The organism is Pleurocapsa sp. CCALA 161 (assembly GCF_003003995.1).
GTDB lineage: Bacteria > Cyanobacteriota > Cyanobacteriia > Cyanobacteriales > Xenococcaceae > Waterburya.
In genome coordinates, this window is sequence record NZ_PVWF01000030.1 from 1 (window position 1) to 48,457 (window position 48,457).

The 48,457-nt window shown below is 40.0% G+C and carries 48 protein-coding genes, 1 tRNA gene and 1 pseudogene; 24 read left to right on the top strand and 26 right to left on the bottom strand.

The features are described from left to right. On the bottom strand, window positions 1–1,435 hold a 1,435-nt coding region (locus C7B62_RS09280), incomplete at its 3' end, for a cbb3-type cytochrome c oxidase subunit I (protein ID WP_106235126.1). Window positions 1,436–1,511: 76 nt separating this feature from the next. Continuing rightward, window positions 1,512–2,483 (bottom strand): cytochrome c oxidase subunit II, encoded by a 972-nt coding sequence (locus C7B62_RS09285; protein WP_106235129.1) that lies wholly within the window; start codon window positions 2,481–2,483, stop codon window positions 1,512–1,514. Between the two features lie 532 nt (window positions 2,484–3,015). On the opposite strand from C7B62_RS09285, the gene C7B62_RS09290 reads away from it, so the two are divergent. The 10 genes from C7B62_RS09290 (at window position 3,016) to C7B62_RS09335 (ending at window position 14,315) form a co-directional block, all read left to right on the top strand. Then, window positions 3,016–3,933, top strand: coding sequence for a heme A synthase (locus C7B62_RS09290; protein ID WP_106235131.1), 918 nt, complete (start codon window positions 3,016–3,018; stop codon window positions 3,931–3,933). A 111-nt stretch (window positions 3,934–4,044) separates the two neighbouring features. Then, on the top strand, window positions 4,045–4,989 hold the full coding sequence (locus tag C7B62_RS09295) for a heme o synthase (RefSeq protein ID WP_106235134.1): 945 nt from the start codon (window positions 4,045–4,047) through the stop codon (window positions 4,987–4,989). Between the two features lie 239 nt (window positions 4,990–5,228). Next, entirely contained in the window at window positions 5,229–5,765 is a 537-nt protein-coding gene (locus tag C7B62_RS09300; RefSeq protein WP_106235136.1) for a GNAT family N-acetyltransferase, read from the top strand. A gap of 141 nt (window positions 5,766–5,906) precedes the next feature. Beyond that, window positions 5,907–6,662 (top strand): response regulator transcription factor, encoded by a 756-nt coding sequence (locus C7B62_RS09305; RefSeq protein ID WP_106235139.1) that lies wholly within the window; start codon window positions 5,907–5,909, stop codon window positions 6,660–6,662. Window positions 6,663–6,849: 187 nt separating this feature from the next. Then, a complete protein-coding gene (locus C7B62_RS09310) occupies window positions 6,850–8,172 on the top strand; it encodes a cell wall metabolism sensor histidine kinase WalK (RefSeq protein WP_199194121.1) in 1,323 nt (440 codons plus the stop codon). A 231-nt stretch (window positions 8,173–8,403) separates the two neighbouring features. Then, entirely contained in the window at window positions 8,404–9,072 is a 669-nt protein-coding gene (gene phoU / locus C7B62_RS09315) for a phosphate signaling complex protein PhoU (protein ID WP_106235142.1), read from the top strand. 510 nt (window positions 9,073–9,582) lie between these two features. Then, on the top strand, window positions 9,583–11,241 hold the full coding sequence (locus C7B62_RS09320; RefSeq protein ID WP_106235145.1) for an iron uptake porin: 1,659 nt from the start codon (window positions 9,583–9,585) through the stop codon (window positions 11,239–11,241). 289 nt (window positions 11,242–11,530) lie between these two features. Further along, window positions 11,531–12,622: a phosphate ABC transporter substrate-binding protein PstS gene (gene pstS / locus C7B62_RS09325; protein ID WP_106235148.1), complete on the top strand. Its 1,092-nt coding sequence runs from the start codon at window positions 11,531–11,533 to the stop codon at window positions 12,620–12,622. Between the two features lie 320 nt (window positions 12,623–12,942). Continuing rightward, window positions 12,943–13,647 carry a response regulator transcription factor gene (locus C7B62_RS09330; protein WP_106235150.1) on the top strand — a complete coding sequence of 235 codons (705 nt, stop codon included), beginning with the start codon at window positions 12,943–12,945 and terminating at the stop codon, window positions 13,645–13,647. A gap of 83 nt (window positions 13,648–13,730) precedes the next feature. Beyond that, entirely contained in the window at window positions 13,731–14,315 is a 585-nt protein-coding gene (locus C7B62_RS09335) for a glyoxalase-like domain protein (RefSeq protein WP_106235153.1), read from the top strand. Window positions 14,316–14,359: 44 nt separating this feature from the next. On the opposite strand, the gene C7B62_RS09340 is transcribed toward C7B62_RS09335, so the two are convergent. The 5 genes from C7B62_RS09340 to C7B62_RS09360 form a co-directional block, all read right to left on the bottom strand. Continuing rightward, a complete protein-coding gene (locus tag C7B62_RS09340; protein WP_146132075.1) occupies window positions 14,360–15,202 on the bottom strand; it encodes a sulfotransferase family 2 domain-containing protein in 843 nt (280 codons plus the stop codon). 49 nt (window positions 15,203–15,251) lie between these two features. After that, the gene (locus tag C7B62_RS09345) at window positions 15,252–15,719 is read right to left on the bottom strand and encodes a divergent PAP2 family protein (protein WP_106235157.1); all 468 of its coding nucleotides are present in this window, start codon (window positions 15,717–15,719) and stop codon (window positions 15,252–15,254) included. A 43-nt stretch (window positions 15,720–15,762) separates the two neighbouring features. Beyond that, the gene (gene crtE / locus C7B62_RS09350) at window positions 15,763–16,692 is read right to left on the bottom strand and encodes a geranylgeranyl diphosphate synthase CrtE (RefSeq protein WP_106235159.1); all 930 of its coding nucleotides are present in this window, start codon (window positions 16,690–16,692) and stop codon (window positions 15,763–15,765) included. A 243-nt stretch (window positions 16,693–16,935) separates the two neighbouring features. After that, window positions 16,936–17,535 (bottom strand): sugar transferase, encoded by a 600-nt coding sequence (locus C7B62_RS09355; protein ID WP_106235236.1) that lies wholly within the window; start codon window positions 17,533–17,535, stop codon window positions 16,936–16,938. A 143-nt stretch (window positions 17,536–17,678) separates the two neighbouring features. Beyond that, window positions 17,679–18,824 carry a glycosyltransferase gene (locus C7B62_RS09360; protein WP_106235162.1) on the bottom strand — a complete coding sequence of 382 codons (1,146 nt, stop codon included), beginning with the start codon at window positions 18,822–18,824 and terminating at the stop codon, window positions 17,679–17,681. A gap of 434 nt (window positions 18,825–19,258) precedes the next feature. Here C7B62_RS09360 and rpe point away from each other — a divergent pair, with 434 nt between their 5' ends. Further along, window positions 19,259–19,957, top strand: a complete 699-nt coding sequence (gene rpe, locus C7B62_RS09365; RefSeq protein ID WP_106235165.1) for a ribulose-phosphate 3-epimerase — start codon at window positions 19,259–19,261, stop codon at window positions 19,955–19,957. A 114-nt stretch (window positions 19,958–20,071) separates the two neighbouring features. Here the strand turns inward: rpe and hemH are convergent, their stop codons facing one another. After that, window positions 20,072–21,235, bottom strand: coding sequence for a ferrochelatase (gene hemH / locus C7B62_RS09370; RefSeq protein ID WP_106235167.1), 1,164 nt, complete (start codon window positions 21,233–21,235; stop codon window positions 20,072–20,074). Between the two features lie 170 nt (window positions 21,236–21,405). Between hemH and C7B62_RS09375 the strand changes: the two genes are divergently transcribed. Continuing rightward, a complete protein-coding gene (locus tag C7B62_RS09375) occupies window positions 21,406–22,044 on the top strand; it encodes a PRC-barrel domain-containing protein (protein WP_106235169.1) in 639 nt (212 codons plus the stop codon). 123 nt (window positions 22,045–22,167) lie between these two features. Further along, a pseudogene (locus C7B62_RS09380) lies at window positions 22,168–22,692 on the top strand (YqeG family HAD IIIA-type phosphatase); the annotation flags it as partial. A 256-nt stretch (window positions 22,693–22,948) separates the two neighbouring features. Here C7B62_RS09380 and C7B62_RS09385 read toward each other — a convergent pair. From C7B62_RS09385 to C7B62_RS09400, 4 genes are read right to left on the bottom strand one after another with little or no spacing between them, the layout of a single operon-like run. Continuing rightward, complete coding sequence (locus tag C7B62_RS09385) at window positions 22,949–24,058, bottom strand: alkene reductase (RefSeq protein ID WP_106235174.1); 1,110 nt, start codon at window positions 24,056–24,058, stop codon at window positions 22,949–22,951. Window positions 24,059–24,110: 52 nt separating this feature from the next. After that, the gene (locus C7B62_RS09390; RefSeq protein ID WP_106235177.1) at window positions 24,111–24,575 is read right to left on the bottom strand and encodes a YbhB/YbcL family Raf kinase inhibitor-like protein; all 465 of its coding nucleotides are present in this window, start codon (window positions 24,573–24,575) and stop codon (window positions 24,111–24,113) included. Between the two features lie 28 nt (window positions 24,576–24,603). Beyond that, complete coding sequence (locus tag C7B62_RS09395; RefSeq protein WP_106235179.1) at window positions 24,604–25,158, bottom strand: type 1 glutamine amidotransferase domain-containing protein; 555 nt, start codon at window positions 25,156–25,158, stop codon at window positions 24,604–24,606. A 31-nt stretch (window positions 25,159–25,189) separates the two neighbouring features. Further along, entirely contained in the window at window positions 25,190–25,927 is a 738-nt protein-coding gene (locus tag C7B62_RS09400; RefSeq protein ID WP_106235182.1) for an SDR family oxidoreductase, read from the bottom strand. 277 nt (window positions 25,928–26,204) lie between these two features. Here C7B62_RS09400 and C7B62_RS25645 point away from each other — a divergent pair, with 277 nt between their 5' ends. The 3 genes from C7B62_RS25645 to C7B62_RS09420 are packed head-to-tail and all read left to right on the top strand — an operon-like array spanning window position 26,205 to window position 28,298. Beyond that, window positions 26,205–27,200, top strand: a complete 996-nt coding sequence (locus tag C7B62_RS25645) for an energy transducer TonB (protein WP_158260653.1) — start codon at window positions 26,205–26,207, stop codon at window positions 27,198–27,200. Between the two features lie 17 nt (window positions 27,201–27,217). Beyond that, a complete protein-coding gene (locus C7B62_RS09415; RefSeq protein WP_106235188.1) occupies window positions 27,218–27,841 on the top strand; it encodes a MotA/TolQ/ExbB proton channel family protein in 624 nt (207 codons plus the stop codon). Between the two features lie 43 nt (window positions 27,842–27,884). Further along, entirely contained in the window at window positions 27,885–28,298 is a 414-nt protein-coding gene (locus C7B62_RS09420) for a biopolymer transporter ExbD (protein ID WP_106235190.1), read from the top strand. A 13-nt stretch (window positions 28,299–28,311) separates the two neighbouring features. Here C7B62_RS09420 and C7B62_RS09425 read toward each other — a convergent pair whose 3' ends face one another. From C7B62_RS09425 to gshA, 3 genes are all read right to left on the bottom strand, one after another. Further along, window positions 28,312–29,595, bottom strand: a complete 1,284-nt coding sequence (locus C7B62_RS09425) for a peptidoglycan DD-metalloendopeptidase family protein (protein WP_158260654.1) — start codon at window positions 29,593–29,595, stop codon at window positions 28,312–28,314. A 249-nt stretch (window positions 29,596–29,844) separates the two neighbouring features. Continuing rightward, window positions 29,845–30,300 (bottom strand): tRNA (cytidine(34)-2'-O)-methyltransferase, encoded by a 456-nt coding sequence (locus tag C7B62_RS09430; protein ID WP_106235193.1) that lies wholly within the window; start codon window positions 30,298–30,300, stop codon window positions 29,845–29,847. Window positions 30,301–30,334: 34 nt separating this feature from the next. Next, a complete protein-coding gene (gene gshA, locus C7B62_RS09435; RefSeq protein ID WP_106235195.1) occupies window positions 30,335–31,495 on the bottom strand; it encodes a glutamate--cysteine ligase in 1,161 nt (386 codons plus the stop codon). 263 nt (window positions 31,496–31,758) lie between these two features. Here gshA and C7B62_RS26100 point away from each other — a divergent pair, with 263 nt between their 5' ends. Both C7B62_RS26100 and C7B62_RS09440 read left to right on the top strand, forming a co-directional pair. Continuing rightward, a complete protein-coding gene (locus C7B62_RS26100) occupies window positions 31,759–31,932 on the top strand; it encodes a hypothetical protein (RefSeq protein WP_199194123.1) in 174 nt (57 codons plus the stop codon). 183 nt (window positions 31,933–32,115) lie between these two features. Continuing rightward, window positions 32,116–32,862, top strand: coding sequence for a DUF561 domain-containing protein (locus C7B62_RS09440; RefSeq protein WP_106235197.1), 747 nt, complete (start codon window positions 32,116–32,118; stop codon window positions 32,860–32,862). A 14-nt stretch (window positions 32,863–32,876) separates the two neighbouring features. On the opposite strand, the gene C7B62_RS09445 is transcribed toward C7B62_RS09440, so the two are convergent. After that, entirely contained in the window at window positions 32,877–34,007 is a 1,131-nt protein-coding gene (locus tag C7B62_RS09445; protein WP_106235199.1) for a DegT/DnrJ/EryC1/StrS aminotransferase family protein, read from the bottom strand. A gap of 169 nt (window positions 34,008–34,176) precedes the next feature. Between C7B62_RS09445 and C7B62_RS09450 the strand changes: the two genes are divergently transcribed. From C7B62_RS09450 to egtD, 3 genes are all read left to right on the top strand, one after another. Beyond that, complete coding sequence (locus C7B62_RS09450) at window positions 34,177–35,223, top strand: hypothetical protein (protein WP_106235201.1); 1,047 nt, start codon at window positions 34,177–34,179, stop codon at window positions 35,221–35,223. Between the two features lie 94 nt (window positions 35,224–35,317). After that, on the top strand, window positions 35,318–35,848 hold the full coding sequence (locus tag C7B62_RS09455; RefSeq protein ID WP_233219890.1) for an FKBP-type peptidyl-prolyl cis-trans isomerase: 531 nt from the start codon (window positions 35,318–35,320) through the stop codon (window positions 35,846–35,848). Window positions 35,849–36,031: 183 nt separating this feature from the next. After that, entirely contained in the window at window positions 36,032–37,054 is a 1,023-nt protein-coding gene (gene egtD, locus C7B62_RS09460) for an L-histidine N(alpha)-methyltransferase (RefSeq protein WP_106235206.1), read from the top strand. A 145-nt stretch (window positions 37,055–37,199) separates the two neighbouring features. On the opposite strand, the gene C7B62_RS09465 is transcribed toward egtD, so the two are convergent. The 3 genes from C7B62_RS09465 to C7B62_RS09475 all read right to left on the bottom strand — a co-directional run bounded on the left by C7B62_RS09465 (window position 37,200) and on the right by C7B62_RS09475 (window position 39,405). Beyond that, window positions 37,200–37,273 (bottom strand) — tRNA-Met (locus tag C7B62_RS09465). Window positions 37,274–37,321: 48 nt separating this feature from the next. Next, window positions 37,322–38,371 (bottom strand): DUF1611 domain-containing protein, encoded by a 1,050-nt coding sequence (locus C7B62_RS09470; RefSeq protein WP_106235209.1) that lies wholly within the window; start codon window positions 38,369–38,371, stop codon window positions 37,322–37,324. After that, window positions 38,362–39,405, bottom strand: coding sequence for a dipeptide epimerase (locus C7B62_RS09475; RefSeq protein ID WP_106235211.1), 1,044 nt, complete (start codon window positions 39,403–39,405; stop codon window positions 38,362–38,364). Before C7B62_RS09475 ends, C7B62_RS09470 begins: the two co-directional genes overlap by 10 nt. A 257-nt stretch (window positions 39,406–39,662) precedes the next feature. On the opposite strand from C7B62_RS09475, the gene C7B62_RS09480 reads away from it, so the two are divergent. Beyond that, window positions 39,663–40,079: an LptA/OstA family protein gene (locus C7B62_RS09480; protein ID WP_106235213.1), complete on the top strand. Its 417-nt coding sequence runs from the start codon at window positions 39,663–39,665 to the stop codon at window positions 40,077–40,079. Window positions 40,080–40,125: 46 nt separating this feature from the next. Further along, window positions 40,126–40,854 carry an LPS export ABC transporter ATP-binding protein gene (gene lptB / locus C7B62_RS09485; protein ID WP_106235238.1) on the top strand — a complete coding sequence of 243 codons (729 nt, stop codon included), beginning with the start codon at window positions 40,126–40,128 and terminating at the stop codon, window positions 40,852–40,854. 165 nt (window positions 40,855–41,019) lie between these two features. Here lptB and C7B62_RS09490 read toward each other — a convergent pair whose 3' ends face one another. The 6 genes from C7B62_RS09490 to C7B62_RS09515 form a co-directional block, all read right to left on the bottom strand. Then, window positions 41,020–42,138, bottom strand: coding sequence for an ABC transporter ATP-binding protein (locus tag C7B62_RS09490; protein ID WP_106235215.1), 1,119 nt, complete (start codon window positions 42,136–42,138; stop codon window positions 41,020–41,022). A 113-nt stretch (window positions 42,139–42,251) separates the two neighbouring features. Further along, window positions 42,252–43,019 (bottom strand): hypothetical protein, encoded by a 768-nt coding sequence (locus C7B62_RS09495; protein ID WP_106235217.1) that lies wholly within the window; start codon window positions 43,017–43,019, stop codon window positions 42,252–42,254. Between the two features lie 54 nt (window positions 43,020–43,073). Next, a complete protein-coding gene (locus C7B62_RS09500; protein ID WP_106235219.1) occupies window positions 43,074–43,430 on the bottom strand; it encodes a Mo-dependent nitrogenase C-terminal domain-containing protein in 357 nt (118 codons plus the stop codon). Between the two features lie 432 nt (window positions 43,431–43,862). Then, window positions 43,863–44,867 (bottom strand): adenosylcobinamide-phosphate synthase CbiB, encoded by a 1,005-nt coding sequence (gene cbiB / locus C7B62_RS09505; protein WP_106235222.1) that lies wholly within the window; start codon window positions 44,865–44,867, stop codon window positions 43,863–43,865. Then, complete coding sequence (locus tag C7B62_RS09510) at window positions 44,845–45,234, bottom strand: GFA family protein (protein WP_106235225.1); 390 nt, start codon at window positions 45,232–45,234, stop codon at window positions 44,845–44,847. Before C7B62_RS09510 ends, cbiB begins: the two co-directional genes overlap by 23 nt. A gap of 163 nt (window positions 45,235–45,397) precedes the next feature. Next, window positions 45,398–45,841 (bottom strand): RrF2 family transcriptional regulator, encoded by a 444-nt coding sequence (locus C7B62_RS09515; protein ID WP_106235227.1) that lies wholly within the window; start codon window positions 45,839–45,841, stop codon window positions 45,398–45,400. A 254-nt stretch (window positions 45,842–46,095) separates the two neighbouring features. Here C7B62_RS09515 and C7B62_RS09520 point away from each other — a divergent pair, with 254 nt between their 5' ends. After that, on the top strand, window positions 46,096–46,482 hold the full coding sequence (locus tag C7B62_RS09520; protein ID WP_106235230.1) for an AbrB family transcriptional regulator: 387 nt from the start codon (window positions 46,096–46,098) through the stop codon (window positions 46,480–46,482). Between the two features lie 279 nt (window positions 46,483–46,761). Here C7B62_RS09520 and C7B62_RS09525 read toward each other — a convergent pair whose 3' ends face one another. Further along, window positions 46,762–48,186: a glycosyltransferase family 39 protein gene (locus C7B62_RS09525; RefSeq protein ID WP_106235232.1), complete on the bottom strand. Its 1,425-nt coding sequence runs from the start codon at window positions 48,184–48,186 to the stop codon at window positions 46,762–46,764. Window positions 48,187–48,457: the final 271 nt, after the last annotated feature.

Consider the following 48,457-nt stretch of genomic DNA (forward strand, 5'->3'; position numbering starts at 1 on the left):
CTAGAATATAAGAGCCAATAGTACAGACTATGTTTAATGTCTGAAACTGAGGATCGTAAAGAGCAATACGACGGTTCATGCCCTGCAAACCTAATTGATGCATTGGTAAAAAGGTAATGTTAAAACCAATAAAGGTCATAACAAAGTGAATTCTACCTAGGGTTTCATTGACCATCCGCCCAGTCATTTTAGGAAACCAGTGATAGACGGCTGCAAATAAGCCAAATACCGAACCACCGAAGAGAACGTAATGGAAGTGAGCCACAATAAAGTAGGTATCGTGGACGTGAATATCAAACGGCACAGCAGCCAACATTACCCCACTCAAACCGCCAATTAAGAAAGAAGAAAGAAAACCAACGGCAAAGATAAAGGCGCTATTAAGACTTAGTTTGCCACCCCAAATAGTCGCACACCAGCTAAATACCTTGATCCCTGTAGGTACAGCAATAATCATGGTGGTTGCCATAAAGAACATCCGCAACCAGCCAGGCGTTCCACTAGAAAACATGTGGTGTGCCCACACAATCAGACCTAAAAAGCTAATTGCTAAACTAGAATAGGCGATCGCTCGATAGCCAAAGACTGGTTTGCGGGCATGAACTGGCAGAACTTCGGAAATTGCGCCAAAAAAGGGCAAAATCATAATATAAACCGCGGGGTGGGAATAGAACCAAAACATGTGTTGGTAAACTATTGGATCTCCGCCCCCCGCAGGATTGAAAAATGCCGTTCCTGCCAACAAGTCAAAGGAAAGCAAGATTAATGCTGCTCCCAATACAGGAGTCCCAATCAAAATTAAGCCTGAAGTTGCTAACATTGACCAGCAGAACAAAGGCATACTGTGAATGTCCATATCGGGCATCCGCATTAGTAGGATGGTGGTAACAAAGTTAATTGCCCCAAACATTGAAGATGTTCCCAAGATTAAAATACTGAGAATCCAAATTTCCTCTCCCGATTTACCGCTAATTAAGCTCAAAGGAGGGTAGGAAGTCCACCCAGCTTGAGGCGCGCCGTTGAAAAAGCTACTCATCAATAAGATCCCCCCAGGAGGAATCATCCAGAATGCTACGGCGTTAAGACGAGGAAAAGCCATATCTTCTGCCCCAATCATCAGAGGAATTAAATAGTTAGCGAATGCTGCCCCTGCGGGAATAATCCACAAAAACAACATGATTGTTCCGTGCATTGTCAACAGCTGATTATAGAATTCGGGTTGAACAAAATCAGGATCTGGGGTGGAAAGTTCAGTCCGCATTACCTCTGCTAATGCGCCACCAATAAAATAGAAAAAGAAAGCGGTGACTAGGTATTGAATACCAATTACTTTGTGATCGGTACTAAAACCAAAGTAATCCTGCCACTTTCTTTGAGGATGTTGTTCATGCTCTGGTGGTGCTATTGGAGCATTTCTTTCTAGGGTTGTACTCATGCTTTGTGTAATTAGTGAAATCTGATTGATTGAGGATAGCTCTTGGATTTAAGCTTAAAGCTCTAAGTTTTTAGATTTATTTTTTAGTAGGCTTTAACTGTGCCAAAACATCTGCATCTACGCCCATATCTTTAGCGTAGGGTGCTAAAAATTCTGCATTAGAGTTAGGTACTGAATTCATGGCTACGGATTGACTGCTTTGATCATTCATGGCAAAAGTATTTTCCTGAACCCACTTTTGATAGTCTTCTTCGCTTTGGACATAAAGCTGAGTTTTCATTCCGCCATGGTATGCACCACATAATTCGGCACAAACGACAGGATACTGACCAATTTGATTAGGAGTAAAAACTAAGCTAGTTTCTCTGCCTGGAATGACATCCTGTTTAATCCGAAATTCGGGCAGCCAAAAAGCATGAATTACATCTCCCGCAGTCATATTCAACGCTACTGGACGATTGACGGGGACATGTATTTCCCCTGAAATTACACCAGTCTCAGGATAAGTAAACACCCAGGCATACTGAATGCCATTTACCTTAATCTCTAAAGGGTTCATGCCCTGTTTAGAGTCTGGAGATGCCCCCAAACCTAAAGCAATATTTTGTTGATGGGGGTCTAAAGCAACTAACTGTGAATGATGATGATGGGCATGAGCCATTTGGGGACCTGGATCTCCTGCTGTCATTGGGTCTAGCCCTCCCATACGGTTATAGATCTCAAAGCTATAGATAGAGAGGATAAAAACAATTACTGTGGGAATAGCAGTCCAGACGATTTCTAAAGGTACATTACCTTCTATTGGAGGTCCATCGGTAGTGTCTCCTTTAGCGCGGCGGAATTTAATCACAGAGTAGACCAAAACACCTTCAACTAAAAGAAATAAACCAGTGGCAATGGTCATCATGAAGTTAAAGAGCTGATCGACATCTCCCGCATCGCTTGATGCTGCTGTTGGTAAGAGTCCGTGGTTTTGACCGTACCAGAGACTGATTAAAGTCATCGCCACTCCGGCGATCAGGGTAAGTATGCTACTGGGAATGTTCACGGTATATAGTTAAAGTTATTAGTTGCAAGGTTTTCTGTTTCTAGTATATTGGTCAGTTCAAGATGTTTGAATTTCACAATTCTTTACCAAAATAATCTAGGCAGAGCAGTGGGTATTTACCCTTGAAATTTTCAGTTACAAAATTAATTCTAAGTCTACCTAATAGGTTAGATCAAATTACTAATAAATAAACAGGTATCAAAGTAAAGCCAACGACAATCTGGGAGTTTCTTTAGATTTTATTCGGGATCTAGTAAACCATATCTACAGCTAGTAGCGTAATTATTAAATTATCCTGACAAATTTAACTTTTTCTTTATGAAATTAGATTTTATTAGCTAATTTCATGGAGCAATCTGAAGAATATCTAATAAAGATAAAGCTACCAATAAAAAGATAGATAGAGTGTAAATAGCAAAAAATTAAAAGGTGAGCGATAAAAATCTAATTTGCTATTAAAGCGATCGCACTCATTAGCAGAAAATATTTCACTTTAAATATTCAACCAAGTTTTATCCTGATTAAGTTTGCTATGACCGAATCATTATTTCAATCGTCCAATGTTTTACCACAAATATCTCAGCCCCAGGTGTGGATACGCCGTTTAGTCTGGAAAATTGCGATCGCAACTTTATTGTTGATGGCGGTAGGTAGCGCCACGAGAGTTATGAATGCAGGTTTAGCCTGTCCTGACTGGCCATTGTGCTATGGTCAGCTTGTTCCTACAAGACAAATGAACCTCCAGGTGTTTCTCGAATGGTTTCATCGCTTAGATGCAGCTTTGATTGGCATAAGTGCGATCGCTTTGTCTGGCTTATCTTGGTGGTTTCGCCAAAAGTTACCTAAATGGCTGCCCTGGGCGACAACCTTTGCTTTATTCCTAATTGTTTTTCAAGGAATTTTAGGAGGATTAACGGTCACTCAGTTACTACGTTTTGATATCGTTACGGCTCATTTGGGTACAGCACTGTTATTTTTTAGTACCTTAATCATCATCGGTACGGCTTTGACCCCCTATCAGGGTACAGGTGTAGCAGGAAAACTACGTTGGCTAGGCTTGAGTGCTGCTGTTTTAGTCTATCTACAGAGTATTTTAGGTGGATTAGTTGGGTCACGCTGGGCATTACATCAGTGTTTTGGGGGATCGCAACTATGTAATGTGATGAATGCTCATATCTTAGGAGTAGTACCCCCTACTCTAGCTACCATTGCCGTAGTTTGGTTGGCTTGGAAAACCCCTGGCTTAAACGGTAATCTCCGCACCCTAGCCAACGTAGCAGCAGGATTGGTTAGTCTCCAAATTTTGCTGGGTATTGCTACCTTTAGACTGCATCTTCAGGTTGAACCTTTAACCGTGACCCACCAAGCAGTAGGAGCAAGTTTGCTGGGAGTATTAATTGCTTTTACTGTATTAGCCATGCGAGATAGCGCCCCAGAATCAATTATTTAGCCATCTATGCCATTTATAGCGCTCATTTTTCAAATATACCTACACGCCATACATATACATCCGTACATCTAGCTCAATTGTACATCTAGCTCAATTACAGGAAGAATCGTAATGACAGGGACAAGTATTGCTCGCCAGAATCAAAACCTAACTGAAGTAATAAAAAGCTATTACCAACTAACAAAACCGCGAATTATACCTTTACTATTGATCACCACCGCAGCATCAATGTGGATCGCCTCTGATGGTAGAGTAGATCCTTTCTTACTACTAATAACTTTATTAGGTGGAACATTGGCAGCAGCCTCGGCACAGGTGATGAACTGTATCTACGACCAAGATATTGACTACACCATGACGCGGACTCGCAAACGCCCGATTCCTTCAGGTAAAGTACAACCTCGTCATGCTCTAATTTTTGCCATTGTTTTAGGAGTATTATCTTTTTCCCTGCTAACAATCTTCGCTAATCTATTGGCTGCACTGTTAGCCATGTCGGGTATTATCTTCTATATGTTGATCTACACCCACTGGCTCAAGCGACACACGACTCAAAACATTGTGATTGGCGGTGCAGCAGGTTCAATCCCCCCTTTAGTAGGTTGGGCTGCGGTAACAGGAGATTTGAGTTTAACTCCCTGGCTATTATTTGCCATAATTTTCCTTTGGACTCCTCCCCATTTTTGGGCTTTGGCATTAATGATCAAAGAAGACTACGCCGAAGTTGATATTCCCATGTTACCTGTTGTTGAAGGGGAAGAAGCCACCGTTAAGCAAATCTGGGTATATAGTTTATTAGTAGTTCCCTGTAGTTTATTGTTGATGTACCCATTTGGTAACTTAGGAATTATTTATGGCGCGATCGCATTTTACCTGGGATCTAAGTTTCTCTATAAAGCCTGGAAATTAAAACAAGACCCCACTAGCAATCAATTAGCGCGGGAAATGTTCAAGTATTCCATTTTCTACATGATGCTCTTATCCGTAGGCATGATTGTTGATACTTTACCGATCACACAAAGGGTGATGGGAATGATATTTACCTGCGGTGCTTGAGTAATCACTGAATAATTTTGTGGACAAAGAAAACAGAAGAGGCAAAGAAAAATGTGAACTTTTTACGAGCCTCTTTCCTCTTTATTTATTTATTTTTATTTATTAATTATATTTACAGCGTTTTTCACGTTAGTAGACCACAGTTATTAGAATGATTAGAAAAGGCTTAAAGCTTATGGCTTATAGCTTAGAGCTGCGAGTTAATTAAGAGCGTAGTCTATTCAATTGGAAACGGCTGTATGTTAGAGTCTGCCGAAATTGTTCTACAAAAATATACTAGTAAAGATATTCCTTTACTATTTGAAGCTGTTAAGGTTTCAGTAGATCGTGTTTATCCTTGGCTACCTTGGTGTCATCCTAACTATACAATTGCCGAAACTGAAGCCTGGATAAAAACAAGACCTCAACGTTGGAATGAGGGTAAAGAATTTGGTTTTAGTATACGCGATCGCCAAGGTATCATAGTCGGCGGTTGTGGCATAGGTATTGGATTATCGTCTTGGTTTGGTAATCTAGGTTACTGGTTAAGAACTGGATATACAGGAAAAGGATATGCAACAAAAGCAACAAAGCTATTAGCTAGGTTTGGGGTTCAACAGTTGCAATTAAAACGTATTGAAATTATAGCTTCAGTAGAGAATATTAATAGTCAGCGTGTTGCAGAAAGAGCAGGTGCTTGTAGGGAAGGAATAAGTAGAAACAGGCTATTAATCCATGACAAATTTCATGATGCCGTAGTCTATTCTTTTATTCCAAACGACTTTGGCGTTGAGTAATCTGGTTAAAACTAGTTTAAATTTAGTTAGTGGTACTATGACTGATTATTGTTAAACAGTTAAAAAAATATTGGATCGCTATTTTATCCAGGGCAGTATTAGTGTATATGTAGTAATACGGACAAATTAAAGTATTTATTTATGCTTTCCTTGCAAAATCCCCAGACCTCCGAGCAATCCCAGCTAGCCCAGACTAATCGTATTTTGCTAGTCGAAGATGAAGACTTAATCAGAGATATGGTTACCGTAGCTCTAGAAGAAGAAGGTTACGAAGTTCATTCTGCCAGCAATGGTAGGGCTGCTTTAAACATTCTCCAAAGCCCAGATTTTAGCCGAGATAAATTGGCTCCAGACTTAATCATTCTGGACTTAATGTTGCCAGAGGTAAACGGATTAGATATCTGTCGTCTGCTACGCTATCAAGGAGACTTTACGCCAATATTGGTAATTAGCGCCAAAAGCAGCGAAACAGACCGCGTATTGGGTCTAGAAGTAGGAGCAGATGACTATTTAACTAAACCTTTTAGTATGAGAGAATTAATTGCTCGCTGTCGGGCATTAATACGTCGTCAGGGCTACACTACCATTTCATCTCCCAGTTCAGTCCAAAAGTATCGTGATATTAGTCTGTTCCCCCAAGAATGTCGTGTCACAGTCAGGGACGTTGAAGTCAATTTGTCCCCTAAAGAATTTCGGTTGTTGGAATTATTTATGAGCTATCCCCGTCGAGTTTGGTCAAGAGAACAGCTAATTGAGCAAGTTTGGGGGCTAGATTTTTTGGGGGATACCAAAACCGTTGATGTTCACATCCGCTGGTTGCGAGAAAAACTAGAGTTAGAACCAAGTCAGCCAGAATATTTAATCACAGTTAGAGGTTTCGGCTATCGTTTTGGCTAAAACCTTTTTTTATGAGCAATTTTTTTTGTTATCCAAGTGTTTGTCCCTAGCTACTGTTGAACCCAAGGACTGATAGCTTTATAATCACCAAGATTGATCGCCAAACAACTAAATTTATAAATTTAATTGATGCCAGTTGTAAAATTGACTAGAGTTACCTCAGTATCAATTGAGCAACTATTTTTTTGTGACAATTTTTAGTTTTTTTTTAGGGCTGCTGCTTGGTCTAGGAATCTATGCAAGTCAGCAATATAGATTTAACCAACAGTTAAAGAAAACCCTTCGCTCCTATGTGGGGAATAAAAATGAAGATGTATCTTTGCCCTTGCAATCTTTAATTCGTTTAGAATTAACCGAACTTAATCGCCAGCGTCAACAGCTCGAACAGGATAAACAAGCTTGGCAAGAGCTAATTGAGCAAGCTCCGATTGGCTACTTGCAGGTAGATGCCGACAATCAGCTTTTAGGCTGTAACCAAACGGCAAAAGATTTGCTCCACATCGATTCTCAACGATCGCTGCGAGTGCGTTTACTACTGGAGTTAGTCCGTTCCTACGATCTCGATCAGCTAATTGAATTAACTCGCAATTCTCAACGTTCTCAGACCAAAGAATGGATTTTTTATTTCACTCGTTACGTCTCGCCTCAACAACCAGAGTTGCCAACAAATAGCGCCCAACCGCTACAGAAAATAGTGGAATCGATCGCCCTTAAAGGATCGGGATTTCCCTTGCCAAAACAGCAGGTAGGAGTATTTATCGAAAACCGTCAACCTTTGCTGGAATTATCCCAGTCTCGGGATCGCACTTTTGCCGATCTCACCCATGAACTACGCACTCCCCTAACATCAATCTCTCTGGTCGCAGAGAATTTGCTCCGACGCTTACAAGATCCTGAACGTCGCTGGGTCGAGCAAATGCGACAAGAAACCAATCGGCTGATTGAATTAGTCCAAGAGTGGTTAGATTTAACTCAGCTTCAGGCGACACCAAATCAAGCTTTAAAATACGAAACGTTCAGACTAGACGATTTAGTGGAGTCAGTGTGGCAAACCCTAGAACCTATCGCCAAACGCAAGGAAGTAACTCTAGCTTATAACGGCGATCGCCAGATGAGCATTTGCGCTGATCGTTCTCGTTTAATTCAAGTTTTTCTCAATCTATTAGATAATGCCATCAAGCACAATTCAATCGGCAAACAAATCTTAATTCAAGTATCCGAGTCGTCAACACAACCTAATCTTAAAAATCAAATTAAGATTGATATAATTGATTCGGGTACAGGGTTTAATAATTCAGACATTCCCTTCATCTTTGAAAGACTCTATCGAGGAGATAAATCTCGTACCAGAGAACCAAGTAATTCTACTGATGGGAGCGGATTAGGACTGGCTATTGTCGAGCAAATTGTTCGCGCTCATGGCGGTACAATTTCTGCTAAGAATCATCCCCTCAGAGGTGGAGCATGGGTGGAAATTTTGCTACCTACGGATAAAGCAAAAAACTCCTAATTTCGTTTAGTTAATTTGAATACATTTGAGCTATTAAGTTTAAACAGTTTAAACTTATTTTGCTATTGATTTGCGATTAATAATTAATACCCATTTAAATGGTATAAAATATATAAAACGCACTTTAAATTATTTGTTTATTACATTTCTTTGAATATATACGCAGCTATTGCTGCTTAACTTTTTTTTCCGAACCATTGATAAATACATACACATAATAATGTAAGTTTAGTGACTTTTACTCCCGATGCTAATTCTTCAGAAGCAAATCAATTAGAGCGTTCTCTGAGGAAGGTTCAGCAAGAAGTACTGCGAATGGGTACTTTGGTTGAACAGTCATTTCGCCTTAGCCACCAATCCTTATTCGAGGCGGATCTTGATGCGATTCCTAAATTGCTGGTTTTAGAAAAGCAAATTGACATTTACTACCGCCAAATAGAGTCTGACTGCGCCACCTTAATGACCCTTCAAGCACCTGTAGCCCAAGACTTAAGAATGCTTAGTGCTTTTATACAGTTGGTACGAGATCTCGAAAGGATCGGCGACTACGCCCAAGACCTAAGCGAAATGGCTGTAAAGCTCATCAAATACCCACCTCAGTCGATTTTGCCTGAAATTGCCCAAATGTCAGAACATGCTCAACTAATGCTCGCCACTAGCTTGGTAGCTTTAGCAGACTTAGATGGGAGTTCAGGGGGTAGAGTTAAAGAATATGATGATATTGTTGATGATGCTCACGATCGCATTTACAATGCGATCGCAATGCAAAAAAATGTGCCAGGGGTAGTCGAACCAGTTTTACTTTTAGGCTTGATTATCCGTCATTTAGAAAGAATGGCAGACCACGCTACCAATATTAGTCAGCGTGTTACCTACATTGTTACGGGCAAGAGAAACTAGTTTACTAGTTCTTCCTCAAGTCAAAAGTTAGAAGTACGGACGCACGATCATTCGCCCGTGCAAAAGTCCGATTGAAATCTTTGCTTTTATATATTTATATATTATATATAGACAAGACAATTTTTTAACAGCAGCAGATGTCCATTTAAGCTGATTAATTGTCTTGTCTTAACCCCAGCTTTAAATTAATTTAACCGCTTGATTAAATTATTCTTATAATATAGATAGATTGAAATCTAAAGCTATAAGTAGAACCTTCCCTGGATTCCTAATATTACTATTTCAGGTGTCAAGGTCTTGTTAATCTCAGCGTTACAATAAAATAGACTAAGTAAAATTATCGATTAGGGGTGTGCGGTCAATAAAATGTCACGATATACAGTTAATTGATCTGGGGGTTGTTTATACTAATCACATAAGCCAGTTAAGATTTTTCTTGTGACAAAATCAAACTGTCGAAAATACTACAAAAACGTAGCTTATTTACATTTTAGGTGTGTGAGGATACATATGATTAGATTATTTTGGCAAGCGGCTAAAGTTGCTCCAGTTTTATTTGCAGCCTGTTTATTTTCCGCCAACAGTGCTTCAGCACAAAGTGTTCCTGCGGACAAAGAAGCAGTCAATCAAACTTTAGAACAAATTAATAACTATCAACAATTAAATCAAAACAATCAGTCTCAGGTAACAAACGTCAATCAATTAAGAGACGTTTCCCCTACTGATTGGGCATACGAAGCATTGCGCAGTCTAGTTGACCGTTACGGCTGTATTGCTGGTTTTCCTAACCAAACTTACCGTGGCGACCAAGCCTTGACTCGTTATGAATTTGCTGCTGGTTTAAATTCCTGCTTAAATCAAATTGAACGTTTGATTGCTAGCAATTCAAGTAGTGTCGATCAAGAACAGCTAGATACTATCAACCGTCTGCAACAAGAGTTTGAAGCGGAACTAGCTACTCTTGGCGGTAGAGTTGACGAGATTGAAAGCCGTACTGCGGTATTAGAAGATAGCCAGTTTTCTACTACTACTAAACTTAAAGGTGAAGCTATTTTCTCCGTTTCCGATGCCTTCGGCGATGTTGCTGATAATGATGGTGTTGAAGACAATAGCGATGAAAATGACTTACAAACTACCTTGAGCAATCGCGTTCGTCTAAACTTTGACACTAGTTTCACAGGTAAAGACCGTTTGAGAGCTAGGCTTCAAGCTGGAAACATAACTGAGTATGACAACGATGCGACTGGCACAAATTCCACTCGCCTTGGTTATGAAAATAACAATGATAATAATATCGAAATTGCCGACTTGCACTACCGTTTCCCTGTAGGTGAAAAAGCTAATGTTTGGGTTGGAACTGAAGGGTTAGACCTAGATGATGTTTTCAATGTCAACAACCCTCAGCTTGAAGATAGCGGTACAGGTGCTTTAACTCGCTTTAACCGTTATAACCCACTACTTTTCCGTGGTGTTGAAGGTGCTGGTGCTGGTGTCAACTTAGATATCATTGAAGATAAGGTAGGGGTTAACGTTGCATATCTAACTGATAATGCCAGTGATTCGTCACAAGGGGAAGGTTTATTCAACGGCTCATATAATGCTGGCGCACAGCTAGAGTTTGCTCCATTTGAAGCTTTACAACTAACTGCAACCTATGTTCGTGACTATCAGAGTGGTAGCACAGTGGATGATGATGGTGATGTAGTAGGTGCTGTTAATTATGGCGGTGGCACTGTTAGTGGGGCGGTAGTTCAGCCCTTTGGTGCAGGTGTTGCTAGTAAGGCTGATAAGTTTGGTCTAGGTGCTAGTTTCAACGTTGGCGAAAAAATTGCTTTAGGTGCCTTTGGTGGTTATGCTAATGCTGACAGTTTAGGTGCTGGAGACGATCAGTCTGGTGATATTTGGACATGGGGTGCTAACGCATCTCTACTTGACTTAGTTAAAGAAGGTTCTGTACTATCCATTGCAGGTGGTATGCTGCCTAGATTCACTTCTGATGATGTAGCAGAAGACGAAGACACGTCTTACTTAGTTGAAGCACTTTACAAGTTCCCTCTGAGCGACAACATTTCTATCACTCCTGGTGCATATGCTGTGTTTAACGCTAACCATGACACCACCAATGACACTGTTTATGTAGGTGTAGTTCGTACTACCTTTGAATTCTAAATTGAAATTCTAGAATTTAGATTCAATTTACTTCCATTTGAGGCAAGGTTAATCAACCTTGCCTTTTTTCATATCGGGTTATGCAAATAGTACTAAATCCATTTCATATAGGTTACTTAAAAAATTGTTAATTTTTTGTTAACCTGTTCTTGATATATAAGTAAACAAAACAAGCTAAATTAATGTAGCTATTAAAACAAAAATCCTTGTTTGCTAAAATTTTTCTTTAATAGTTGGTTGTTCAATAAATATTAATTCACCTAATCTAGCAATTACCAGCAATTTATATATGGTGTCTACAGTTTTTTTTAAACGTCAAGCTTTTTTTGCTCCTTTTCTAGCCCTAACTTTGAGTCTTACTGCCTGTGGTGGCACTGGCACTCAAACCCAGACTCAGGCTCCTAACCAAACTGATGATGGTGATAGTGCTCAGTCTGTATCTTTAACTGGTGCTGGGGCAAGCTTTCCTGCTCCTTTATATCAAAAATGGTTTTCTGAATATAATAAACAAAATCCTAATGTTCAAGTTTCTTATCAATCCGTTGGTAGCGGTGCGGGAGTAGAACAGTTTACCCAGGGTACAGTAGACTTTGGGGCTAGCGATGTGGCGATGGATGACGAAGAAATGGCTGCGGTAGAAAGAGGGGTGGCATTATTACCCATGACCGCAGGAAGTATTGTTTTAGCTTATAACTTACCAGATGTGACTGGGCTTAAACTTTCGCGTCAAGTATATGCCGATATACTACTGGGTAAAATTACAAAATGGAATGATCCAGCGATCGCCAAAATCAATCCTGATGCTACACTACCAGATACTGACATTACCGTAGTTTATCGTTCTGATGGGAGTGGTACTACTGGAGTATTTACCAAGCATCTAAGCGCAATTAGCCCTGAATGGTCTGAAAAAGTTGGTGAAGGTAAAACCGTAGAATGGCCGACAGGCGTGGGCGCTAAGGGGAATGAAGGCGTGACGGCACAGATTCTGCAAACCGAAGGTTCTTTGGGTTACATTGAATACGGTTATGCTAAACAGCAAGATATTGCCACAGCAACTTTAGAAAATAAAGCAGGTCAATATATCGCTCCTTCTAGCGAAACTGCGGCTGGGGCTTTGAGTGCAGCAACTTTACCTGAAAACTTAAGAGCATTTATTGCCGATCCCGAAGGACAAAATTCTTATCCCATTGTGACCTATACTTGGCTGCTAGCATATCAGAATTATGACGATCCTAATAAACTTAAAGCTTTGAAAGATGTAGTAAACTGGTCACTAACTGATGGACAGGCTTTTGCTGATGAACTAGGCTATATTCCTTTACCTCCAACTGTTGTGGAGAAAGTTCAGGCAAAATTAAAGACAATTCAAAGCAAGTAAAGCCTCAAGCTGCTCAAGCAAAAAAAACTGTTGAGGTTGTCTATTACCCATTGCTAAACTAATTTTCCCTGTCAGTCATGATGGGGAATTTTTGTGTTGAATTTCTACTTTTGCTTAGAAGTCTTATTATGGAGATAGTTAATAGTCGATCTGGCTACTGGCTATTTATAGATTATCGGCTCTGGACTAATAAATTGCGATCGCTATATGCACAGATATTTACAGCGAAACTGTATAAATTTTGTAGTGATGCGATCCCGAGCGTGATTACCCTATCATTAGAAGTCAATTATTTTTAAACAGCATAATCAATCAACCCGATGTCAGAAAAACAATTATTATTGGTAGACGATGAGCCAGGAATTAGAGAATCAGTCCAGGCTTATTTAGAGGATACTGAAGGCTGGAATGTTACCGCAGCTAGCACTGCTGATGAGGCGTGGCAAAATATTGAATCTCAGACTCCAGATTTGATTATTTCCGATATTATGATGCCAGAAGTTAATGGCTATCAATTCCTCGCCAAACTACGAGAAGATCCACGCTATCGTTCTATTCCTGTAGTTTTTCTGACTGCTAGAGGTATGACCAGCGATCGCATTCAAGGATATGAGTCTGGGTGTGATGCTTATCTATCCAAACCTTTCGATCCCGAAGAATTAGAAGCGATCGTCAAAAATCTGCTGTCTAAAACCCCCATCAGTAGCGGTAATGGCGATAGTAGTGCTGAATTAGAAAAAATCACCAAAGAATTAGTCGAAATCAAAGCCAAGTTAGACGATAAGTTAGGGGGAGGAGGTGGAATTAACGTAACTCCTCCTCCCATCAAAATAGACTTAACCCCACGGGAACAAAGCGTTTTGGATCTAGTAGCACAGGGCTTAATGAATAAAGAAATTGCTCGCGAGTTAAGCACTAGCGTCAGAAACGTCGAAAAATATGTCAGTCGTTTGTTTGGCAAGACAGGTACTAATAGCCGTACTGAACTTGTGCGTTTTGCCCTACAGCATGGTTTAACTCAATGAGCAAAAATAGACAATTGCTAATTATTTGATGTTATAAAACTAAGTTATATATAACAAAATTGCTATAAATTGAAAATTCCAACATGATAGCTCATACTACTTACTTTGAGATGTTGACGACAAAATATTTAGGCGCATTTTTTCCCGCGATCGCTTTGGATAGTCTCTTTTCCACTCAGGGGATAATGGTGATGCTTTTGGTGGCTTATGCAGGGGCAATGTGGATGTTTCTCAGCAGCGCACCGAAAGTATATACGGTTATGGTATCAGACTTGCAAAATGCCCAGCGGTTTTATGAGGGATTGTTAGATTTGCCCGCAGCGGATGTACCCTTGCACTATTATTATAATTATGAACAGACGATGGGAGCAGGAGGGCTCGACCCCTTGTATATGTCGGCAACTCCTGGTAATACGAGTTTCAGCGGTGCAGATGGGCTTTGGTATCAATTGAGAAAAAATACCCAACTCCATATTATTGCAGGTGCTAGTGGTGGGTATAAAGAACGTCAACGCCATGTTTGTTTTGACCGCGACTGTTTGGAAGCTTTGTTGTTACGGGTGCAGTCTCGACGCTTAAAGTATAAAATTCGTCGAGATCAACCGTTAAATTTTTTGGTTAAAGATATCGACAATCAAACTATTGAAATGGCAGAAGTATCAAACTAAGCTTTAAAAGCTTTGTACCAATTAACAGTAGAATGTGAGTTTTGTTAGCCTGGATTATTTAGTTGACTAGACAGCAAGCTTAACTTATTTTTGGCTGCTGAATAAAGCTGTAAATCATCTTGATTAGCATCTAGCAATCTTTGATAAGTATTGTGGTCTAAATTAGTACGGATCAAGTCTAATTTTTCGTCTTGAGAAAGGTTGCGTTCAGAGGTTATATTTTTATGAACAGATTGGAACTGAAACAAGGGATAATATTTAGCGATCGCCTGACGATAAAGCTCCATTGATAAATCAAACTCGGCAACAATACCAACTATAGGTAACCAGTCTAAGCCATCTAAGGCTCGTTCTAATTCAGTTTTGTTGGGTTGAGAATTTAGCCAGGAAAATCTGTAGTTTTGAAAATTACGACAGGATCTATTTAGCGGTTGGTCTAGCTGATAGTTAAGATAGCCTGCAAAATCCTTTGATTGGGCTAGTTTGATACTTGCATTTAGAACCTGGCGATGCTTACGTTCGAAATTATATACTGACCAAAGACGAATAAGCGGATGACGCAGAAAAACAATTGGCAATACCAATGTATTATCTAAGCTAGGTAAGGGGAAAAGCGCCGTATGGGAAGAGAAAGCGGAGATATTTTGCTGCTCTAGCCAGTTTTGAACCAAATGAGAATTTGATTGCTGATTAATTTTGGGAAACTCAATTTTACTCCAGGCAGAGCCAAAATTTTGCTTTAAAATAACATCTACTGAAGTTCCCGCATTTTTAAACAAGTGATAGTGTGCCACAATTACATTCTGGGCAGGACACTGATTGGTTACTGAAGAAAATTGACGACTAATACTGTTCATGGATAATTGGTATGCATTTGTTGTTGACATATCATGAACCAACTTTACCTAAATCGTAAAGAAGCCCCAATGCTTCAAATCAAATCACTTGCCAAACGTATTTAGAAAAAACCATTGCAATACTAATTCCTAAGCTCAATCCAACTAATACTTGAAAGGGAGTATGTCCTAGTAACTCTTTTAACCTTTCTTCATTAAAATTGTGTTTCTCTTGGAATAGCTCATCAATTAGCTGATTAAGTATTTTTGCCTGCTTTCCTGCTGCCTGACGAACTCCTGCTGCGTCGTACATCACAATGATGGCAAATAGACAGGCGATCGCAAATTCTGCACTAGACCATCCCATAGTCAGACCAACACTAGTTGCTAAAGCACCGACTAAGGCGGAGTGAGCGCTGGGCATTCCTCCTGGAGCAAGTAAATAAGTCAGGTTGAGCTTACGGCTTCTAATTAAGTCAATGACTAACTTTAATCCCTGTGCCGTAATGCAGGCAATGAGTGCAACTATCAATATCTGGTTGTGTAAGATATCAGCAACTTCCTGCATGGTTGGTTTTCTTTGCCCTAAAATATTGTGTAATTAGATGTAATTAGCGATCGCGAGTTACGATGTAGTTAGCGATCGCTCTCAACGGCTCGGCTTGAATACCATAGTTAGATAGCTCAGCGATCGCACTATCAACCAGCTCTTGTGCTTTGAGTCGAGATTTTTCTAATCCCCACAAACTAGGATAAGTAGCTTTTTGCGCCTGTAAATCTTTACCTGCTGTTTTGCCTAACTGCTCGTCAGTGGCGGTAATATCTAAAATATCATCAATTATCTGAAAAGCTAGACCGATATTTTGCGCATAGCGAGATAGCCTTGCAATGTCTTCTGATTCGGCATTTGCTAAAATTGCTCCGCATACCACAGAAGCTTCTAATAATGCCCCAGTTTTATGGGTATGGATAAAGCTGAGGGTTTCTGCCGTAATATCCAATTTTCCTTCTGATTCTAAATCTAATACCTGTCCCCCAACTAAACCTGCTGCTCCCACAGTATGACCTAAAGCAGCCACTACTCGAATAATATTTTCGGGAGCGACATTATTGGTTTGAGTCGCCACATATTCAAACGCATAAGCTAATAAACCATCCCCCGCCAAAATCGCAATATCGTCCCCATACACTTTATGATTAGTCGGTTTGCCGCGACGAAAATCGTCATTGTCCATCGCGGGTAAATCATCATGAATTAAGGACATGGTGTGAATCATTTCTAAAGCACAGGCTGTAGGCATCGCCATTGCTTGAGTTCCCCCCATCAGGTCGCAGGTTGCCAAGCACAAAATAGGGCGTAGCCTTTTACCTCCCGCCAGTAAAGAATAGCGCATCGCTTCGTAGATTTTTTCGGGTCTGGCGATCGCAATTGATTGATCTAACGCTTGTTCAACTATAATCTGCTGCTGTTTTAAATAGTTGTTCAAGTCAAATATGGCAGGTGTTTCTGGCTCAGTTAGCTGTTTTTTGGCTTGTACCATATAAGAGTCAAATATAGTTGTTAATTCATGGTTTATTATCTCTTGCTTGGGTATTTTAACCAAATTTATTGAGGCTGCGGTCATCGCTGTTGAGTTTTGTTGAGCAAGAGTTCAAAACAATTTGGTAACTATCTTGATTGACTGTCTAATTAAAAAACTTACTTCGATAGTAAGGCAACATCTTTTATCCGAGCCATTATTGCTAGATATCTTGCTTGTTCGAAGTATTATCTTAATGATTTACTATGTTGTGATTAAAAATATCTGCTTCATCGTGAGCCAAATGTAATACAAATCTTGCGAGAACGAACAATCTTCTAAATATTCCAAATTAATTCTCACTTTATCTGGAAAAATCACCTGATCGTTATATTCAATCGGATTACTAACCTGAGCCAAAATTTCAGCTTCGTTTTTGTAAATTAGGGTGGCAGGACCAGTAATTCCAGGACGCAAACAGAGTAATCTTGACTGCTCACCTTGCAATTTATCTGCATAACCAGGAACATCAGGTCTTGGTCCAATTAAGCTCATCTGACCAACAAGCACGTTCCAAAATTGAGGTAGTTCATCTAACTTCCATCGTCGTAAATGGACACCAATAGGAGTAATCCTGGGATCTCCATGCAATGTAATTGTGCTAACTACTTCGGAACGAACAACCATCGTCCGAAACTTTTTAATACTAAAGATTTTTCCATTTCTACCAACTCTTTTTTGCTGAAATAAGATAGGAGTCCCTGATGTTATCCAGATTGCCAGAGCAATTATGCTCATTGGTAAAGCTAAAACCAGCAAAACTAGAGATGCTACGATTGAGTCAAATAGACGCTTTCCAATCAACCAGTACAAATATTGGTCTACATATTGAATTATGGGATGCTGAATTTTTTTTAAATGGTTATGTTTCACTTTTCTGTTTCACTGGAATAGTTGCTTTTTATAGTATAAAATTACTAAAAACTAAAAAAAATTGTCGAATAATTCTAACAAAACAGGGCTTTATGATATAAATCTTGATGGAGCTTTAAAATATTGTTTAAATCATAAGCTGACATATGTTCATGTCCTCTCTGTCCCATTAGCTTAGATTTTTGAGGATTATCTAAAATCCAGTTCATTGCCGCAGCAATTTCTTCAATATCTCCTACTTGGACTAATAGACCACGATTGTCTAACAGCAAATCTCTGATTCCTCGGATATCCGTACCAATCACGGGAGTCTCCAGACAAAAAGATTCCATGATACATCTGGGCAGCCCTTCTCGTTCTGACACCAATAAAGTAGCAACTGAAGCACAGATCAAAGCGGGAATATCTTGGCGGTAACCTAGCAAATGTACCTGTTTTTCAACTCCCAGTTCAATGGCTAATTGTTGAGTTGCATCCATCAACGGCTTTGGTCCAGAGCCAGCAATAACTAAGTGAATTTCTGATTTTCCTAGGCGAGCTAATGCTCTCACCATGTCTGTGTGACGTTTATTAAGAGTAAATTCTGCTATGGTCAAAAATATTTGGTCGTTAGGTGCTAGTTGCAGTTCTTGACGCACCTTTGATATATCAGTTTCTGAAACGTTGTGGCGATTATAGTAATTAAGTTCAACTCCTATACCTGGCATGTAAACAATTTGTTCTGACCTAACCAGTTGAAAGCGCTTGGCTGAATGTTCATCGTCACGATTAATCACTACTAAATAATCAGTCCAAGCACCTCCTAGTTTTTCTAAACTTAAAAACAAGGCATTTTTAAGCGGATTTCCGCCTGAATGGAAATGAAAACCGTGAGCAGTATAAATTACTTTTGTTTTGTTTTGTTTTCTTAAATTGTTGAGAGTATATCTAGTAATAAAAGCAGCTATTGGCGTGTGTACGTGAACTAGATCGTATTGCTCTTGTGCCACTACTGCGCGAATTGTTTGCGGAGCAAGAAATAAATTTTTTAGTTCTAGAGGATTGCGTGAAAACTCTATATCCCAAACTCGATCAAAAGTTTTGACGCACTGAGGACAAGCTGAAACTTTAGAAGCCATTGCATCTACTTGCCAGCCCTGACTACGAAAGTAATCCGCAAATGGAAAAAGAAAGTCTCTAAATACACTTGAGACTGTGGCAACCATTAAAAGCTTTGGCATAATTATTTTTTAATTTATTATTTATTATTTGCTAGGAATAATTAAAATATTTAATATAGTTAAAGTTAATTAGGTAGATGTTTGACTACCTGACATAATTATCTCAGCAAAGATGATTGAGATAATTTAAAATACCTAAACTTTAAAATTCTGTTCTAATTCTTTGCGAAATTTTGTCTGACAGCTATTGCATGATTAAGATTAAGAAGTAGCATCAGGACAAAGCTGCGATCGCTTCTAGTTTTTCTAATGCTGAAGCAGAATCACTGACAAAAATTTGGCTCAAATCTGCTTGATAATAATGTCAAATCAAATAGATTAGTTTTCCTTACACTCTTTACGCGGAAAAAACATGATATCTTATAATTAACTAGATAAATTTTTGTTACACTCGATACAAAACTAAGAAAAATTAAATTAGAGAAATAAAATTTATGACTAATAAGAAAACTGTCATTTCCCCCTCGATTTTATCCGCAGACTTTAGTCGTCTTGGTGAAGAAATTGAAGCCATCGATAAAGCAGGCGCAGATTGGATTCATATTGATGTTATGGACGGTAGATTTGTGCCTAACATCACGATTGGTCCAATGATTGTTCAAGCCGTCCGCCCTCATACAACTAAGCCCCTTGACGTTCACTTGATGATCGTCGAACCAGAAAAGTACGTTGAAGATTTTGCCAAGGCAGGTGCAGATATTATCTCTGTTCATGCAGAGCATAATGCCTCTCCCCATTTACACCGCACTCTGGGTCAAATTCGTGAGTTAGGGAAGCAGGCTGGTGTAGTCTTAAATCCTGGCACACCATTATCTTTCATTGAATATGTGTTACCTTTGTGTGACCTCATTTTAATTATGAGCGTTAACCCTGGTTTTGGTGGTCAAAGCTTTATTGAAGAGATGGTAGGGAAAGTAGCTAGCCTCCGTAAGATGTGCGATCAAAGAGGACTAGACCCCTGGATTGAAGTTGATGGGGGACTAAAACCCAATAATACTTGGCAGGTATTGGAAGCAGGTGCTAATGCGATCGTCGCTGGATCGGCAGTCTTTAAAGCCCCAGATTACGCTGAAGCAATCGAAGGTATTCGCAATAGCAAGCGCTCTCAACCTGAATTAGCTACTGCACAGTAAGGTTAATTGGTTTGGTATATAGGTATCTAAAAGCGAAAAAAGATTCATGGTTGACAGTGAATCTTTTTTGTTGGCAACAAAGCTCTAGCTTATTTGCTTAAACCACAGTGCTATTTAGAGAATACCGACCATATGTAAAGGGCCACTACCGCTTAGTAACTCAACCAATAAACCAATAAAGCCCAACATTGCTAGGCGACCATTCCAAACTTCCGCAGCGGTGGTTAAACCCCACTGCCACTTTTCTTGGGGATACATTTTCATATTTTTCTTAGGATGAATCACATCAGCAAAAGAGCAAGGGCGATCATCTAGAGAATCAACGACAATATGGGCTAAAGAATCGATAAAGTTAGGATGAACATTTAAGGCAGGAACGCGGTGAAAATTTTCAATTCCTGCTTTTTCGGCTACTTCGCGGTATTCAATATCGATCTCTTGTAAAGTTTCAATATGTTCAGAAACAAAACTGATTGGTACTACTGCTAAATCTTTGATACCTTTGGCTCCTAACTCTTTAAGAGCATCATCGGTATAAGGTTGTAGCCATTCTACAGGACCAACTTTACTTTGATATGCCAAAGTGTAGTGATTGGTGCGACCAAGAGTTTCCATGATCAGGCGAGTACATTCCTCAATTTGCTCTTTATAGGGGTCGCCTGCTTCTTCTACATAGCTGACGGGAACACCATGAGCGCTAAAAAATATGTGAGCTTGATGAGGATTAGGAAATTTATCTAACTCTTGACCAATGAGATCTGCCATGGAGCGCAAGTAGCCAGGATTGTCATACCAAGAAGGGACTAGGGTGTAATCCACATCTTTTAAGGAGGGGTCTTCTGACCACATTTCTTCTAAAACCCGAAAGCTCGAACCGCTGGTGCTGATAGAAAATTGTGGATATAAGGGTAAAACAACTACTTCTTTGATGCCGTCATTTTTAATTTGCGCGATCGCTTCTTCGGTAAAAGGATGCCAGTAGCGCATACCTATATAGATTTTGGCATCTTGTCCCATTTCTTTAAGCTTGTCTTGTAAAGCTTTGGCTTGGGCTTCGGTGATTTCTCTCAGTGGCGAACCACCACCAATTTCTAGATAGTTTTCCTGAGATGTTTTGGCTCTTAGGGTAGAAATTAACCAGGCTAAAGGCTTTTGCAATGCTTTAACAGGCAATCTAATAATCTCAGGATCGGAAAACAAATTATATAAAAAAGGACGGACATCTTCGATTTTATCCGGTCCGCCTAAGTTGAGCAGCAAGACTCCAATACGACCCATAATTCTTATAGCTTAATTTTAATTTTCAATTTCTTTACCAATTTTAACAATATATCTTTTCTTTATGATCTACTGTTCGCAGTATACAGAACTTAACTGATTTAATACCCATATCTTTAGGTGCTTATATTGTGGCAAAATTTTAGTTTAAATGAGAGAGAAAAAGTGAGATGAAAGAAATTTCTTTAGATGCCCAGGTTTTTTGTCTTGATGGTGAATGTGGTAAGTCAAGTCATGTAATTATCGAGCAAAATAGCCAAAGAGTAACTCACTTGGTCGTAAATAATTCTCATCTTCTAGAGTCTCATAAATATTTGGTATTAATTGAATATGTGGTCAAAACTAGTTCAGAATCAATTCAGTTGAGCTGCACTAAAGATGAACTAGCCCTAATGCCCCCATTTACAGAAATGCATTTTTTTAATCCTACTACGTCTAAATATGAACCCTTGAAAAATTTTGACGAAGCAGCAATTTTTAACAGTAGCTCTTATTTGATGTGGTCTGATACATCTTTGAGTGGAGATGTTCTACCTACACCCATAGAAGAAAAATTAATTCCAGCAGGAACAATAGCGGTGCATCGGGGTGCATCCATCGAAGCTACCGATGGTCATATTGGACGAGTCGAAGAATTTTTAATCGATCCAGAACAACATCTTACTCATTTAGTACTGCAAGAAGGACATTTGTGGCACAAAAAAGAGTTGACCCTACCTATGTCGGCGATCGCTCGGATGGATGAGGATTATATTTATTTAAATCTAGACAAAGAGACGGTTAAGTCTCTCCATAGCTCTCCTAATTAGACCATTTAATAGACTTGTATTAGTCTTTAGGTCTTACAAGCTTAAAGCTTAAAATAAAACTAGCTAATCTGAACGAAAGCTAATTCACATCTAACATATCGCTGTCTTTTATTTTTAGATCATTTCATCATTTCTATGATTAACTTATTAGAGCCAAATTTAGTTTTAGGCGGTACTATTTTTGATTTAACTCCTGTTACGCTGCAAAAACACAATATTAAAGGACTTATTTTAGATGTAGACGAAACCCTTGTTCCTTTCAAACAAAAAGAAACAAGCAGAGAACTACAGCAATGGATCTCACAAATTAGGCTCACTACCCCCATTTGGCTAGTGAGCAATAATATTAGTCACTCTCGCATTGGCAATATTGCTCAGTCTGTAGATCTGCCCTTTATCTCCGCTGCCAAAAAGCCTTCTCGTCGCAAGCTTCAGCAGGCAGCAACAGCTATGGATTTACCGATAGAACACGTAGCAATGGTGGGAGATCGCCTTTTTACTGATGTTTTGGCGGGCAATCGCCTAGGAATGTTTACTATTTTAGTTGAACCAATAATCGACCCACTCGTGGCAGTCCGTTCTCATCCCATCCGCGATTTTGAAATTTGGCTATCACAATTGCTTGGGGTATCCTTGGCAAAAAAATAGTTAAGAGCGATCAAGCGTTTCAGTTTAACAGTCACAAGTGTAAAGATTTTGCCCACCAAAACTAACCTAACTAACCTGAGTTCGGGTTAAGCAGATTAATTGGTGGAGATAGCTGTAAGCTAATAGCTAATAGCTAATAGCTTTTGAGATAGTTTGGATGCAACTCTACTATGAAAGAAGAACGGAAAATAGTATTTTTTAAATACCTTCAAAATAAGGATTTGGGCTAATCCCGAACTCAGGTTAACTAAGATCACTACCCAGGCTGATAGGCAGGAAAATTAGTATAGCCTTCTGCACCAGGAGAATACCAAACACTCATCTCGGCATCAGGATTAAGTTCCCAATTGTGGGCAAAACGAGCTGCTAAATCAGGATTGCTGATATAAGGTCTACCAAAGGCAACGAGGTCTGCATCTCCAGAAGCGATCGCTTTTTCTGCATCCGTGCGATCATAACCGCAGTTACCAATTAAAGCTCCATCATAAATTTTTCTAAATTCTGCAATGGTCATTGGTTCGCCTAAGTCATGGAAGCCAAAAGCTAAACCATCTAGTAAGTGCAGATATGCTAATTGATAGCTGTTTAATTGCTGGGCGATATAAGTGAAAGATTCGCGGTAATCTGGTGAACCCATATCGTTAAAACTGCCATTAGGAGATAGCCTGATTCCAACCCTGCCTGCATCCCAAACAGTTAAGATTGCTTCAATCACTTCTTGTAAAAAACGATAGCGATTGGCAATACTGCCACCATATTGATCGGTGCGCTGATTGGTTTTGGACTGTAAAAATTCATCGATTAAATAGCCGTTGGCAGCATGTATCTCCACCCCATCAAAACCAGCCTCTTTAGCGTTAGCTGCCGCTTGACGATATTCTTCTACTACTAAAGGTATTTCAGCTGTTGCCAAAGCTCTAGGTGTTTCATAGGGCTTTTTGCCCTTAGAAGTATGCGCCTCGCCACCTTCAATTTTGATAGCGGAAGGAGCTATGGGTAGTTGATTATTGGGCTGAAAACTGCTGTGGGAAGCTCTCCCTGTATGCCACAGCTGCAAAAAGATTTTCGTTCCTTGTTGATGTACCGCATCTACCACCTGCTGCCATGCTTTAGTTTGCTCAGGAGTATAAATTCCTGGGCTATGAGTCCAGCCATAGCCCTGCTGAGAGATTGCAGTACCTTCAGAAATAATCAAGCCCGCACCTGCACGTTGAGCATAATACTTCGCCATTAAAGCGTTGGCTGTTCTCTCTTCACCCGCTCGTCCGCGAGTCATCGGAGCCATTACCATACGGTTTTTCAACGATAAATCTTTGAGCTGAAAAGAACTGAGGAGGTGAGGTACGTTGGTTATGGTTGTAGTCATAGTAAATAGATTGATCTAGTTGATCGGCTTGAGAATAAGAGTTTCCAGAATTTTAACGTTGGTAAGTTCCTATTAGTCTAGCTTGGGCTGTAATATAATCGGCGATCGCCTCCAGCAATTCCTCTCTACTTAATCCTGCCTGGAGTTCTAGGGAGCGATCGAGGGCATATAGCCAAAAATAATAGTGATGTACACCGTGTCCTGGTGGAGGAGCAGGTCCAGTATAACCCTTGCTGCCAGAGCTATTGAACCCTGCCGTAAACAAGTCTCCCCCAGCTTCTTCTATTTCAGTAATGTCGGCGGGAATATTGTAAACAACCCAGTGAGTAAATCCCCAAGGTAAAGGAGCATCAGGATCGTGACAAATTAAGGCTAATTTTTTAGTTTCGGGGGGTATTTTATTCCAGTTCAAGGCGGGAGATATATTTTCGCCCTCGCTGGTATAACGCTGGGGAATTTTGCCCCCAGGCGAAAATGCAGGACTACTAATTTCTAAATCTTGGAGTTTTAATTTCATCAAGACTGTCCTAACTACTAACTGCTAACTACTGGACTGCTGCTGATTTGGCAAATAATTCAATCGCCTTGGCATTAAAAGCGGGAATATCATCGGGGTTACGGCTAGATATTAAACCGTTATCTTCTACAACTTCGCGATCGACCCAATTAGCCCCTGCATTCTTAAGATCGGTTTTAAGGGAAGGCCAAGAGGTAAGATTTCGCCCTTTAACTACATCCGCCTCAATTAGAGTCCATAGTGCATGGCAGATAGCAGCAACGGGTTTGCCAGCATCAAAGAATGACTTGACGAACTGTACCGCTTTATCGTTAGTGCGTAACTGATCGGGATTGGCTACTCCGCCAGGAAGCAGCAAGGCATCATACTCAGCAGCTTGAGCCTTTTCTAAAGGAACATCTACCTCAAAAAAGTCTGCTCGATCAAAATGATTCCAGCCTTGAACGCGATCGCTATTAGGAGAAATAATCTGAACTTTCGCTCCTGCTGCTTCCAAAGCTTCTTTGGGCTTGGTTAATTCAACCTGTTCAAAACCATCAGCGACTAAAATGGCAATTTTGTGGTTATTTAATTCTTGTGACATGATTTTTACTTAATTATTTAATGCTTGATTGCTATAGTTCTTGCTTGGTAGGACGAATGATCATCTCATTAACATCAACATCCCCTGGTTGCTCAATCGCAAAAGTAATAGCACGGGCGATCGCATCAGCGTCAATTGCTATTCCGTATAGTTGTTCAGCCATCTTGGCTGCTTCGTCATCAGAAATAGTGCTAGTTAACTCAGTCGCCACTGCACCAGGCGATATATTTGTCGAACGGATTTTACCGTCTGATTCAAGCCTAATGCCTTCAGAAATTGCTTTAACAGCAAACTTGGTAGCACAGTAAACCGCACCGCCAGGAAATACTTTATGTCCTGCTACTGAAGAAAGATTGACAATATGACCTGATCCTTGTTGCAGCATGATTGGCATGACTGCAGCCACTCCGTAAAGTACCCCCTTGATATTCACATCGATCATTTTTTCCCACTCATCAACCTTCGTTGCTGCCAAAGGTGATAAAGGCATTAATCCCGCATTATTAACCAAAACATCTATTTTTCCATAAGCTTCTTTGGTTGCCTGAACTAATTGCTCTACCTCAGAGCGATCGCTAATGTCTGTTACCTGATATTTAGCGACACCACCTTCTTTTTCAACCTCAGCCACTAAATCTTTCAGGCGATCTTCTCTTCTGGCAGCTAACATTAACTTAGCGCCATTTTTGGCTAGCCGACGTGCTGTAGCTTCACCTAAACCACTGCTGGCTCCAGTAATAATTACTACTTTTTCTTTGATTTCAGACATAGATTTGCTTAATTGTTTGACTTAAAGTTATGGGCATTTTCTAACCTGCTTTAATATCTTCTGAAAGATTGGCAGAAATCTTGTCCAATATAAACATAGTAGACCAGTCGTCTAGTAACTAGTAAATGCTACTGACTAAAGTAGGTACAATAAATCTAACCAGAGGGGGATTTAAAAAAAAATTATTTGAATATAAGTTCAAAACCAAAAATTGTTAGGGTTGGATACAGGTACAATTGCCTGTAAGATTCTCAGTTGCGGAGGATAGTTGTTAACAGTGTTAAATACAAAACCAACGGAGCAAATTCAACAGCAAATAATAATCAATCGTCGTAGGTTAAGCTTTCAGAGACTTCTGCTATTGGTTTTAGTTTCTATTTTGATTCATGGTTTAGGGCTGTTGTTATTTGCTCGATTCGAACGCTTTAAGTCTGTTGGGGAAAAAAAAGCCGATCCAAAACCAATTGAATTTACAGTTGTGCCAGACGAGTCGGAAAAGATTGTTACTGAAGATAAAACAGATATAGCTAGCGATAATCAATCCCCTGTCTCTCAACCTGCACCACCAATAACTCCTACTCCTGCTCCCGCGCCACCACCGACTCCTGAACCTGCCCCTGCCCCTGCTCCTGCGCCACAAGCAATTCCTGCACCAACACCAACTGTTAAAAACCAAACACCAGTCTTATCAGGTGATGATACTCCAACTCCACAATCACAGACAGATCCCGCACCTGAACCTAAACCCGTAACTAAGCCATCAAAAAACGATTCAATAGCCACAAGCTTACCACCCAAAACCCCGTCTATCTCAGAGCCTGAAGTTCAGCCCAAGAAACCTACGGACACAAACGGTGTGAGTAAGAGTGCTAGTGATTTATTAGGAGGAGATTATGAAAAAACCCTTGCCAGTGGTGGAGATGCCTTTTTTAGTCCAGAGGCTCTTGAATACAACAGTGTTTTAAATCCAGAACAGTTAAAAGCTTTAAAAGGTATCGATCTAAGCCAATATCTTGCCGAAATGGAGGGGAAAGTAAAGCCTAACTGGAATCCTGCTTTTCGACAAGACGAGCGCACTACCGTTTTGACTTTCAATATTCAAAAAGATGGTCAAATTACTGGACTTCAAGTATCTCAAAGCTCTGGCTTAGATGAGGTAGATCGAGAAGCTCTAGAGGCGGTTCAAAACTCGGTTCCGTTCGCTCCTTTACCCGCCAATTTTCCTTTGGAGGATTTAGAAATTACATTTAGCTTTAATATTCATATCTATTGAAACGTGAGTTTAAATTGATGGAAACAATTTTGCAATTATTCAAAAGTGGTGGAGTAGTGATGTTCCCTTTGCTGGGACTTTCTATTTATGCCCTAGCAATTGTTTTAGAGCGATCGCTTTTCTGGTTCAAAACGTCTCAAAATCAAGATCGAGTAATTAAACAACTGCTTAATTTATATCGAGACGATCCTCAAGCAGCCAGTGTTATGCTTAAAAGACATTTAAACTTACCAATCGCCCGTATTTTTTTTGTCGCCTTATCTTTGGAGCGATCAACACCGCAAAAATTCAAGCTAGCTCTCGAAAGTGCTGCTCAAGCGGAAATTCCTGGTCTGAAGCGATTTAATAACTCCCTGGAGACAGTCATCGGTGTTGCACCCTTATTAGGCTTATTAGGGACAGTTTTGGGCTTGATTACTTCTTTATCTTCCTTGAAACTAGGAAACATTGAATCATCCCAAGCAGCAGGAGTTACGGGAGGAATTGGCGAAGCTTTAATTTCTACCGCAGCAGGTTTAGTTGTAGCGATCGCTACCTTGTTTTTTGCCAGCATCTTTCGTGGTTTATACCTTCAGCAAATTGCTCTGATTCAAGAAGTTGGCGGACAACTAGAACTCATTCATCTAGATCGACACGAATAATTGCTGATTACTAATTATTAGCTCATTGCTCATTGTTCATACTATGCACTTACCCGAAGAACCAGATTTACCCCCAAAAATTAATATTCTGCCGATGATCGACGTGATCTTCGCTATTTTGGTATTTTTTATCGTTTCTAGCCTCTATTTAACTCGCTCTGAAGGTCTACCCGTAAATCTTCCCCGTGCTAGTACTGCCGAGGTACAGAAAACTAAACAGATTACCATTAGCTTAGACAAACAAGGGAAGTTAACTGTAGACGGTAAATTGGCTCAACTTGAACAACTCCAGCCTGAAATTAAGAAACTAATGTCGGCTGACTCAAGTAATATGATCGCGATCATTAATGCGGATAGAGTTGTCGAATATGGTCAGGTCGTGGAAATTATGGATCGTCTACGACAAATCCCTAATCTCCAGTTAGCGATCGCCGCCAAGAAGAAAATCGACAACTAAAACCCTCACTAAACTAACTCTTACTAAGTAGGGTGATCGGATCTACTATTTGTTCATCGCTTAAACGAATTTCAAAATGGACATGAGAGCCAGTACTATTGCCAGTACTACCCATTTCCGCTATTTGTTCCCCTTGCTCGACTCGCTGACCAGGAATAACTAAATTTTGGTTATTGTGACCATAGTAGGTGACGCTGCCGTCTAAATGCTCTAGCTTAATTAAGTAACCGTAGCCATCATGCCACCCCGCATCAATTACTGTTCCTGATGCTGCTGCCAAAATAGGCGTGCCAACGGGAGCAGCAATGTCAATTCCCTGGTGCATTCTGCCCCAACGCCATCCATAGCCAGAAGTTATTATTCCTTGAGCAGGCCAGGCATAGCCTTCAAAGGCATTTGGTAGATATGCATCTGGGTTGGATAGAGGAGGCAGTTTTAAGGCCAGAGCATCTGGTTTGATTAGATTGGATTGAAGATTGCGCTGTGGTGAGAGTGAATTTAAGTTGGCTATAGCAGATGTTGACAGGGGATTAGATTTCGCTCTCGGTTTCGACTGTTGGTCAGTTAGGGAAACTAAATTAGCTGAATTTGTCCGCTCATTGGACTCTTGTTTTTGCCGATACTGCGCGCGCAGTTCGTCTATTTCTGCCCTGAGATTAGCAATGTAGGGATCTTCATCAGCAGATGAAATAACATTTGTTTTCTCGCTCTTTTTCTCCATCTTATTGAGATTAGACTGAGACGAGTTGTTAGAATTGCTGGTGGAAGTTAAATTAGCGATCGCCCGACTGCTAGAATTTAAAGCGTTATTTTGAACCTCTTGAGGGAGAATTTGAGGGGGAATTTGTAATTTCTGATCGACAAAAATAATATTCGAGTTAGAAATCCGATTAAGTTTGATTAGCTCATCACTGGATACTTGATGCTCACTAGCGATTTTAGTGATCGTATCTCCCTGCTGAACCTGATAAATCAGCAACGGTGTGGCTGGAGATTTTGCGTTTGCTAAATATGATTTTTGATGATTAGAGACAGGAGTTGCTTGTTCTAATTGGGATACAATTGTGCTAACTGGTTTAAGTTGCTCTGACTGCCTTGAGAAATCTGTTGATTGAGATTTAAACGGAAAAGCCAGCAAATTAAAAGTTTTGGGAACAAATGCTGGCTTCTGCTGTGGTTGAATATAATCGAAACTTGTTTGAGCACTGGATAATTCTTGCCCTAAGGGATTATTAAACTTTAGGGCATGAGTTGGTTGATGTAACCCAATTGTTTGCACCACCATTGTCGATGACATAAAGACACCTAGCTGAAAGTATTTATTATTAGCAAGTTTAACCATATCAATATCGGTGTCTGATTTTAAAGAGAATACAGCATGTTCTTGAGGCAGATTTAGCAAAGCCTAGGATATTTGTTCTGCTTTGCTAGTTTGCTAGTTAGTCGCCTCGATAATTACAGCTTGTTTTTAAAGTAAATTAATCTAAAACTAGATCCTAAACAAGTGTAGTACGGCTAAGATTACATTTATTTGGTCAAATTTTGGTTAATGTGTTAACTGTCTAATCGCTTCAAATAAGCCAACAGAGACGCTAACCGAAAGATTTAAACTCCGTACTTTTGGTTCTGCAATATCAATCCGAACTATTTCATGACAGACAGCAGTTACTTCTGGAGGCAAGCCCGCAGTTTCTTTACCAAACAAAAGCCAGTCGGTTTCTTGATACTGGCAATCAAGATAATTCTTTGTACCCCTAGCGCTAAAAGCAATCAGCCTTCCTCCTTTTTGCTGCTGTTCTTGCCAAAAAGCCGCTAAGTTTTCATGGTAGTGAAGTTTCACCAAAGGCCAATAATCCAAACCTGCTCGTTTAAGATAGCGATCGCTAATTTCAAATCCTAGAGGTGCGACCAGATGTAGCTCTGTTTTAGTAGCAGCGCAGCTACGGGCAATATTGCCTGTATTTGGAGGAATTTCGGGGTTAACGAGAACAACACGAACCATTTTCAATCAGCAGTGAACAAGGAACAGTAAGCAATTATTGGGCAATTAAGGCTGGTGGACAAACGGCATAGTCAAGATCTCGTTCTTGCTTGGCTATGTTTTGAATATCTTGTTGAATAATTTCGACAGGGGACATTCCCTGTTCGTGTAGTTTTAACCATTGCTGGGCTGTGTTGCCTTGGCGCAGAATTTTTTGTAAAGGAGAAAGAAAGCAGCTAAAACCACGTTTTTTAGCCAGGGGATAAACTTCGTCGTAAATTTCGCCAATCCAATCCCGAGCCAAAATCTTTCTGCCATCCTGCCAATGGCGCAGTTGGGCATCTAAACTAGAGCGCGCAGCTAGGACTTCATTTTCGTCAGCCAAAGCCATTAATTCTGCCTGTAAATCGTTGGTGGATAAATTACTTTGCTGTAGTGGATCGAGTCGAGGATTATCAATCATCTGCATGATTCTGGCTTCTAATAAAGCGGTAATTGCCAGTAAAGCGAGGGGATCGACTACTAGATCGCAAATTCTTAGTTCTAAACGGTTAAGATTATAAGGGCGGCGATCGCCATTGGGACGGACAGCACTCCAAAGATGACGCACGTTACGCATGGTTTTGGCGACTAGCTGCTCTTCTGTCCAACGAACAAAGTGACTATGACTTTCAAATAAAGGTACGTTTGGCGGAGTTTTAGGGAACATCTGCCATCTGGTTGAGTGACTCCCGGTTACTTTGCCGTCAATAAAGGGTGAAGAGGCGCTGAGGGCTAAATATAAAGGAGCTTCTACTCTAACTAAACGACAAGCCTGCATCAAAATTTCAGGATCATCGATGCCGATATTGATATGAATGCTAGCAGTGACAACATTAGTCCCGTAAGTTTGCTCAATATAATCATGATAAGGATTATTAGGGTCAGAACGCCAAAAGCGATCGCTACCTCCCAAAGACATGGTACTACCAGGAATTAAGGTGTAATCGCCCAAAGTCTGAAGATAGCTTCTTAAGGATTGTCTGGGCTTTAATAAGGCACACAGCAGGCGATCGTAGCCACAAAAAGGAGCGGTCGTATATTCGACGTTACGACTATCAGGCTCACGGACAAAACCATCTAAAGCTCGAACAATTTTATCTGACAAACCGACAATTTCCCCTGCTGGAGTGCCAGTATACATTTCAACTTCAAAGCCTTTAGATAATAAACTCATCTTGTTTTATAAAATATCGCGATCGCTACTGATAATCTCTCGATTTATTCTCTCTCAAATAACTTAACTAGAGAAACTTACTTAAGTAAGAACTAAAGATAAAAAATTCTCATCACGGCTAGCTATCTGTTATTACACCTATGATCAATAGTGTAAAGGATCACAGTTTCCCACAAATCTAAAGATTATATTGACTAAAATGTGGTTTTCTTAAGTTAATATATCAAGTCGCGTAATCAAGCAAAATTAAAAACAAGTTATTTATGGCTACACCTACACTTTTATCTAATCAAACCCCAAAAACTCAACACTATCAGACAAACCAGCAGGTTAAGTATCTTCATTTAGAAGCTGAAGTAGATATGCTGCTCCAGAAAATAAACGCTTTAATGCAGCGCAAACGGATAACTGAACTGACATCAAAAATATCCCCATAACTTAGATTAATTCAGCTTAATTCCCTGCACCTATTGATTTTGATGGAGATACTTAAGGAGATCGCTCTTATCCATCCCCTAGATTCTTCAATTATCTTAATTTTATAGGTGTCAAGGGTCAGCTTAAGATAATTAGACTGGAACTTAATTAAAGTTTAGACGCAAAAATTTCAGAAAGTAAATATGACCATGCATCCTCAATTAGCTCAAGCCTTAACTCGGAAAAATGCTCTTAAGGTGATTAGTGGCTTAAATAATTTTGATCGCCAACTTGTAACAACAGTAGTCAAAGCTGCCGAAGCTGGCGGTGCTACTTTTGTAGACATTGCTGCCCAACCTGAGTTAGTGGAGGTAATTCGCAAGTTAACTAACTTACCAATTTGTGTTTCTGCGGTTGAGCCTACCTTGTTTGTTAGTGCCGTCAACGCTGGTGCCGATCTGATTGAAATTGGCAATTTTGATAGTTTTTACGCCCAGGGCAGAAGGTTTGAAGCCGCTGAAGTTCTAGAATTGACTCAACAAACTCGTGCCTTGTTACCCAAAATAACTCTCTCGGTAACTGTTCCCCATATTCTGGCTTTAGATGAGCAGGTTCGACTAGCAGAACAGTTGGTTCAGGCTGGTGCTGATCTTATTCAAACCGAGGGAGGAACGAGTATTCAACCTAGCAACCCTGGGGTTAGAGGCTTAATTGAAAAAGCAGCCCCCACCTTGGCTGCTGCTCACAGTATTTCTCAGGCAGTAAGCATTCCTGTACTTTGTGCCTCTGGTTTATCAAGCGTCACCGTACCAATGGCGATCGCTGCTGGAGCATCAGGAGTTGGGGTTGGTTCAGCAATCAATCGGCTAAATAGTGAAGTGGCAATGGTAGCCGCTGTTCGTAGCTTGGTTGAAGCTCTATCCCGTAGCCAGGTATCAGTTTCCAATTAAGTTTTAAGTGCAACTTAGATTTCTAATAAACAGTCTTTAAGAGCATAAGCTACCTGTTCTTGTTCGGCTGGGGTAATACCAGGAAACATCGGCAAAGACAATACTTCAAGGGCAGCCTGTTCTACTGCGGGAAGCTGCCCTTTGTGATAGCCTAAATCTTGATAGACAGGCTGTAAATGCAGGGGAATAGGATAATAGATCATGGCAATAATCCCCTTTTCTTTAAGCTTTTGTTGAAGTAGTTCTCTTTTATTATTCTGAGGTGAGGATAGAACACAAACGGTATATTGATTCCAAACACTAATGCCACCAGGCAACGCTTGAGGTAGCTTGAGAGAGTTAACATGCTGCAATAGCTCTTGATAGTACTGAGCTGCTTGGTGACGTTGCTGATTCCAATGATCGAGATAAGGAAGCTTCACGCTGAGGATTACTGCCTGGACTGCGTCAATACGGCTATTGATGCCTACAAAATCATGACGATAGCGCTCGGGCGAACCATGTTCTTTAAGAATTCTCATCTGTTGGGCGATTGCCAGATTATTAGTAGTAATTGCCCCACCGTCACCACAAGCACCTAAATTTTTGGTGGGGAAAAAGCTAAAACAGCCCACATCACCCATACTCCCAATTTTCTCTTCCCCCCAAGCAGCACCAGTAGCCTGAGCGCAATCTTCAATGACCAATAGCTGGTTGGTCTTGGCGAGCGCCATTAATCCTGTCATGTCCATCGGCTGACCAAACAGATGAACTGGGATAATTGCTTTGGTTTGAGCCGTAATTGCCTGTTCAATCTGAGCTAAATCAAGATTAAAAGTAGCAGGATCGATATCCACAAAGACTGGTTTTGCTCCCACTCTGGTAATCACTTCCGCCGTAGCAAAAAAACTAAAGGGGGTGGTAATTACTTCGTCTCCTGAACCAATGTTTAAAGCCAAAAGAGCCAGAAAAAGCGCATCTGTGCCAGAATTGCAACTTACGCACTCTTGAACTCCGATATAATTAGAAAATTCTCTTTCAAAACTGGAGATCGCCTCACCGCCTATATAGCGACCAGAATTAAGAATTTCAAGGACAGCCGAGTCAGCTTCCTCTTTGATTAATTGATATTGTCGGGTTAAATCGACTGGGGGAATCTGTTTCACTCGCTTAGGTTTAAGTTTTTTGACTTAGATAAAATAGTGAGGAATTTAATTGTTCAATATAGAGTAGCGTGAAAAACTTGGATTTAGTGGTAATTATTCACAAATGCAGTAACTTGAGAAATATTAATCCCGATTGAACAGCACAGTCAAACTATTTCATTTCAAAGTTATGGAATCAGCAGAAAATCAAGTACAACCTAACTCAAATACAGAATCTAAGTCAAACATCAGCCCAACTTTCTCTAAAACCGAAACAATTGCGCTGTTAAACGACAGTATTGATCGACTGGAAGAAACAATTAAAAGACTTAGTGAGGATTCCGCCAAGATTCCTTCCTCTGACTCCATCAAGACTTTGTTGACAACCACCCAAGCACTGGAAGATGCTGTCACTCCTGTGCCTGAGATTAAAGTGCCTCAAGCTGAATCTGTGTTTCAGACTCAACAGGGTACTGCAATTCCCCAGCCAGTAGCTCAAAAAACTACTAAACCAGCCTCAGCCAAAACTTCAGTACCCAAAGCTCAAAAGAAAAATCTTGGCTTAATGGTGATTGTTGTTACGGCGATCGCGATCGCCATAGTCACAGTCTTTTGGCTGTGGAAACCCGAACCAATCGCCAATCTGTTCTCCAAAGCTGAATCAGTGCCGAAAACTGCCGTTAATTTAGACTCAATTGCCGATCGCTCTCCAGCAAACCCTTTAATCGATTCCCCCGAAAACTTAGATAGTCCTCTTGATAATACGAGCGTCAGCGACTTTCCCGCTGAAATTGAACCCATAGCTGAACCAATCGAAGATGTGGTTAAAACGAACATTCCGCCTGAGTTGACATCCCCTGGCAAGCCTAAAAATCTTAAAATGGTCACCATTAAGCCAGAGTTGCTTTTTACTCCCGAACAAAACTTTATTGCAGCATTGGAAACTAAATTAGAAACGCTTGTTCAAGATTATCCCAGTGAATTGATTCAAAATATTCAAGTCAATTTCCCTGACAATAGCCTTTTGATTGAAGTAACCGATAACTGGTACGAATTAGATGAGTTGAAGCAAAATAGCCTCGGCAATGAAATATTACAGCGTTCTCGCGCTCTCAGCTTCAACAAACTAGAGTTAAAAGACAAACTAGGTACTTTAATCGCTCGTAATCCGATCATTGGCGACAATATTATTATTCTCCAGTCTAAAAAACAGCAATTGTCTGAAAATTTAGGGTAAATACTTTTAGAGGAAAACAGGAGAAGTGTGGTTAACCTGTACAATATCTCTGGAGTAATTTTAAAACAGGATACAGTAACAGGTGGTCAAAAAATTGAGTAACGAAATCTTGATTAGTATTGCTGTGGTTCTTTTCTGTGGCTCGATACTAATTCTTTCTGCATTCCTGGGAGGCGATTCCGAACAACAGGCGATCGCTTCTGAGTTACAGCAGCCGAGTACGAACCCTCAGTTAATCGCTCAAAATAACATTTCATCCGAGGAATCTATGGATTTATCAAACGCTACTACTACAGACTCAGGTTTAAAATACATTGTGGTTAAAGAGGGTGATGGCGCATCTCCTCAGACGGGAGAAAACGTTACCGTTCACTATACGGGAACTTTAGAAGACGGCAGCAAGTTTGATAGTTCTCGCGATCGCAATCGTCCCTTTTCTTTTAAACTTGGTGTTGGTCAAGTAATTAAAGGCTGGGATGAAGGAGTGGCTGATATGAAAGTAGGTGAAAGACGCACTCTGGTTATTCCTCCAGAATTGGGTTACGGTGCTAGAGGCGCAGGTGGCGTAATTCCGCCGAATGCAACCTTGATTTTTGATGTGGAATTATTGAAAGTTGGTGGTTAATTTTCAATATTTAACCTGAGTTTGGGTTAAGAACATTAGTTGGCTGAGGTAGCTACAAGCTTGGGAGATTTTTGAGGATGTAGCTCAGAGATAAAAAAGCGACATACTACCCAAAAATTTATTGTATTGTAATCAAATATCAGTACTAAACAAAAATATTTGGTTAAACAATCAAGCTCTAATATGTCAGCTTTTTCTCAGTCAGAAAACAACAGTCAAGATTCTCTAGCAGCAAGGTTAAAAATTGATTATCTGTTAGATTTTCAAGCAATTGAAAAAGATGATATTCAAGAAGTAATCAACGGTTTAAATAACGAGCAGAAATCTATTCCTGCTCGTTATTTTTATGATTCTCAAGGCTCTCAGTTATTTGAAGATATTTGTCAGTTGCCTGAATATTATCCGACTCGCACCGAAGCTAGCATTATCAAGCAATACGCTCTAGAAATTGTCAAGCAGACTCAAGCAATCGAATTAGTTGAACTAGGTAGCGGTAGCTCTACTAAAACACGGTACTTCTTTGATGCTTATCAACAATTAAATATTCCTTTGTACTATACCCCTGTTGATGTTAGTGACAGCATACTCAAAACCAGTGCCAATCAATTATTAGCTGATTATCCTCAGCTTAAAATCCAGGGAAAAGTAGCAACTTATCACCAAGCATTACAACAATTGTCAAACAATTTTTTAGGCAAAAGAATAATTATCTTTTTAGGTAGCAGCATTGGTAATTTCAATTCTCTAAAATGCGATCGCTTTATCAATCAGTTAAGATCAGCTTTAAATTCTCAAGATTATTTTTTACTCGGCATCGATCTGCAAAAACCCAGAAAAATATTAGAAGCAGCCTACAATGATGCTCAAGGAGTTACCGCGGCCTTTAATCTCAATATGTTGCAGCACCTCAATCATCGCTTTGCAGGAAACTTTAAACTAGATTTATTTAAACACGAGGCTATTTATAATCAAACTGAACATCAAATTGAAATGTATTTAATTAGTCAGCAAGCGCAAACTGTTACTTTGTCAAATTTAAATCTAACTATTGAACTAAAAAAAGAAGAAAAAATATTAACCGAAATTTCCCGCAAATTTGATTTGGACAAGATGGAGCAATATTTAAGCGATCGCAATTTAAATGTAATTAAAACCTATACCGATGCTCGACAGTGGTTTGGCTTATTACTCGTTCAACTATCATAAATGTAGATTAACGTAGATTAACTAGTAGACGAGAGCGTAAATAAAGTAACCATCAAACAATCTGCAAAAGCTGATAAATCAATACTTATTACTTACTATTTACGCGCAGCGTCACTAGCGTGATAGGTTGAAGCTTAATCTGAAATGGCGGGAGGCGGATTTGAACCACCGACCTTCGGGTTATGAGCCCGACGAGCTACCAGACTGCTCTATCCCGCGTCGCTTTAGTAACAATAGCACAGTTAGTTTAAGAAAAGCAATTTATGTTTATTTGAAGCGTGATTGGGCATAAACAGCGGGCAAGAGGTTGGCTGCGCCATACCTAACTACATCGCTACAGGGTAATCCTGTTAATTCTCTAGTAGATTTAATCACGGCTTCTGCTTTGGTGTTGTCCATGCCGAGGGTATTAAGAGCGATCGCCTTGACTTTAACTGCGCCAAAAGTCCCTCCTACACTAGCCACAGTTTCATAAAGCTGAATCACTTCTGGTAGAGGAGGAATAAGAATATCGGGTAAATCGCGAATATGTTTTGCTTCTGCACGATGTACTAAAACCAAGGCAGTGGGTTGACTACCGCGAATTAAAGGTAAAGTAGCAGTAGAGCCTGGATGTAGTAATGAGCCCTGACCTTCAATAATGACCAAATCCTGTTCTTTCCCCTGGTTTAAGACCGTTTTTTCCACTGCTCCTGCGGCAAAGTCTACCCTGACGGCATCTAAGGCAATTCCCTGACCAGCGATCGCGATTCCTGCCTGTCCTGTAGCAATAAACTGAGCTTTAATTCCCTGCTTTAGCGCTGCGCGATGCAGTTCAAGACTAGTCGACATTTTACCGATTGCCATATCTGTCCCCACTGTTAAAACTCTTTGAGCATTAAGCGCTCCCGCCTTACCCGTAGCAATTGTTAAACCAGCTGGTTCTTGTCGTATATCCCAAATCTCTTGTCCAGGCTGTAAATGAGAAAACTGTGGCTTAAGGGGGGTGTGTAAGCCATTGACAATTGAAAGACCAGCTTTAACAGCGATCGCTATTTCTGTAAACAAATCAGGAGGTAATTGACCACCAGAAGGAGCAATCCCAATCAGCAGAAAATCGGGTTGTTTACTCAAGGCCGCTTGAACATTTTCAACAATGGGAACATCTCGCTCAATTTTAGTTAACCCTACTAAAGATTCTCCTTCCGCTTCAGCATCAATGACGGCGACTATTTTTGTTTGACTATAGCGGAGAAAAGCTAATCCAGTTTTGCCATGATTACCTTTAATTCCGCCTTGAAGCAAAATTGCGACCCGACTATTAGCTGTTAACTGCATCTTGTTACTCCTAATCCTGGTTGATGATTGGGTAATAAACGTCCTGCTTCTATTGTTGCACCATGAAAAGGATCGTCTGTGAGGTTGAGATGACTATCCAGGTCTAAATAATCTGCATAAGGAGAAAGATGAGCCATTGCTGTATTAGCAAGGCTGCTATCGGAGTAACAGCCAAACATAATTTTTAAACCGCAGGCTTGAGCCACTTGAATTGCCCGCATTGCTTCGGTTAACCCTCCTGTTTTCATAATTTTGAGATTAACCCCCGCCACTGACTTAGCTAAGCGAGGAATATCGGCACTGGTAAAACAGCTTTCATCTACAAAAATCGGTAAAGGTGATGTTTCGGATAAGGCTAACAACTGATGATCTAAAACAATAGGTAGAGGTTGTTCAATATATTCCACTCCTTGCTGTTCCAACCATTGAGACATATAGACAGCATCGGCAAAATTCCAGCCACCATTAGCATCTACAGTAATTTTAGTTTGGGGTGCTGCCTTGCGAACTGCTTCAACCATCAACCGATCTGCTTCAATTCCATCGGGATTCCCCAGCTTTAGTTTAAGCATTTTAAAGTCTAGAGTATCTTGCCAATTTTTAAGTCGAGCAACGGCTTGTTCTGGCGTATTAATCCCAATGGTGACAGATATAGGGACAATACGATCGCAATCTAAACCCCAAATTTGCCATAGGGGTAGACCAGCTTTTTTCCCCAGCCAATCATAGAGAGCCATATCCACGGCTGCTTGAATGGCAGAAGAAACTTTAAGCTCGGTTAATTTAGCCTTTATTTGCTGGCGTTGTAGGGGGTGAAACTGTTCTAGATGAGAACTGATTTGGGCTAATTCTAACCTGAGGCTGTCAGCTTTTGGGCGATGGCGATTAATTGAAAAAGGAGATGCTTCTCCCCAACCCTCAATACTTTCTTGCTCAATACGTAGCCATAAATTAGTACTTTTTACCTCAGTACCCCGACTGATGCGTAAAGCAAATTTCTTATGAACAGTAAAATTCTCAACCGTTAATTGCATGAGTAAGGACAAGTAGTGGTTAGTTTTTAAGACGCTTCAAGTTTTGAAGATAGTCTCTAAAATCTTGCGAAAATTAGAAATGCATCTCACTATTAGAAAAGTATAAGAGCGTCGATCGCGTTTAGTTATTTAAAATAGCAAATTGGCTATTTTGGCTATTCAAGGTGCAACTTATCTAAAATCAGCAACGTCTAAAAAACTAGTTAGCACTAAACCCAAAGGATAGTTATCCGCATTACTGTCAATTATCTATATTTATGACCTTAGTTCTGTCCCACTCTAACTTTTGGTTGAGGCTAATTATAGCTACTATACTTAATGTAACTATAATGGCTGCGTCCCAGATTTCTCAAGCGCAAATTTCCCCATCAGGAGCAATTACTCTAAAATCAGATGTGCAGGAATCTAATGCTAAAACAGGAATAATTACCGCCAGAGGTAATGTCCAAATCAATTATCCTGCTCGACAAATCCAAGCGACTGCAACTCAGGCTCAATATTACAGTCGTGAACGTCGCCTGATTCTGACAGGAAATGTTTATGTACTTCAAGCAGGAAACAGCCTGCGGGCAGAAGAAATGACCTATCTAGTTGATGAAGGGCGTTTTATTGCCAAACCCCAAAGCGATCGCCAAGTGGAATCTACCTATATGATCACTGCACCCGAAAAATAATCACTGTTCATTGTTCATTGTTCATTGTTCTTTGCTCATTGAAATTGTGGCTTTAATTTTAGAAAATATTCATAAATCCTACGGCAAAAGAAAAATTGTCAATCGGGTCAATCTTCAGGTTTCACCAGGGGAAATTGTCGGGTTACTAGGTCCTAATGGTGCGGGTAAAACCACGACGTTTTATATCGCCACAGGCTTAGTTAAGCCCAATGAAGGAACAGTCAAGTTGAATGAGCGGAATATAACTTCTCTGGCACTGCATCAGCGATCGCGTTTGGGCATGGGTTATTTAACTCAACAGCCAAGTATTTTTCGCAATCTTAGCGTTCAGGATAATATTCTGTTGGTTTTAGAGCAGACAGGAATACCCCGCCCAGCACGTCCAGTTAGGCTACAGCAGTTGCTTAGAGAGTTTCGCTTAGAAAGAGTAGCAAATACCCTGGGAGCGCTTATTTCAGGGGGAGAAAGAAGACGTACAGAGCTAGCTAGAGCCTTGGCAGCAGGGTTAAATGGGCCAAAATATTTATTGTTAGATGAACCTTTCGCGGGAGTCGATCCCATCGCCGTGGCAGAAATGCAGGATATGATTGCTCAATTGCGCGATCGCCAAATCGGCATCTTAATTACCGATCACAACTTTCGGGAAACTCTAGCCATTACTGACCGTGCTTATGTCATGCGCGATGGAGAAATTCTCGCCAATGGAACGGCAGATGAACTGTACAGCAATTCTTTGGTGAAGCAATATTATTTGGGAGATAATTTTCAAAAGTAGTCAACCCTACTGCTTTGGCGATCGCTGATATTTTACTTTTGTCTCTTTTAAATCAGTTAGACATAGTTATTCTTTGGTTAAACGGACTTGGTTTTGATTTTTGTCTGATGAGGTGCAAGATTTGAGCTAGACAAATTCTTCATGAATCGCGATCGAGATCGTCTTTTAATTGATGCCAAATATCTGGGGGGTATTTATATTCAGGGATAAGTTCACCCTCGTACCTACAGCGATCGCAGTAGTTAAACCCATCCGCGCATAAATTATTTTGCCTGAAGCTGTTTCTACTCCGTAATAGTATTCTCGACCTAAAAACTGTCTTTCTCGAACCACAATTTTAGAGTGAGGATCGGCTACTAGAGTAATATCTTCAGGACGCAACATCAAGTCTCCAGTTGTTACTTTGTTGGGTTGAGATATTGATGCGCTGATTTTGCCTATTTCTGTAACCCAAACTTCTCCCTGTTTAGTGGCGGGTAAAAAATTTGCTTGGGTGACGAATTCTGCTACAAAGTGCGTGGCGGGATTAAGATAAACTTCTTCAGGAGTTCCTATCTGCTCTATTTTCCCTTGATGCATCACGGCAATTTTATCAGAGATTGCTAGGGCTTCCTCGCGATCGTGAGTGACAAAAATCGCTGATGTCCCTGCTGCTTTAAGAATAGCGCGAATTTCGGCTCGCAGGCGATGGCGTACCTGGACATCCAAATTACTCAAGGGTTCATCTAATAAAATCAAGGCTGGTTCTGGTGCTAAGGCTCTTGCCAGAGAAATACGTTGCTGTTGTCCACCTGAAAGTTGATGAGGATAACGCTGTTCAAAACCTTTTAATCCCACCAAGTGAAGAATTTCTCCAACTCTCTGCTCAATAGACGGCTGATGCTGACGAGTGAATAAACCTTTGCTACCCTTGCTAGAGTTTTTCTGACGTTTTAAACCGAAGGCAATATTTTCTGCCACGGTTAAATGAGGAAACAGAGCATAATCTTGAAAGACCATGCCTGTATGGCGCTTTTCTGCTGCTAAAGATTCACAGTTAGTCGCAACTACCTTGCCGGCGATCGCTACTGTTCCTCCAGAGATAGATTCGAATCCCCCTACTATTCTTAAAAGGGTGGTTTTGCCACATCCAGATGGCCCCAATAAGCCTAGTAATTCACCATGATTGAGAGTTAAGCTAACATCATCTAATACTGCCGTAGATTGACTATTTGTAGCCAATCCTGTTCGACCAGGAAAAGTTTTAGTAATGTTTTGAAGCTGGAGAATTACTGACTGATTCATTATTTTAGACAAAGAAACCAACTCTGGCTCTTTATAAGAATAGTTCTCAATTAAAGTCTACCTTATGAACCACCTGTTTTGGCTTGGTATTTAACCTCACAAGAGAACTCTTTTTAAACAAGGCTGTATCTTTGCAACATCATATCAATAAGTTTAGGCAGACTTTTCCCTAGTTGCTTAGCATCAGTGAAGCTCAATTGTTTATAACCAGCCATATCAAAAGGCAGAGTGCCTGATAAATCGGCGCGTTCTTGGGTCAAAAGCAAAATTTGACCATTATCTTTAGTTTGAATACCATAGCCCAATTCAACACAAACTTTAGAGTCTATTAACAACTCATGCCGATCATCTGTGGTGATGCTTTCAATCGGTGTGACATCGGCAATTAACAGTAAACTTTTATTAATCTTACTAAACTGACTGTTGCTCAAGCGTAATGGAGAGCCTGAAATGCGGGGAGTAACTTCTAAAGTTAAAGGAATTCGCGATCGCGTTGCGAGATTCTCAATAATTGTGGTCAAAGTGGCAGTAATTGCTTCATTAGCAGCCTGGTGGTGAGTTTGGGGACTGTAATAAATAATTGGTTGCAACCCTGAAATACTGGTAGATTTGGTGAAATAAATTTCCTGAGACACCAAATCAATGTTAGATACTACATAAGTACCGCTACCTTGGATATAAAATTCTACGGTTTTTCCTGATAGATATAGTTGAAACCAGTCCGAACCTTCTACTTCTAAGTGATCGTCTAAAAAATCTGCCCGCAAACCTGTTTTCAAAAGGCTATTTCTACTTAAGCGGAGGGTACAAGGATGCTGAATTACCTGCTTAATCGGTTTATACTGTGCTAAATACCAAGCTTTGAGCGCAATGATTGCCACAATTATCTGTTAAAAGATGAGAATACTCAATTTTAAGCCATCTTCTCATCTATCTCAACAGTAGATGCTAACATCTTCACCACAAGTATCGGCTAGATAGCAAATTGCTCGAAAACGCAGCGCAATCAGCTCGTTGTAAACAGGATTGAGTTTACATAGGGGAGGAATTTTGATCAAAGTATATTTTCCTAAGCTTACTTCTCGTTCAAAAGGACATTGACTGGGTATCATTTTACAGATGCGATGGGCAAAAGCACGATCTTTAATAGCCATACCATCTAACCATGTCCGCACAGGAGATAGCACGATTTTGCTTGGTTTGCTTATAGTAACGGGAAAGATAGCGCGTTGTATACGAGCTAGCCACAAACTGGGATGCAATGTGGCAAATGTATGTTGTACTAAATTCATTAAGGACTCCTAAACACTAGTATTTGCTAACGGTAGTAATCGATTTACGATGGTTTTTTAGGTTTGGTTGTCTGTTTAAATGCGCCGACTCAAACGAAAAATTTTAGTTTGGAGCCGAAGTTAATCTACAAAAAAGCTTATTGGCTGATAAACTTTTGTTTCAATCTTATGCTGCACGATCTCCTTTTGATTTTGCCTGAGCAAGATCACCTAATTACTGTGAAATTTGTCTAAAGTCATGGTTAATTGTTGGTAAACATGATTATTTGACAAAATATCAACAGAGTTCAGAAAATCACAGATTCTTTTGTAACAGATAAATTTTGGACATATTGTTATTTAAATCACATTTATACTGTTATGACTTTTCTCCAGTACATGTTGCTTGGTGCTAGACCAGAATAATCCCAGTTACTTGGTGAGCTAAAAAATCTAAAAAATCTCCTTGAGAATATGAACAGCGATCGCAATCGCCAGCCAACTCAAAAAACTATAGCGAGTTAAGGTTAAAGCGTCATTAATTTTCTGGAGTGAAATTTGTTCTGTAGGATTACCAAGTAGAGGCTTTTCTTTGACTATTCCCTGGTAGGTATTTTTTCCACCCAACTGCACTTTTAAAAATCCTGCATAAGCAGCTTCGCTCCAGCCTGAATTAGGACTAGGATCTTTGATGCCATCACGACCACAAATGTTCCAAATTTCTGAAGATCTGCCAGAACCAAGACACAAAGTTAGTACCGTCAAACGACAGGGTAGCCAAGTTAGACGATCTTCTAATTGGGCGCTAAACCAGCCTAGGTCAGTATAGGGTTCGCGGAGATAGCCCACCATGGAATCCAAAGTGCTAGCAGCTTTATAAGCTAAAGCGACAGGAACAGCACCGAGCGGTGTAAAAGAGCCAGCGATCGCATAAAACAGGGGAGCAGTCACACCATCAACCGAGTTTTCCGCCACTGTCTCTAATAAGGCGCGGAGAATTTCTGGCAAAGATAAATTTTCAGTGTCTCGCCCTACATATAAACTCAGACGCGATCGCGCTTCAGTTAAGTTATGAGCATTAATTGAAGCCAAAACATCTTGTACTGCTACCCGCAGACTTTTGCCTGCCAAACAGCTAGCCAAGAGGATTATTTGGACAGCTAATGCCAAAATAGGATTGATTACCTTACAGATCCAGATAATTAACCAGCTAATCAGTCCGCTACCAATGATTAAGCTAAGACCCAACCCTACTCCCGCCAAACGACGTTGCCAACCAGGAGGACAGATTTTGATTGCTAAATTAGCATAGTGTTGAATAATCCATCCCATTCCCTGTACTGGATGCAGCCACCCCCAAGGATCGCCAATCAGATAGTCTAAGTAAGCTGCTAATAAAAGAATTACGCTTGGTGATGAACTAAGCTCTTCTATATTAATCTCGAATTTGAGCAACATTATCTTCCCAATTTTGTCCATCAAATGAACGAATAGTAAACTTGTCTATGATGTCTCGATCTAGACAGCGAAGATTAACATCAATCATATTGGGATGGGAACGGGGGCGATAAAAAGCATGAATACCGCAGACTGAACAAAAAGTGTGTTGAGCAATTTTGGTATTAAAACTATAGGAGGTCAAACTATTTGCTCCCTGCAATAGCTGAAAATTTTCGGCAGGAACAATTAGATGCAAAAATCCTTTTTTACGACAAATAGAACAATTGCAATCTTCTGCTCGAAAGCGATCAATTAATACTTGAAAGCGAACTGAACCACAATGACAGCCACCTTGATAAGTTACAGCTTTTTGAGATTTAGTCAATTTATTTAAGATCGAATAGAAGACAGATATATATCTTATCCAAAATCAGCTTGAAGAGCATCATTTTCTGCTCAGTTAAATTCTGGATAATTGCTCCTACTCGTGAAATAATTTCTGATAATTTTTGCCAGATTTAGCTAAAATTAACCATGTCTTTGCAACTTTAAACTACAAAATTATTTTCTTCTCCCTGAGCTGCTTGCCAACTGCGAGCATCATAATATAGATCCGCTAGGGTAATTCCATAGAGTGCTTCTTTTAGTTTTTGATGTAGTCTACGCCAAAGACTAAACGTAACCCAATCTTCTGGCAAATTGCGATCGGCAAATTGATTAGGTAAAGGTTCAATAGTTTCGCCTACCGCTTCTAAAATTTTGCCTAGTGAAATTTGTTCTGGTTTAGCTGCTAGCTGATAACCTCCTTTTGCTCCTCTAACTGAATTGACGATTCCAGCTCGCCGCATTTCTATCAATAGCTTTTCCAAATAAGGTGCTGGTAAATCTTGTCTTTGAGCAATCATTTTCACTGATATTGGTTGATATCCTGGCTGCAAGCTTAAATCTAGCAATGCCTTAACGCTATAGTGACCGCGAGTAGTTAATTTCATGAATAAAATTTAATCCTGATTAAAATCTGTGTATGTTAGTTACTATTTTTTTGCTAACTTATAAATATTAATTATTGGCAATGTCAACATAGATCAATAAAATAAAATTTTATTTTTTTAATTTAGTTAATTATGCTCAATAAGTGTAATATAGTTTTATAGGAAAATAGAAAAGTAAAAAAATCAGCCCTAATTAAACTTTAAGCTGAAAGCAAAATTGTAAACCAAATAAATTTTTAGTTGTTTCAAATTTAATGGCAAAAACAACCCAACCACAACCTTTAGTCGGTTCAACATTAATAGATAGAGTAAAAGAGCTTGGCACTCTCTCAAAAGAAGAGAAAGCCAAAAAATGTGGCTATTATACAGTCACCAAAAAAGGAGTAGAGCGAGTCAATATGATGAAATTTCTTAATGCATTAATTGATGCAGAAGGAATTGAATTGGATAGTACTTCCAATGGACAAGGTAGAGGTGGACGTTCTGCTAGCTATCGAATTAGCGTCCAGTCTAATGGTAACTTATTAATTGGCTCTGCTTATACCAAAAAAATGGGATTAGAACAAGGAGATGAATTTGAAATAACTTTAGGCAGAAAGCATATTCATCTGCGACAAATTGGTGTTGATGATGAAGAATAGAGTTTCATAAGTTTTATAGGCAGAGATAATATAATTTGTGTCAGCTAATCAACAAAAAATAAAGCTATTTAGAGGAGTTCGGTTTGATCTAGATTTATCCGCCGTTTCACCTCTTTTTTTGTTTCTCTCTGAGATTTAGAATCAAAATTTTTTGATCGCTGATATGTATTTAAACTGTATTTGCTTAAATTAGAAAATAAATTAGTCAATCTTAAACCAGCAAATTAAATGCTTGACAGTTTAGCCTCTATTGTTGCGATTGATGGCTAAGAAACATTGCTATATCAAGAAACTGAGAAGAGGAGTCGCCACTGCTTGAGGAGGAGTATACTGTTGCCTAAGTTCAGTCATCGGTTTGACAGATTTTTGCTCTCCAAGCTCCCAAATCCAATGAGGAGAAATGACTAGCACGAAAATAGAAACGAAAAGACCCCAAAATAACAAAGAGATAAATTGCTTGTCTTGTTGAGCGATCGCAATGGCTGTAGCGCCCAAAGTAATGCTAACAGAACCACAAATAAACGGTAAATAAAAATCAATATAGTCGCGGACACCCCAATTTAGTCCTGCCAAAGCTGCCAAAAGTGCCATCAAGGCAAAACCATAGATCCAGCTTCGAGGATAAATAATAAAGCTGGGTAAATTGTAAATTCGGTCTAGCTGTTTTCCTGCTGCCAAAGCCAAGGCAGGATAGAGAGGTAACACGAACAAATCATTGTGGTTAAGCATTAAACACTCCAAGATTAGGTATCCTCCGAGCCATACTGCCAATAGCTTTCCCCATCCCCAATGAAGATTGTGCTGAATCAACTGTATTCCTGCAAACATAACTATTAACCAGGGCAACAAATACTGTATACCTTGAATTAGATAGTAATTAGGAGAAAATTCTCCCATGACAAAATGCTGTTGTGCTGAAGGCAAAAGGAAATTAACCATAACATCACCAACATCAAGCTGACGGTAGTGCCATAATTGAGCAAAATACCACACCGCGCTGGGAACTGCGCCCAAAAACAATCCAGCCCAAAAATAAATCGAACTGAGTAATCGAGGAGTATCCCAAAACAAAAATAACAAAATGATTGCCAGAATTTGAATCCCGAATAATCCTTGGGTTAGGCTCATTAAGCTCAAGCCAATTCCTGTGACCCAAGTCCATTTTAGGTCGCGACGGGATCGCAAAACCGCCCAAATTGTGAGCAATTCAAAACAAAGTAACGGTCCATCTAAAGTGGCTAATCGACTATAGCGCACTACAGGCAGACAAGTTAGATAAACTAAAGCCGAAAATAAGGCAGGAAGACGAGCCACAAAAATTTCGCGACCGATCTGATAGAGTAGCAGCACCGATACAGCCCCCAGTAAAGCCCCTGGAAAACGAGTAGTCATCTCGCCTACCCCAGCAATTTTATAGGCGACCGCCACTAAATTATGTATCAGAGTGGGTCCCTCTAGATAGGGTTTATTCCCAAGAGTAGGAAAAATCCAGGTACTTAAATCAGTACTGCGATAAATCTCTTTTGCCACCTGTGCCAGAGTTGTCTCATGGGAATCAAGCAGAGGTAAACTGGATAAATTAACCAAAAACAGAGCTGATGCTGCTAGCAACAAGCCACTTAAACACATTAACTCTAGCCAAACTTCACTTTGGCGTAGCCGATTAGATGAGCGTCTCCACATCGATACATACTTAATGGGCATATATTAACTTCACAACTACAGCTAACGGTTTAATGGTGAATCTTGACAATTTTAATTAGTAAAAGTGAGAAAATATAAAATTCAAAACATAGGTTGTTTTTTGTTTCAGGAAGATCTAAACTCAACCCTTAACTAAAGAAATCCCTGTCAGCACAAGGACTCTCAAAGATTTAATAATGAATCTATTGATTAGATCACCTAAGTTTGTCTCAAATACGGTTGCGCGAATTTTTGCGTTGAGAGTTAGCCTTAACCAGTTTATACTTATTCT

What these genes read in the sequence shown, in the direction of transcription:
- C7B62_RS09290 (WP_106235131.1), top strand. Translation starts at nt 3,016, where the DNA reads ATGACCGAATCATTATTTCAATCGTCCAATGTTTTACCACAAATATCT.
- C7B62_RS09295 (WP_106235134.1), top strand. Translation starts at nt 4,045, where the DNA reads ATGACAGGGACAAGTATTGCTCGCCAGAATCAAAACCTAACTGAAGTA.
- C7B62_RS09300 (WP_106235136.1), top strand. Translation starts at nt 5,229, where the DNA reads ATGTTAGAGTCTGCCGAAATTGTTCTACAAAAATATACTAGTAAAGAT.
- C7B62_RS09305 (WP_106235139.1), top strand. Translation starts at nt 5,907, where the DNA reads ATGCTTTCCTTGCAAAATCCCCAGACCTCCGAGCAATCCCAGCTAGCC.
- C7B62_RS09320 (WP_106235145.1), top strand. Translation starts at nt 9,583, where the DNA reads ATGATTAGATTATTTTGGCAAGCGGCTAAAGTTGCTCCAGTTTTATTT.
- pstS (WP_106235148.1), top strand. Translation starts at nt 11,531, where the DNA reads ATGGTGTCTACAGTTTTTTTTAAACGTCAAGCTTTTTTTGCTCCTTTT.
- C7B62_RS09330 (WP_106235150.1), top strand. Translation starts at nt 12,943, where the DNA reads ATGTCAGAAAAACAATTATTATTGGTAGACGATGAGCCAGGAATTAGA.
- C7B62_RS09335 (WP_106235153.1), top strand. Translation starts at nt 13,731, where the DNA reads ATGATAGCTCATACTACTTACTTTGAGATGTTGACGACAAAATATTTA.
- C7B62_RS09340 (WP_146132075.1), bottom strand. Translation starts at nt 15,202, where the DNA reads ATGTCAACAACAAATGCATACCAATTATCCATGAACAGTATTAGTCGT.
- C7B62_RS09345 (WP_106235157.1), bottom strand. Translation starts at nt 15,719, where the DNA reads ATGCAGGAAGTTGCTGATATCTTACACAACCAGATATTGATAGTTGCA.
- crtE (WP_106235159.1), bottom strand. Translation starts at nt 16,692, where the DNA reads ATGGTACAAGCCAAAAAACAGCTAACTGAGCCAGAAACACCTGCCATA.
- C7B62_RS09360 (WP_106235162.1), bottom strand. Translation starts at nt 18,824, where the DNA reads ATGCCAAAGCTTTTAATGGTTGCCACAGTCTCAAGTGTATTTAGAGAC.
- rpe (WP_106235165.1), top strand. Translation starts at nt 19,259, where the DNA reads ATGACTAATAAGAAAACTGTCATTTCCCCCTCGATTTTATCCGCAGAC.
- hemH (WP_106235167.1), bottom strand. Translation starts at nt 21,235, where the DNA reads ATGGGTCGTATTGGAGTCTTGCTGCTCAACTTAGGCGGACCGGATAAA.
- C7B62_RS09375 (WP_106235169.1), top strand. Translation starts at nt 21,406, where the DNA reads ATGAAAGAAATTTCTTTAGATGCCCAGGTTTTTTGTCTTGATGGTGAA.
- C7B62_RS09385 (WP_106235174.1), bottom strand. Translation starts at nt 24,058, where the DNA reads ATGACTACAACCATAACCAACGTACCTCACCTCCTCAGTTCTTTTCAG.
- C7B62_RS09390 (WP_106235177.1), bottom strand. Translation starts at nt 24,575, where the DNA reads ATGAAATTAAAACTCCAAGATTTAGAAATTAGTAGTCCTGCATTTTCG.
- C7B62_RS09395 (WP_106235179.1), bottom strand. Translation starts at nt 25,158, where the DNA reads ATGTCACAAGAATTAAATAACCACAAAATTGCCATTTTAGTCGCTGAT.
- C7B62_RS09400 (WP_106235182.1), bottom strand. Translation starts at nt 25,927, where the DNA reads ATGTCTGAAATCAAAGAAAAAGTAGTAATTATTACTGGAGCCAGCAGT.
- C7B62_RS09415 (WP_106235188.1), top strand. Translation starts at nt 27,218, where the DNA reads ATGGAAACAATTTTGCAATTATTCAAAAGTGGTGGAGTAGTGATGTTC.
- C7B62_RS09420 (WP_106235190.1), top strand. Translation starts at nt 27,885, where the DNA reads ATGCACTTACCCGAAGAACCAGATTTACCCCCAAAAATTAATATTCTG.
- C7B62_RS09425 (WP_158260654.1), bottom strand. Translation starts at nt 29,595, where the DNA reads ATGTCATCGACAATGGTGGTGCAAACAATTGGGTTACATCAACCAACT.
- C7B62_RS09430 (WP_106235193.1), bottom strand. Translation starts at nt 30,300, where the DNA reads ATGGTTCGTGTTGTTCTCGTTAACCCCGAAATTCCTCCAAATACAGGC.
- gshA (WP_106235195.1), bottom strand. Translation starts at nt 31,495, where the DNA reads ATGAGTTTATTATCTAAAGGCTTTGAAGTTGAAATGTATACTGGCACT.
- C7B62_RS26100 (WP_199194123.1), top strand. Translation starts at nt 31,759, where the DNA reads ATGGCTACACCTACACTTTTATCTAATCAAACCCCAAAAACTCAACAC.
- C7B62_RS09440 (WP_106235197.1), top strand. Translation starts at nt 32,116, where the DNA reads ATGACCATGCATCCTCAATTAGCTCAAGCCTTAACTCGGAAAAATGCT.
- C7B62_RS09450 (WP_106235201.1), top strand. Translation starts at nt 34,177, where the DNA reads ATGGAATCAGCAGAAAATCAAGTACAACCTAACTCAAATACAGAATCT.
- egtD (WP_106235206.1), top strand. Translation starts at nt 36,032, where the DNA reads ATGTCAGCTTTTTCTCAGTCAGAAAACAACAGTCAAGATTCTCTAGCA.
- C7B62_RS09470 (WP_106235209.1), bottom strand. Translation starts at nt 38,371, where the DNA reads ATGCAGTTAACAGCTAATAGTCGGGTCGCAATTTTGCTTCAAGGCGGA.
- C7B62_RS09475 (WP_106235211.1), bottom strand. Translation starts at nt 39,405, where the DNA reads ATGCAATTAACGGTTGAGAATTTTACTGTTCATAAGAAATTTGCTTTA.
- C7B62_RS09480 (WP_106235213.1), top strand. Translation starts at nt 39,663, where the DNA reads ATGACCTTAGTTCTGTCCCACTCTAACTTTTGGTTGAGGCTAATTATA.
- C7B62_RS09490 (WP_106235215.1), bottom strand. Translation starts at nt 42,138, where the DNA reads ATGAATCAGTCAGTAATTCTCCAGCTTCAAAACATTACTAAAACTTTT.
- C7B62_RS09500 (WP_106235219.1), bottom strand. Translation starts at nt 43,430, where the DNA reads ATGAATTTAGTACAACATACATTTGCCACATTGCATCCCAGTTTGTGG.
- cbiB (WP_106235222.1), bottom strand. Translation starts at nt 44,867, where the DNA reads ATGTTGCTCAAATTCGAGATTAATATAGAAGAGCTTAGTTCATCACCA.
- C7B62_RS09515 (WP_106235227.1), bottom strand. Translation starts at nt 45,841, where the DNA reads ATGAAATTAACTACTCGCGGTCACTATAGCGTTAAGGCATTGCTAGAT.
- C7B62_RS09520 (WP_106235230.1), top strand. Translation starts at nt 46,096, where the DNA reads ATGGCAAAAACAACCCAACCACAACCTTTAGTCGGTTCAACATTAATA.
- C7B62_RS09525 (WP_106235232.1), bottom strand. Translation starts at nt 48,186, where the DNA reads ATGCCCATTAAGTATGTATCGATGTGGAGACGCTCATCTAATCGGCTA.